Here is a 41,301-nt window from a genome sequence, read left to right on the forward strand (position 1 = left end):
TACCAAAAATGGAGGTCTCATGCTATTTTATAGCCAAATAATATTGAATTATCAAGGTACAGAGCTACTTTTATAAGTGCGAAGTTTGAGTTATTTTACAATAAGAACAGAACATTTTGCATGCCTTGCTATGTTTTCTGCAACGTTTCCAATAATATACCTTTTTACACCGCTATTACCTTTTTCACCCACAACTATCAAGTCACATCCATGTTTTTCTGCAAAGCGGATTACTGAATCCACAGGATGACCTGTTATCACTTCTGTAAATACTTTTATCCCTTTTTCATTAGCCAATTTCCTTGCATTTCCAAGTATCTTCCCATAATATAATTTTGCTGAATTTAAAGCCTCATCTACTTCGTCTTTTGAATTTACAAATTCCGGAATATTAGCAACCGATATCAAATATGCTTCACTATTATTTATTTGCGCTAATTCTAAAACAAATTCATATGCTTTATTTGCATATTCCGACCCATCATACGCAAGTAAAATTTTTTTAAACATTCTAAATCTTCCTTTCTATATCATAATCTTGCGGTCTGTAAAATTTTTCTGCAATTAATGTAGGTACAATTGCACTTAAAATAACTACAGTAACAAGAATAGTGTACTGATTACTTGTTATTATTTTATGAGTTAATCCAAACATTGCTGATATTGTTCCAAAAGTAAGACCTGTAGACATTAGAAGAGTTGTATACATTCCTTCTTGTTTTGAAAATTTAAATACCATAGTAGTTGGTTTTACCGCTATATATTTTGTTGCAATTTTAATTAAAAGTAATATAACAATCAAAAGAATATTTACTATTACACCATGGAGAGAGACGTATAATCCCGCTTTTATAAAGTAAAAAGGTGTAAAAATAGCAAATGCTATTGATCTCATACGGAATAATAAATTCTTTTCTTTTACAAAAAAACCTGATACCATTAATCCAAGTATATATGCCGGAAGAACAGCTTCACTATTTGCCATAGAGGCTAATCCACCTGTTAAAAATAGAAAGAAAAATAGATATTTTATTTCTAATTGCCCTACTTTATTGCCATATACTGCAAAGAATTTTTTTGTAGCAGAGGGCATAAATACAGCTACTACTACTGTAATAACTACAAATAACAACATCCACTTGTTATAGTTTGCAAAAAGTATCCCAAGTACTAAAACTGTACCAAGATCATTGATAAAACAAGCAGCTAAAATAATTTTCCCAAGTTCCGTTTCATTAAGTCCACTTTCCACCATTACAGCATACACAACTGCAACAGAAGTTGTTGAAAGAGCAATGCCAGCAATTTCAGAAGCTTTAAGAGTCCAATCTGCAACAAAATGCGTAAAAGCAAAAGCTCCTGCAAAAGGAAATATAAGAGCTAAAAGCCCTATTGTGATACTCTCTTTAAACTTTGACTTTAAGACTATTGGATCAACTTCTGCTCCGGCTAAAAATGTCAAAAAAACGCTTCCAACGCCTCCTAAAAACTCTACCCACTGATTTGTTTGAAATCCTAAATAATTGCCAGCAATAACCCCTACCAAAATCTCAATTAATGATATAGATATACCCGTCCAATCAGCAACCAATCCTGCTATCAAAGCTAAACCTAACCACCAACTATAAGTCAACCACATTAGTACAACCCCCTAATTATTCCATTTATTATGAATTTTTTTGTTAAAATGGTAGGAGCTATCAGCATCCTGGTGCATTGCGCGAGCTCCATCGCTGAACATTTCAAAATATTACACTTTTCTTAATATCACCCCCTATAAAAGAAAATAGTTCCTACTGGTTTTTTAAACCACGTAGGAACTATTAGCCTTATGGCAGTTTGAGTGAGTTCCATCACCTTTATGCATCTGTTAATACAATTATACCTAAAATATTAAAACTTTTCAATATAATAGTAAAAATAAAAATCTCAATCTCTCCATCAAATTTTAATCAAATCAAGAATTTTTAAATATCTTCTTGTACAAATCTTCTCCATAGCTAGTCTTTAGCGGTTCACCCTCAACTAATTTAAAAGATCTTTCACCATTAGGTTTTCTTTCGGCTCTTAAAAAAATCGCATTGTCCATTTTTTTATCGTACAAGCTGCGTGATAATTCATAAAGATGAGTGACAAAAAATATCTTTACTTTAACTTCCAGTAATGCACTTATTATCTGTCTTGAAATCTCTGAGCCTTCCCTTTCATTTGTAGCTGCAAATGATTCATTAAAAAGTATCATGGAATTTTGCTTTATATTATCAACAATATCACTCATCCTGCTTAATTCCTCGTCTAATTTACCGCTGTTCATTTCTTCATCTTCTTCTCTTTTAAAATGTGTAAATAATCCAATACATATATTTGATGAAAATTTCTCTGCTCCCACAAACATGCCAGACTGCATCATTAACTGCGCCAGGCCAATGCTTCTTAAAAATGTCGTTTTTCCCCCTTGGTTAGCACCTGTTATGACGAAAAGATCTTTTCTGTCAGCATTCAAATCATTTGACACTACTTTCTTTTTCATCGTCAGAGACAAGCTTATATCATATAAACCCGAATAAGAGTGTCTTCTATTCTCTGCAGATAAAGGCACAGGAAAGCATATAGGTTCACCTATTTTAGTAAGTTCTTCATACAGATTAATGCATCCTACATAAAAGGCTAATTCTGTTTTAAGCATTTTAAAAAAGCCATTAATGTGATCTGCAGACTGCGCTAAAGCATTTGCTGCAAGATTTATGCCTCTATCTTTTAATTCTGATAAAGCCTTCATGCCACTTTCATCCCGATCGGCAATGTAAAAAGTAAAAGCCGAAGCCTTTTTGGAAAAAATCTTTTCAATTAAACTCTGTTTGATTTCATTAGGCCTTCTGAGAATGTAATTAATCCCTTTATTACCTTTTCCCAATTCCGCACTTATCAATACTCCATTTTCAAATTTCAATTCTTTTAAATGTGTTTTTACAGTTTCAATGTACTCATCATTTAATTCTTTTTGTAGCATTGAAAATAATGATTTAAAACCTTCTGATTCAAATTTGTGAAAATGTTCTTCCGCAATCTTTCTCAATTTAATAAGCATATCAACATACATGTACATAAGCTCAATTGAGCTATGCAAAATTGACGATGGATAGCTGCTAAAAATGCTCCAAAAATTTTTTTTCTCATTTTCCAATGTTTCTACCGCAATGTCATAAATGCTTCTTATTATAGAGGGATATTTTAGACAATCTTTGAGAATATCCTGACGATAAATTATCTCATTTACATCATTTATACTTGTTAGAATGACTTTATAAGCTACATCGTACAAAAACTCATCACCTTGTGCCATAGCATCAAAAACCGCATTCAATCCTAAATCCTGTACCAATATTTGTTCATTCCATGGCAATTCCTGTTTCATATCAAAATCGCGATTTTTGTACAGCAAAAATGTCTTCATCTGTTTACACGCTCCTTAATATGCTCATAGGTAAGTCTGTATTTTTCCGCAATTGTAATGGCATAAGACAAACCATCAGCAGGCTTTCTTACAACCTTATAGGTTCTAAGCGATGGATTATCAGGTACGACCGTACTAACTACACTTACAGTCTTTTCGTTATAAGTGGATAATTCATCTATAAATGTAACCCAAACACAAAGCAAATCCAGATCTATAATTCTATCCATTACCTTTTTGCTGAGAAAAATAGCATCTTCCAGAGTAGTAGAAGTAAATATTTCATTCAGTATAACAATGCTATCTGACGTAGCTTTTGAGAGAATATCATAAATCCTAATCAATTCATCTTCTAATTTTCCGTGAAGTTCATTTACATTTTCTTCTCTTTCAAAGTGTGTAAAGATATTGTCATATAAAAATAGCCGCGCTTTATATCCTGGAACAGGGCATCCAATGCTGGCAAGATAATGAACTTGTCCAAATGTCCTGGCAAATGTCGTTTTACCACCTTGATTAGGCCCAGATACAACAAAGATTCTCTCATTGCCACTTAAGTAAAAATCGTTTGTGACGACTGTCGATTTATTAGAAATAAGTTTATTAGCTAATGCCAAATCAAAGCACCCATAGTCAAAAACTTCTTTTGATTGGCTTTCAACCTGTGGATAACAAAATTTCAATCCTACATCTTTAAACTTTGAAATAAATTCCAAATATGACATGTAAAACTGTACCTCACGTTCAAATGTACCGATTTTATCATCTATAAAATGGCTATTTTTAATGCAGTAATCATCAAGCTCCTCAAATATTTTTTTATAAAGTTGGGCTACCAAATCTAAAATTTTTGCTTCCACGTGATTCATATCATCGTACTCTGAAAACTTCTTCCTATAATCTTTTACCTCTCCTTCTTTAAACTTTTTAAAGGTTTCTTCCACAATGTTACTATAATTTATCTCTGATTCGTATTTGCTTACTTTTATACTGTTTCCTCTTATGAGTATGCTGTACTTTACAGATGATAAGTCCTCTTCAAGTTTTTTTGTCGCTTCATTCAAAGATACAAAAGAATTACTATTAACATAATTTAAAATGTATTCTCGAAATGCAATAAAGCCAGTAGAATTTAAATCTATATGTGTTAAATCATTAGCAAAAGAAACTACAGCATCAACATATAAATTAACTGCATCTAAAAACCATCTTTCCTTTTGATATTTATAATAAATCTTATCAATCTTTTTTAAAGCTTCCCTCATATGCTGAAATTTTTCAGAAAAAGATTTTACAGACATAAAAAGCGAATTGTTTTCTAATTCTTTCATTATTTCTTGGCGATATACGATTGTTTCTTTGTTAATAGGCGATTTATAAAAAAACGGTTTAAGGTTATATTCGTTTCTACCGAATGTTATTGCATCTATTATTTGATCAATGTTCAAATCTTTAAAAAATACTGGTTCATTTAATAAATCAACGTTTGTAATATCTTCAGCATTTATAAACAATATACTTTGAAACGCCATTTGTTACACCTCCTGAACTAATTAAAGTAGCAAAATAATATAAAAAGCCGATAGCTATCTACATTATTTGTAGAAGCCATCAGCTTTTCAGCAAATTAAATGAGGGAGCTTCATCCTCTTCTTTTATTGTCAAGTATATTATATCATTTTATTCATCAATATGGAAGAACTTTTTTGATCAATATACTATCCTTTCATTAATCTTGATACAGTGTTGTTGACAGGTATCTTTCACCTGTATCGGGAAGCAATACGACTATCGTCTTGCCTTTATTTTCTGGCCTCTTTGCAATCTGAGTCGCTGCAAATGCGGCTGCACCTGATGATATTCCAACTAATAATCCTTCAGATTTTGCCAATGCTCTTGACGTCTCAAATGCCTCATTATTCTTAACCTGGTATATCTCATCAATGATTTCTCTATTCAAGACATCAGGTACAAATCCCGCGCCTATACCTTGTATCTTATGTGGACCAGGTCTTCCACCAGATAGAACTGGAGAATCAGCAGGCTCAACTGCTACAATCTTTACATCAGGTTTCCTTGATTTTAAAACCTCACCAACGCCTGTAATTGTCCCACCTGTGCCAATGCCTGCAACAAATATATCCACATTGCCATCAGTGTCTCTCCATATTTCTTCTGCTGTTGTCTTTCTATGTATTTCTGGATTGACAGGGTTTTTGAACTGTTGCGGTATAAATGCATTTCCGTACTGCTTTGCCAGCTCCTCAGCCTTTTTTACAGCTCCAGACATGCCTTCCGCCCCTGGAGTCAAAACTATTTCAGCACCAAGCGCTTTAAGCAAATTTCTTCTTTCAATGCTCATAGTCTCAGGCATAGTCAATATTAATCTGTATTTCTTAGCCGCTGCAACAAAAGCCAGCGCTATTCCTGTATTGCCACTGGTTGGCTCAATAATAACAGTGTCTTTGTTTATAAGCCCCTTTTCTTCTGCATCTTTAATCATAGCATATCCGATTCTGTCCTTTACGCTGCTTAATGGATTAAAGTACTCTAATTTTGCTATAAGCCTTGCTTCAAGATTATTTTCTTTATTGTAGTTTGATAATTCCAATAGCGGCGTATTGCCTATTAAATCCGTAAGGTTTTTTGCAATCTTTGCCATTATATCCTCTCCTTTAAATTATACTATTCCGATTGGATTTTATGTAATAATTATATAGCAAAAAAAGCCTTTTGTAAATAACATTTTTAAACTTATTATACATTAAATATAAAAAATAACCGCATTAGCGGTTAAACATAAATAAAAATATTAAGCTTCATATCCTGCATCAATAATCGCTTTTTTCATGTCATCTATAGTAACTTTTTTAGGATCGTATGTTACAGTTGCATTGGCCTTATCCAAGTCTACTGTCGCTTTTGACACTCCATCAAGACCTTTTAATGCTTTCTCTACAGTCATTTTGCAATGGTTGCATGACATGCCTCTCACATCAATCGTGACAGTTTCGCCTTTTGAACCAAACAAACCCATATTTAAATTCTCCTTTCATATACTCATAAGGGGTATCACCTATAAATAGTTTAATTTAACTACAGTTTAAAGTCAATTACTTCATGACACGTTTTTTTCTACTTTAATTTTCGTCTTAGAAGTCATTACCCGCAGTGAATACATTGGAACTTTTAATTTAAAATTCTTATATGTATTATCACCCATCATTATATCTACAAAGTATGATAGCACATTAGGAAAATATCTTACTGATTTTTCTATGAAATCCATGTTATTGTAAGTAAATTGCGCTAATCTATATGCCCAACCAACATCTGGCACAACTTCTCTATTGAGTCTAATAGTGTATTCATCCAATCCACATTCTCCACTGAAATGCTTTTTTAGAACATCAAATGATATGTCTGCAGTAAGCAAAGCATTGTATATTCCTTCGCCTGTAAATGGATCAGCAAGCCTTGTAGCATCTCCAATCAATATTATTTTATCGTTGTTAAATACACCATCGCTCCCATCAGGAAACGACAACTGATGCCCGTAAATTTTGCAGTCTTTTATATTTCCGTCCACATTTTCCTCTATCATTTTAGATAGCATTTCTTTTATGTCTGAAACTTTGTTTAAAAAAGTCCCGACACCAATAGACAATCTGTCACCTTTGGGGAATACCCATCCATACCCATATCTTATTGCATTGAAATCTACCACAACTTTCCCTTTTAATCCATCGATTAAGCTATTATCCACGTATACTTCACCTTCAAGTGCTATGCCTTTTTTGCCATTTATTAAGTTTGCTTTATGTGCCACATTGCTGTTTATTCCATCTGCACCTACTAAAACCTTTGTCTCATATTCACCCCTGTCTGTCACAACGACAAGTCCCTTATCATGCTGATAAAAGTCATAAAATAATTCACCATCATGTATTTCACACCCATAATAAGCTGCTTTATCTATTAAATATTTATCAAATTTAACCCTATCTACTTGGTATATTATGGGCTCACCAGTCTGCAAAGCTATTGTTCTATCATTAGGAAATCTAAAAATGATTTCATTTGTAATATCTTCTACGTATTGGCTTATATCAATATCTAATAATTTGTAACACCTTTTAGTTATTCCGCCACCGCAGGCTTTGTACCTCGGAAAAACATGCTTTTCTATCAACAATACCTTATATCCTTCTTTAGACAGCTTTCTTCCTAATGTAGATCCTGCAGGTCCTCCACCAACAATAATTACATCATACATTTCTTTCACCTCTAAATTCAATTATAATTGCAAAGCATACTAAATAAAAGCCACAAATTGGATTATTTTAAGCTATTCATAAACAAACAATTGTAAATATAAGAATTAGCAAAAAATGCCCTTCATATTATTGACATCAAACTTCAATAAATATATAATTATTTTAACAATTTAATATCGTAAATCAAAACTCATCAAGAGTGGTGGAGGGACTGGCCCTGTGAAACCCGGCAACCGTCATATTTTATGAAAATGGTGCTAATTCCTGCAAAGCTTATAGCTTTGGGAGATGAGTAGATGTGATTATCTACGCCTCATCTCTGAGGTGTTTTATTTTTTACATTGAAGGAGGTTTGCAAATGCCCATCAATATACCAAATGGCCTACCTGCCATCGATATTTTAGCTAAAGAAAATATATTCGTAATGGCTGAAGAAAGGGCAATTCATCAAGATATTCGCCCTCTTAAGATCGCCATCTTAAACTTGATGCCTACAAAAAGTGTGACAGAAACACAGCTATTAAGGCTACTTAGCAACAATCCACTGCAAATTGATCTAAAATTTCTCTATGCAGCATCACACAAATCTAAAAACACTGCGCCAGAGTATTTAGAAGCTTTTTACAAAACATTTGATGACGTAAAACATGAAAAATTTGACGGTCTCATAATAACCGGAGCACCAGTGGAAACTTTGGACTTTTCAGATGTTGATTATTGGCATGAGCTTGAAGAAATAATGGAATGGAGCAAGCACAATGTATTTTCCACTTTTCATATTTGCTGGGGTGCTCAAGCAGGTCTATATTATCACTATGGCATTCCTAAATATCCTCTGAAAGAGAAAATGTTTGGCGTATTTTTGCATAGAGTATCTAAGAAAAATGTCGACTTATTAAGGGGATTTGACGACGAATTTTATGCGCCCCATTCAAGATATACGGAAGTCAGAAAAGAAGATATAGAGCTTGTAGATGACCTTGAAATACTTTCTGAATCCGACGAAGCAGGCGTATACATAGTAGCTTCAAAATCAGGCAGACAGATATTTGTGACAGGTCACTCTGAATATGATCCATTGACGCTAAAATCCGAATACGAAAGGGATTTAAAAAAAGGCATTCCTATAAAAATACCAAAAAACTATTTCCCAGGAGATGACCCTAATAATGAGCCAATTGTGAAATGGAGAAGTCATGCAAATCTATTGTTTTCTAACTGGTTAAATTACTATGTATACCAAAAAACACCATACGATGTGAATTCAATTGAATAAATATTATTTATACGGGTTATAAAGCTCGATTTTATATCCTGCATTTTTTATATCATTTTTGCAAAATTATTCATTGACTTTTTCACTTTCCTGTGCTAATTTAATTATGCTATTTCAAAAACTTATAGAAAGGAATTGTACTATATGGACAAAACACAAAAGCTTAAAAAAGACATTGGCCTATTTATCGCCACAGCACTTGTAACAGGTAACATGATGGGTTCCGGCATATTCATGCTTCCTGCTACACTTGCATCTAAATCAGGTCCTGGCGCAACAATACTGGCATGGCTTGTTACAGGAATTGGATCAATATTGCTGGCATTGTCATTTGCAAATTTAGGTTCAAGAATTCCAAAAGCTGGTGGCCCGTATGAATACTCAAAATTAGCTTTTGGAGACTTTATAGGTTTCATCAATGCGTGGCTATACTGGAATGGTTCATGGATCGGAAACGCTGCCGTCGTTATCGCAGTTGCCAGTTACTCAAGCGCCTTATTCCCGATTTTATCACAAAGTCATTTAGCCGCTTTTATATACACTAGTGCTATATTATGGATTTTTACAATAATTAACATTATAGGTGTAAAAAGAGCTGGCTCAACTCAAACAACAATAACTGTTTTTGAAGTATGTCTTTTTTTGTTCTTTATAATCGTATCAGCAGTACATTTCAAGTCAAGCAATGTGATGCCATTATTTCCTGCAGGAAAAGGCATGAATACTTTATCAGCAGCAGCTACTTCAACACTGTGGGCATTTATAGGACTTGAAACAGCCTCAATTACTGCTGAAGAAATCAAAAACCCTGAAAAAAACGTAAAGTTAAGCACCATATTCGGAATTTTGATCGCGGTAGTAATGTACTTAGCCATAAACCTCTCGGCAATGGGTGCAATACCGCAAAGCCAGCTTGCGAAAAGTGCTTCTCCAATAGCAGACATCCTCAAACAGTTCTTAGGGAAAAACATTGCGAATGTCATAATTGTAGGCTCTGTCGTAAGTGTGCTTGGCACAACCGTTGGATGGCTTTTATCTACAGCTCGTGTGGCTTATGCGGCAGGGAAAGATGGCCTGTTTCCAGAAGTTTTTTCAAAAGTACATCCTAAGTACAAGACTCCTCACGTATCATTGATCATAGGATCGGTACTTGTAAATCTGCTATTGCTGATGAACTACACAAAATCTCTGGTTTCCGCGTTTAATTTTATAATACTGTTGGCAACTTTGTCTTTCTTGCCCGTGTACGCTTTTACAGCCGCATCTGAAATGATGCTTCTTATAAAAAGAGACAAAAACGTCAGCGTATTAGGCTTTATAAAGAATTCGATTGTTCCGCTTTTAGGCTTTGCATACGCCATGTGGACAATATACGGGTCTGGAGCCGAGACTGTCATGTACGGATTTATAATGCTTATGTGCGGCATACCCTTCTATATATACATGAAGTACAAAAATAACTCAAAGCTAAACGAGATTCGAAAAGTCTTAGAATAATTACAGGCTGCAAAATGCAGCCTTTTTACATCATTTTTAGTTGTCTTCTTTTACCGCATTTGCTATAAGTGAAGCAAAATACTTCGCACCACTGGGCTCTAAGTGAACCGCATCGGGTGAAAAGAATGAATCATGTCCATAGCTGGCTTTATACCAATCAATTAAAGTAGTGTGTGGATATTCTGAAGACACTTTTGACAACGTCTCATTGACGATGCTTTCCCAAGGGCGTGGGACGCGGACATTTACCAATATTACGCGTTTTACAGGCTCTGCGCTCTTTAAAAGCGATAAAAGCTGGTCTTCAGTGAAAGGCCCATTTGTCCCCAACTCAACTATCAATGTGTCTATTTTTCCTTTCTCTTTGAGGTTTTTCACGACATCTTTTGCTTGATACATTTGTCTTCCTACTTTGCCATCAATCGTGATTCCCGGCAGCATCTCTTCCAAGTAAGGCTTTGTATCTATCAATATCGAATCGCCTATTATGGTTATACCCTTTCCATGCTGTACAGGGCTAATTATAGAATCACTGTTATTTGATGCCGCTGAGCTGGGATTTCCGCCTTTATACGGATAGTACTTAACATCTCTCCTATTATCTGGCAGATTATCATTGTAGTCATGCACATCACTGCCTATATTGCTACTGCTTTCTATATAAGATGGTGAATCTGAAGCACCATTTGCAGAACCTGAATTTAACGAAACTGATGCGTTGGCCGGTATGATTCCACTCATACCGGCAATAAAAATGCCCATTAAACATACGGATAATGAAACTAAAGCAGATGTTTTAAGTGTAGGTAATATTTTCCCTTTTTTAAATCTTAATGATTTTAAGTCGTTTATGATTTTTTTAAGTGCGCCATGTCTTATTGGATCCTCTACGTATTTCCATGACAAAGCAGAAATAGCGATAATCATAAATACCTGTAGCAGCGCCCGAATAGGATCTAAGCCTTTTGTATCTACAGGTGGTGTCGTCAAAATAAGCACTGGAAAGTACCAAAGATATACTCCGTACGACCTTGCTCCCAACCATCTTAATTGAGCGCATCCTAATATTTTCCCTAAAAAGCTTTTAGGATGTGCTGACACAGCTACCACCACAGCAGTTATTGCAGATAGCAAATACATGCCACCTCTATATACAAAAGAATCGTATTGATTGACGTACATAAGCATACCAAAAATCGACACCATAGCCAAAAATCCAATAACATCATAAATCAATACTTTTCTTTTAATTTCATTGCTGGAAAATTTGTTGCTGGGCAGAATCAACGCTAAAGCCGATCCTAAAAGAAGCCCAAAAGCACGTGTATCAGTGCCATAATATACACGGCTGGGGTCCATTCCTGGTGTGTACATTACGCCCATTGCTAAAGCAGAAAGTACAGAAAGCAGCAAAGTGATAATAAAGATATACTTTTTCTTCTTTATATACTTAAATGCCGCAATCAATGCTAACGGCCAAATGAGGTAAAACTGTCCTTCAACAGCCAGTGACCATAGATTGCCAAACGTCGATTGTGGTCCAAACTTAGCAAAGTAAGATACTTTATGGAATATCAGCCACCAATTGTTGACATAAAGCAAACTTGTTATAGCATCACCTTTAATAGATGAAAGCCTTGAAGCATCGAAAAGCGTAACATAAGAAGCGACTACAATTACCATAATAAAAAGAGCTGGAAATAGCCTCAACATTCTGCGCTTCCAAAAATTTTTTAAATCAACTTTATTGTTTTTCTCCCACTCCGATGCAATTATATTTGTAATCAAGTATCCTGATAACACAAAAAATATGCTGACGCCAAAAAAACCACCCTGCAAAAAAGTCAGATTAAGATGATATCCAATGACAGCAAGCACAGCTAAAGCACGGAGTCCGTCAAGTCCTGCCATGTATCTTGCGTTTTCATTTAAAGGCTTTGGCACTGAAATCCCCTCCTAAGATCCCTCACAATAAAAAGCAATTTGTAACAAAATTCTTCATCAATCATCTCAAATAGCCATTTTTCTATAAATCCATTATATATTATCAATATTACAAGAGCATTACAACTGATAAATAAAATATAAATATCTTATAAATATTTATTAATAAAAAGAGCCCTTTATACGTTAAAGAGCTCTTTAAAACTTTTTATTTTATTCTTCCAGCAGTTCTTTGACAATATTTATGCCATTAAGCTTCATGTGGTATAGAAACATAGTATGTGTTAAGTCACCATCATGCGGGACTATTTTAAGCCTTTCCGCCGTCTTTACGCTTATATCGTAAGTCTCAACACAATTTTCAGGCACAATCACATTGGCACTTAAATTATTGGCGTTTGCAATCATCTTTATAGAAATCGCCGTCTGATACACACACAAATCAGTGCAATTGCCAACGATGATAAATGTAGATTTACCTCCTTTTAACATGGTGAATACCTTCTTCAAAAACTCATTTCCATCACCGTCTTCTCCGCCGAAAAACACGTTTAACGAATTTTTCTCGTACACATTTGGCTTGTCCTTAACCACCTCTAAAAGCTCCTCTACGATACGGCTTTCATCTGTTCCTTTGACACAATGCTCTGGATAATCAACAAATTCTGTTGCACCTTTTACATGGGCATCATTTACAAACATCACATTTTTTATGCCCATCCTGTATGAAGCTTTAATGAGGCTCTTTATATGCTCTATAATCCCTCCTATTCGAGGACTGGACAAAGCCCCACTTTTGCAAAAACCGTTTATCATATCAACGACGATAATCGACACATTGTCAGCACTCCCAGCATCTTTTATGACGGTGCTTAACTTCATGTCATCTAAATTGCTATAAAAATCAAACAAATAATTTAAAAAAGGTCTTGTATTGTACAAAAAACTATCAAAATTCATTTTCATGGCCTCCTTTCATCTTATTTTTATTGTATACCATTTAATCTATGCAGTAAAATGTCTCGCGGGAAGATCCCACAAGCTTGCCATCCTGATTGTATGCATCACATACTGCAACAGCAGTCGTCTTGCCCATGTGGATAATCTTCCCTATTGCCTTGATTCTGTCTTTGGCTTTTAAGGGCTTTATATAGTTTATATTCATCTCGAGAGTCACCATGTTTTTCCCCATCGTTTTCGCAGCAATCCCCATAGCCGTATCCATGAGAGAAAACAATACACCGCCGTGAGCAATCTCAAAGATATTTAGATGTTTATCGGAAATCGTCATTTCCATCGTCACTTTACCACTGCCAAGCTCAACAATCTCCATGCCGATTAGATTGTGAAACTGAGCTTTTTGATTCAGCTCGATTATTTCTTTGAATAATTCTTCATTTATGCCGAGATTTTTAGCTTCCAAGTATACATCATCCTTTCAAGCCATTTTACATAATTATATCATTTTTTATCAAAAATCTTAATCTATCTAAAGCCCTGTCTTTAAGTTTTACAGCACTCTGATATCCCACTCCCAACTCTTTTGATATTTCAACAAGTGTCTTCCTTTCGAAAAAGTAAAGCATTATTATGTTTTTCTGCTTTCCAGTAAGGCCATTCAAAGCTTCCTTTAAATCCTTTCTCATGATATCATTAAAAAATTTTTCTTCTGGCGTAAGTTCATCGCTCTCTATCAAATCGATGATCTCATTTTCCTCCTCATCTGCCTTTGCATTCAAAGAGAGAAAAGATTTTTTCTTTCTATAAGCATTTAAAAAATAAAATTTAAGCTGCATACTGCCATATGCTATGAATTCCTTGCCTTTTTTCTCATCAAACTGATGGATAGCAGCAATAAGCACTTCTCTTCCGTCTTGAAGCATATCATCAAAACTGTCGTATGGAAACTTTTTTGCTAATTTTATCAAAAGAGGATTAAACTTTTTTAAAATCTCATGGACAGAATCTTTATCACCACTTTTAGCCTTAAAGCACAGTTCATTATAACTTATCATCTACTACACACCTCACATAAAGTGAGGACCGGTCCCTTTCAGTGCAGCACTGTGCTTTAATTATATTAAACGAACAAACGTTTTGGTAATTGCGAGTTATAAAAAGTCAATGTAGAAAATTTATAATAATCAGTTATTTGTGACATTACTTGTCAACAAAACAAAGATTTCCATTTAAGACTTTATTTAATTTCTAAAAATAAAAGAGGCGCATATGTTAAATCAAAAAAACATATACGCCTCTATGTAGATGCTCTCTTTTAAATTTTAATAATATCTTCTTGCGCCTATATAGTACGTCCTAAACCAACCGCTAAAATCCGCAATAGCAGCCTTATTAAGGGAATCGCTCATGTGTATTAAACGATTATCTCCTATGTATATACCTTCATGTGTAGGACCACCGCCTGATGTAGAGAAAAACAATATATCGCCTGGCTGAAGATCAGATAAGCTTACAGCTCTACCACCTGCATACTGGTCATACGTAGTTCTGCCGATGCTTTTTCCAGCTTGCCTAAACACGTATTGAACAAATCCAGAGCAATCAAAACCTGCAGGTGTAGTACCACCAAAAACATACGGTACTCCAAGATATCTTTCTGCAATACTTACTATGTCAAAATTTGATGGGCGCTCATAACCACCCCTTGATGAAACGCCAGTTACAGTCGTCCTATTTAATACTGCCTCTGTAGCTGGTCCTACAATTCCATCAGGAGATAGTCCGTACCTTCTCTGCAGTGCGATCACTGCGCTTTTTGTCTTGCTGCCAAATATTCCGTCAATACCACCTGTGCTATAGCCAAGCCTGTTTAACGTTTGCTGCAAGCTAACCACCGCTTGTCCTCTTGAACCGTATTTCAAAAGCTCCATTGCAAATGCACTTGGCGCTTGCATAAGTGTTATTGACACTACCGCTGTTGCCACTATTTTTTTGTAATTCAACTCATTCATCCTCTCTTTATGCCTACGAGGTTAGTTGACGGGTTCGGTAAAGAGCAACCCTACCGCATACGCGGATTCACCCCAAAGATATCCCCCGCTCTTTCGATTAGGCATATTTTATTTTATTTTAATAAATTTAATAAAAAATTTATATTTTTAATAATTAATTAATATTATATAGGCAAATTGTATCAAAGTCAACCACATTCCATAAATTACCTGAAGATTGTGAGTTTTTCATGGTTATACTAATTAATAAATATCGAAAGAAGGTGAAAAAATGCGCTCGATGTGGAAGGGTGCCATCAGCTTTGGCCTTGTCAGCATCCCCATAAAACTTTATGCAGCCACAGAAGACAACTCCATCCATTTTAGACAGCTTCACAAGGACTGCAAATCACCCATAAAATACGAGAAGATTTGCCCTGTGTGCAATAAAGAAGTTTCTGATGAAGAAATCGTAAAAGGCTATGAATATGAACCAGGAAAATTTGTCATCATAGATGAAGAAGACTTAGAGAGAATTCCAAAGTCAACAGTTAAAACGATAGATATTATCGATTTTACAGACTTAAGGCAAATAGACCCCATATATTTCGATAAGACATACTACATCGCACCAGATGAAATAGGTGCAAAACCATACGTACTTTTAAGAGATTCTATGAAGAAATTAAACCGTGTAGCAGTCGCGCGGGTAGTAATCCGCTCAAAGCAAGATTTAGCCTGCATAAGAGTTTTCAATGACAACTACATGGTTATGGAAACAATGCACTTTCCTGATGAAATAAGAAGTACAAATGAGCTTCCACCTATCCGCAATGTAGATCTTCACGAAAATGAGGTGAAAATGGCTATAAAACTTGTGGATACTCTGACATCTGATTTTTCCCCTGAAAAATATGATGACAACTACAGAAAAGCCCTGATCGAAATAATCGAGTCGAAAATTCAAGATAGAAAATTTGAAATACCTGAATCGCCAAAAGAAGAAAATGTCCTGGACCTTGTAAGCGCATTAAAAGCCAGCATCGAATCAGTAAAAGGAGAAAACATTGCAAAAAAATCAAAAAAGAAAAAAGGTGCATAAAGATGTCCCTGATGGATGAAAAAATTTCTCCTATGCTGGCTATATCGGGAAATGTATTTGACGATCCAAGTTGGGTGTATGAAATCAAATGGGATGGTTCGAGGACAATAGCATTTCTTTCATCTTCTACAAAACTTCAAGACAGAAGGCTAGTAGATATAAGCCACCAATTCCCAGAACTTATGGAAGTAAATAAATGTCTAAAATCAAATGAAGCCATACTTGATGGCGAGCTAATCGTTCTAAAAGACAATAAACCAAGTTATAGAAACATAATGATGCGAAAACACCAACAAAACAAACTAAAAATAGAACTTTTAAGTAAATCCAATCCCGCAATATTTATAACATGGGATGTAATATATGTTGATGGAAAAGAGCTATTAAACTACCCACTGATTGAGCGCAAAGAAATTTTAAGTAAAATCGTCAGTGAAGGCAATCTAATAAGGATATCTGATTATATATTTGGACAAGGCAAAACTTTATTTGCGGAAACTGGTAAAAAGCAACTGGAAGGAGTAATGGCTAAAAAAGCAGACTCAAAATATTACTTAGGGAAAAGAAGTAGTCTATGGCAAAAATTCAAACACCACATAATACTAAACGCTGTAATATTGGGGTATAAAATAGATAAAACAGCGTTAGTCTTGGGTCTTTACAACGAGGAGGACAAACTTGTGCACATTGGAAATGTAGAATCTGGAATATCGCAAAAAGAATTATCATCATTCTTAGAAGTTGCCAACGATCTTAAGGTCAACCCTGAATTTTACGGTCTTGCCATTAACAACGTTCAATGGATAATGCCTTTTATTGTATGTAAGGTTAAATTCATGGAATGGTCAGAAAATTTCAAAATGAGAGCACCGTCTTTCTTAGAATTTGCCTTAGATGTGAAACCTACCGAATGCAGATTCATGTAAACCAATTGAAATATGCACATTATTGATTTAAAATAAAATTATAAACTTACAAGGGGGATACTTTCAATTGGCATCAATAAACAAAAAGCGCATTTTGCTGGTACTAATTACATTTTTATTTTTAATCGCATGTCTTGTAGCACGACTTGTATGGCTACAGATTGTAATGGCTCCAAAATATTCACTGGCCGTCAAAAATCAGACAACATCCAAGATAGTATTAAAGCCAGAAAGAGGAATTATTTACGATGCAAATGGAAATATCCTGGCCACTAATGTAAGCGGCGGCGACGTGTACGCTGCACCTAAAAATATAACACATCCAGATGCAGTCGCAGACAAACTGTACAACTTATTAGGCATGAAAAAAGATTCACTGTATAAGCTTCTCAGCAATAAAAATTCTGAGTGGACTGTCCTTAAAAAAAATGTCCCATTGAACAATGTAAACAAGATAAAAAAGTTAAACCTTGCAGGCATATACGTAGAAGATACAAGCATTAGAAGCTATCCAGACGGTAGTCTATTATCACAGACATTAGGATTCACTGGTGTAGACGGAAACGGTCTTTATGGGTTAGAATACTCGTTTGATAAATATTTAAAAGGAATATCAGGATTAGAAGTAGCCACAACTGACGAAGTAGGTCATGTCATAGGACTCCCCGAAAAATTGTACGAACCAGAAAAAGGCGATGACTTAGTCCTTACTGTCGACTCAGTGATTCAGGGATATGCAGAAACAGCTATAGAAAAAGCTTATGAAACTTACAGTCCAGCTAATGGCATTTCAGCAATCGTGATGAATCCAAAGACAGGTGATATCTTAGCCATGGCAAATTTTCCTGATTTTGATCCAAACAATCCAAATAAAGTCAGTTCCATCGACACATGGTCAAATCCTGCTGTGTCTTATCTGTACGAACCAGGCTCAGTATTTAAAGTAGTAACAGCATCTGCTGCATTAGAAGAATCTTTAGTCACGCCAAATGAGCAATTTTATGATCCTGGTTACTACATAGTATCAGGCCATAGGATAAATAGCTGGACAAAATTGGAAAATATCGATTTTTCACAAGCAGTAGCAATGTCCAGCGATACAGTATTCATGAAGATAATTGTAGAACGGCTTAAATTAAATACATTGTACAAGTACATAAACGCCTTTGGATTTGGAAGTCCAACCGGAATACAGCTTCCGGGTGAAGCATCTGGCATGATAATACCAGAGAAAAACGTTCATCCTGTTGACCTTGCATCCATGTCTTTTGGACAAGGCATAGCAGTAACACCACTTCAAATGATAGATGCTTTTTCAGCAACTATAAATGGTGGATACTTGATGAAGCCAAATATAGTAAAAGAAATAAAATCAGATGATAAAGTCATAAAAGAATTTAAACCTCAAGTCATAAGACAGGTTATATCGCAGGATACGTCAAACACAATGAAAGAGTTGCTTAAAAAAGTCGTTGATGAGGGGACAGGAACAGCATGCCAAATACCTGGCTTTACTGTAGGAGGAAAATCTGGCACAACTGAAAATTATTCACCCGGGAAATACACAGCATCTTTCGCTGCATTTGCACCTGTTGACAACCCTCAAGTAGCCGTTTTAGTAGTCATAAGAAATCCTACTAAAAATGGCCACATGGGTGGCGAAATCGCAGCACCTGTCGTAAAAGACATACTTTCAAACACATTAAGATATATGATGATAAAAAAATAGCCGTTCATTTTAAAATGTGCGGCTACTTAATATACTACGTCGTCTACTTCTCCTTTTTTACCTCCTATAACTCTCACCACTACTCTATTAGGGAGGCATACTATTTGCTGTCCTTCTTTTTCTATCCAGCCTGTTTTAACACATATCTGATCTGGACAATTGGCTTCTTTCATTCTTACTTTCCCATTTTTTATCTCAACGACATTTAAATGCTGGCCATTACGAATTGTCACTGTTTTATCCACATTCAGCGGCAATTCTTGGTACTTAGAACCATTTACTTCTATTACAACATTGGTACCAGTTCTTGATAGCGCCTTGTCATAAGCAAAATAAGCAGAAACAAGAGAAATAATCAAAAGCACTCCTATTAAAATTTTATCACCTATTTTCATACAGCTTAAACCTCGAATCTGTTATCTTTAATTTTCCTTTAAGTCCTGATGTCGCATATACTTTATAATCTGGTGTAACAAAGATTGCGTCTACGCCAGGCATACTCTCTATCAATTTCATCCCTTTGTCAACACCTAAAATAAAGGTGATTGTAGATAAAGCATCAGCATCAATAGACTTAATATTAGTAGAAACTATTGTTGTACTGACGACGCCGCTTTCTGCAGGATAACCTGTAAAAGGATTTAATATGTGATGGTATCTTTTCCCGTTTTGAATAAAATACCTTTCATAATTGCCAGATGTGTCAATAAGCATGTCTTTGCCTGAAACAATGGCAAAATACGTACCCTTATCTCCAAAAGGATTCTGTATTCCTATATTCCAATTGGATCCATCTGGCTTTGAACCATAAAGGTATACGCTACTGCCGCCTAAATTTATAAGCGCGTGCTTTACACCATTTTCTTTCATGATATTTTCCAGTTCATCAGCAGCAAAGCCTTTAGCAATTCCTCCCAAATCGATTGCCATACCTTTTCTGCTTAATTTAACCTCATCATTTTTCTCATTCAGCAATACATCTTTGTAATTTATGTATTTCATAGCATCCTTAATTTGGCTTTCCGTGGGAACATGGGCATGATCAGTGCCGATACCCCACAAATTCACCAATGGAGCAATAGTTATATCGAAATAGCCACCACTTATTTTCCCGTACTTCAATGCTGTCTTTATTACGTAAAATGTCTCAGGATTTACTTTGACATACTTTACGCCTGCATTGTCATTTATCTTTTGTATGTCGCTGCCGCTTTTCTGGCTGCTCATAAGGTTGTCGATTTCTTTCAATTTGTTCATAGACTCGTCAACTGCTTCTTTTGCATTTCTTCCGTATGCAGTAACTTGCATGACAGTATCCATCATAAAATCAGTACGTGTATACTGTTGATCACTGTTGCCACACCCTACAACGGATACAGAGATAAATATTATCACAATAATTGCTACAAATTTTTTTATAAAATGTCTCATTATCTAAACAATCCTCTCAATTAAGTTAAATTCGCCTCTTTTTATTATAAATTTTTTTTCTAAACTCTTCAAGCAATATAGCATTAGCATTCATTTCAAGCACTATAAACTTGTAAGATTCATTTTTTACGTATATAATCTTATTGTAAGGGGGAAACTAGCGGAATGATAAAATTCATGATAAAAATTTACATACTTTACTTAGTCTTAGTAGCACTGCTTCCTACTATGCTGGGCCGTATTTTCCACTACAATGTTATATATACAAGCAGAAAAAAGAAAGTACCATGGATAGCGATTACTTTTGATGACGGTCCAGATCCCGAATACACGCCTACACTTTTGTCCCTTTTGGATAAATACAATGTTAAAGCGTGCTTTTTTTTGTTAGCAGACAAAGTCGAAAAGTATCCAGATTTAGCCAAAGAAATTGTAAATAGAGGTCATGAAATAGGCATCCATGGTTATAAGCATCACATAAACTGGTTTTTGGGACCTGTTGCTACGTACAAGGAATTATTGAGATCGGTTGAAATTATCTCTCAGATTACTGGAAAGTATCCTTCATATTATAGACCGCCATGGGGATTATTTACAACTTTTATTTATCGGTATTCAAAAAAATTAGGTATTAAAATAATTTTGTGGAGCTACATGAGCTGGGATTGGAAAGTAAAAGACCCAAGTTTAATAGTAAATCGCGTATTAAACAAAGTAAAAAGCGGAAACATTTTGATATTTCACGATAGCAGCGACAACATAGGGTCAGACAAAGAAGCTCCTGAAACAATGCTTATAGCTCTTGATAAGATAATAAGTGGAATAAAAGAGAAAAACTTAGAAATTGTCGATATAAACAAATTTATTTTTTCGTAAACGGGGTAATCATTATGAAAAAGATTTTTATGTACATTTGGTCTTTGTGGGAATTTGTATTTGCAAAATTAAATAATATCCATACAGTAGGCGGAGATGATTCTGAAATAAGAATCGCAATAAAGAAATACAAAGGCAAAAAAATCGTGCTGAAAGATGGCACAGTTCTAAATAAAGGCGATAAATTTGCCGAGCTTCATTTAAACAATAAAGTCCTTACAGAGATAACATCCAGAAGCAATTCGCCTATCGCCGTTGGCATCATAACGCTAAAAAGATTTAAAAAATCTTTAAAAGCGTTAAAAAATTATATCAATGAAAATCATGATTTTGATGATGTAAATGTATTTATGGGATACACACTTTTTAATCAAGGTGTGGAAATGCTGGGCTTTGAAGTAATGGATATGAAATCACCTCTTGAAAGATTCATAATCACCCATTATGAAAGCTTTCTTTTAGGCATATTTCACCCTGAAGGGTTTAAGCGGCTTCGCAACAATAATTTTACGGCAAAGATGGTTTTGATTACGAAAAATACTATAAACAGCCGCTACTAATTTAATGCTTTTTGAATTCTTTCCAAAATCACTTTTTCGCTTTCTTTATTTTTTAATCCATCTATTAAGGCTTTATTGATCATAATATTTTTGTCATGCCAATTCTTCGGTATATTATCAGTATACTTCACTGCCATGTCAATTTTCTTCATAATTTCATCGGTTATAGGTACATCCTTCTTTACTGGAATATACCCTATTTTCTCCACGTTTTCTTGAGAATCTACAATAAATTTCACAAATTTAAACGCCATATCCAATTTCTTTTTATCGCTCTGCTTTGTGATGCCGTAACCGTAAATTTTGGGAGACATTGTGATAGGTACATCGCCATCTCCTTCTGGATACAACGCAATATCAAACTGAAAAAGTTTATTCTTGTTTTCAAGGTATTTAAGGTATTGGACTTTGTAACTTTCATCGACCAAGGCAGCGCTTTCTTTATTAACTGCAAAACTATCCCATATTTTGCTATAATCACCACTAAAAGACACAGGATCTATCGCACCTTTTGAGTATAATTCTATCAATTTTTTAAGGCCAGACTCCGCCTGTGGTCCCTTAAATAAAACCATTCCTTTATCATCAAATATATTTGCACCATCTGCCATCAAAAACCCCCAAAGATTATAGCTTCTTTCCATATACATAGTTATTCCATAGAAATCCTTTTTTTCTTTTTTCCCCTCTTGATATGTAAGCTTAGTCATATCATCTGTAAACTCTTCATAGCTCCACTCTCCATTTTGAGGAACTTCCACTTCTTTTTTGCTGAACAAATCGCTGTTTATGTAAAGGATACTTGTGTACATCCCTAAAGGAATGCCATAAACACTATTATTATAAATAAACCTATTGAGGACATCTTCTTTTAATGAATTCTTATAACTTTTATCAAGATATTTGTTAAGCGGCTCTAATTTATCATTGTAGATAAATGAACTGTCTGAAGTTATAGGGATTATATCAGGTTTACCATTGCCAATTATATCATTGACATCATAATAAAAATTTCCATTTTTAATTGGCTCAAATTCAATTATAACCCCTGGATGCAAATATTCAAAATCCTGTATCTTTTTATTTATAAAATTAAAACCTATCGGATCATCGACTGACCAATGGGGAAAATCGCAAAATGTAATTATCCCCCTGTAATCTTCATCATCTGTCTGTGTAAAGTTTATTTTGCCTGTTTCATACAAGTACATATAATATGGCCATGTGACTAAAAAAGCAACAATCAATAAAATTAAAAAAAGAGTAAAAGGCTTTTTCATAAGATTCACCTCTTACTCTATCTATATTCACATTAAACATTCCATATCACTCTTTATTTTTACTGAGTTCACTTATTTCTTTTTCTAATGCGTCCATCCTCGCTTTTAGATCCTGTGCTTCTTTTAATGCATCATCTCGCTCTTTCTGAAGCTCTTCTACGATGCTTTTTGCAATCTCATCACTATCACTTCTCATTTTTGATAACTGCTCGTCTTTGTACTTTACAGCATCTTTTGCTATGCCATCGATGTTTTGTTTTGCTGCATCTGCTAAATTCTTCATCTTTTCAGATACCGTCATCGCACCAGAGACAGCACCAACAGCTATTGGCTTCAAAACCCTTTTTATATTCGGCCCTATAGATGCAAGTATAACTGCAGCACTTATCCCCAGTAAAAAACCTTTTGTAGTATTTGTACCCATAAAATTGCCTAACATCTTAAATCTCATCGACACATTGTCTTGCCACGTAAGCTCATTGTTTCCAGTCTTACCAAAAAAATCATAAGCTCTCTTAAAGCTATTTTGATGTGATTTCTCATCAAACAGCACTTTCTTAAAGATATTTCTCACATAAGGATTGCGAATCTTGTCCAAATCAGCCATGTACTGTTCAATCGCCAGCGCTTCACTGTTTATGCCATCTGATAAAACTTTCATTATGCTTTCCTTATTTTCCATATATATTTTGCTCCTTCCATAATGTGTAATATAAACTAACGTTAGTTATATTATCCATTATGGAAAGTTTTATGCATCCTACTGATCTTCAGGTTTATCTTCCATTTTTTTGTTTTCTTGATTGACTCTGCTATCAATATACTTCTCAAACACACCTCTATCATACACGTTTATGGCAAGCCCAACTAAGCTAAATCCAATGACAATAAGCGGAATAAACGCAAATAAAATACAAAGCCCAACCAATAATAAGCTTAATAGCACTATGCCTATCGTCTGAGGCAACTTTATGATTGAAAATATCAAAGCATTTTTATATATATGCTTTATCTTTAAATCATACGTAACCATCAAAGGATAAATATAGACATTCATGAGAACAAGTATAAAACCAATAAATATGGTAATATAGCTACCTGCAATTTTTATAAAACCTGCACTGTATGAAGAATAAATTTTGTAATTATTGATTAATATAAAAGCTGCTAAAGCATTTATCAACGTAATTATAAAGCTTTGCTTGAAATTTTTAACAAACCCGTCTTTGAAATCATTCCAAAGCCACACATTTCTATTAAGTGCATGATTCCTGAGCACATTATTAAATCCCGCCAAAGCAGGTCCTATCGTCACGATAGGTATACACGATACAATTAATAAAAGATTAAGGCTTATAAGTTGCCAGAAATTGTTCTTTAAAATGTCAAAAAACAAAGACATACCCTTCTTAGGAATATCATCAGCTTTTAAATCAGGTCTATGTGGATCGCCATAGTACATTCTATTAAAAAAATTTCCAAACATCGTTTACCTCTCCTATATCAGTCTATACTTCAATTATAAATGGTATGTACAGATTTTTCAATGACAAAAAAATATTAGATAGCATTACAAAATACTATCTAATATTATATTCGATATACCCATCAAGGCCGTATTGTAATCTGGATTTGAAAAGGCAATGCTGCAGGATGAATAATTTGCTTCAAAAGATCTCCTTTTAATAGTATCCAATACAACGTCTTCTATAAACTTTCGACCTCTCACTATTCCTCCTGATATAAGCACCAACTCTGGGCTAAAGACATTGACTATATTTGCAATGCCTATGCCTAAGTAAATGGCGATCTTGTTTAACTCAGATAAAGCAACTTCATCCCCTTCTTCCGCAGCTTTGTATACAAATCTGGTTGTTATATTTTCCAAGTCTCCGTTGACGTATTCAGATACAAGAGAATAAGATCCCTCTTTTATCCTTTTTACCACATTATTTACCAATGCTTTCTCAGATGCCAAAGCTTCAAAACATCCATAATTGCCGCAACTGCATTTAGGACCAGCAACGTCGATTGTAGTATGTCCTATCTCACCAGCCATGTCGTTAATTCCTCTGTATATTTTCCCATCCAATATTATTGTTGAACCTATTCCATGTCCTACTTTTAAAAACACGACATTGCCGACATTTTTAGCAATTCCGTTGTAGAATTCGCCTAAAGCCATGGCTCTCACGTCATTTTCAACAAACGTAGGAATCCCAAATTCTTTTTCTATCATGTCCTTTATAGGCACATTTCTCCACCCTATGTTAGGAGAAAATACGGATATGCCTTCGCTTGACTTTACAGGACCTCTAACTACTATGCCGATCCCTGCTATCTCTTTCTTTGAAATATCTTTTAAATGCCTTATTCTGTCGAATAAAAGTTTGAATATGCTTTCCGAATCTTCCTTTTTTATATTATCAACCTTTGATTCTCTTATGGTGAGTTCAGCATCCAATAGGTACTCTTCCATTATATCTGTACCGATTATTATCACGATTATATCAAAAGCTTCATTGTTTATCTTCAATATGACAGGTGGCCTGCCACCGCTGGATTCCCCTAATTTGTCTTCTTTCACAAGTCCGTCTTCTAAAAGCTTGTTTATGATATTCGTAACTGTAGGCGGCGTCAAATTCGTTATCTTTGCTATTTCAGACCTTGATACGTATTTGTTGTGACGTATCACATTCAATATGAGACTTTCATTCATGCCTTTTAATAATTTGTAACTTACAGGTATCAAATCTGCCAAAATTACCACCTCTATTTGTCTCCAAATCCATAAGGATTTGATTTATGCCATTTCCACGCAGACTCTATAATCTCCTCAAGTGAATTATGCTTAGGATTCCAACCCAACTCATTTATAATCTTGTCCGATGATGCTACCAATTTTGCAGGATCTCCTGGTCGCCTTGCGGCAATTTTTGCTGGTATAGGATGTCCGGTTACCTTTCTCGCTGTTTCAACAACTTCCTTCACTGTAAATCCTTCTCCGTTTCCCAGATTGTATATTGCACTGCTACTATCCCTTCTTAGCTTATCTAATGCTAAGATGTGGGCATCGGCAAGATCGGTAACGTGTATATAATCTCTTACACAAGTGCCATCCTTTGTATCGTAGTCATCACCGTAGATTTCTATGAAATCTCTTTTCCCTAATGGCACTTGCAATATAAGCGGTATAAGATGTGTTTCCGGATTGTGATCTTCTCCTATGAGGCCACTTTCATCGGCACCAGCCACATTAAAATACCTAAGCACAACATGCTTTATCCCATAAGCATTGTCACACCACTTAAGCATCTTTTCCACAGCCAGTTTAGTTTCGCCATAAGGATTTGTAGGAAATGTCTTGTCATCTTCTTTTATCGGAACTCTTTCAGGCTCTCCATACGTCGCAGCCGTTGATGAAAAAACTATCTTTTTAACGCCGTATTTAACCATTTTTTTAAGTAAGCACATCGTCCCATACACATTGTTTTCATAGTAATCCAACGGCTTGCCAACACTTTCGCCTACAAGAGAAAATGCCGCAAAATCAATGACAGCTTCTATGTCATTTTCTTCAAAAACTTTGTCCATAAATTCGCTGTCCCTAATATCGCCGACGTAAAGCTTGCCTCCAATTACCGCTTTTTCATGGCCTGTTATCAAGCTGTCAACTACTATTACATCTTCTCCTCTTTTAAAAAGCTCATATGCAGTATGACTGCCAATATATCCAGCGCCACCGCACACTAAAATAGACATACAATATATACCCCTTTCTATTTTATTTCTTTTGCTCCGTCTCCTACACCCGTCACATATATTGATGGCTCATAACCTATTCTTTCTTTGTACCCTTTCGTCACTTCTTTAATGAAATCTTCTATAAATTCTTCTTTGACAATGCTTACGGTACATCCACCAAATCCTGCACCTGTCATTCTGGAGCCTAAAACGTAATCTAATTTAAGCGCTTCATCGACTAAAGCATCCAATTCCTTGCCGGTAACTTCGTAGTCATCCCTTAACGAATTGTGAGATTGTACCATCAATTGACCAAATCGTTTAATGTCATTATTTTTTAACGCTTCAACAGCATCCAAAACTCTCTCATCTTCTGTCACAACATGTCTTGCCCTCTTTACTAACACATCATCTGGTATCAAGTATTTGTATCTATCGAATTCTTCCAGTGTAACCTGTCCAAGATTGTCTATATCCAATTTTTTCTTAAGGTAACTTAATGCAGCCTCGCACTGACTCCTTCTCTCGTTGTACTTAGAATCTTGAAGCCCCCTTCGCTTATTTGTATTTGATATAACTATCCTGTAACCATCTAATTTAAGTGGAACGTATTTATAATCAATTGTATCACATTTTAAAAATATAGCATAGTCGGCTTTGCCCATTCCTACAGCAAATTGATCCATTATACCGCAATTGACGCCGACAAAATTATTTTCAGCTTTTTGACACATTTTAACTAATTCAACCCTATCAATCCCCAAATTTAAAATTTCATTCATAGCAACACCAGTCACAAGCTCTATCGATGCAGAAGAAGAAAGCCCTGCTCCATTTGGTATATTCCCTTCGTACAAGGCGTCAAACCCTCTTAGCTTATAACCTTCATCTTGCAAAACTTTCAAGACGCCTTTTGGATAATTTGCCCAATCATCTTTTTTATCATAGATTAATTCGTCTATGTCCACCTCGACTTTAAGATCAAAGTTTAGTGAAGAAAGGCGTACCTTTCCATCATCTCTCATTCTTATGGCCATAAACGTTCCAAAGTCAAGAGCACATGGGAATACATATCCACCATTGTAATCTGTATGTTCCCCTATTAAATTTACCCTGCCTGGCGAGTAAAATAACCTTACCCCTTCGCTACTTCCATAGATTCTTTTAAATTCTTCCACAATCTTTGTTGCCATTTAATTCCTCTCCTTTGTTAAATTTTTTTAAAATGTATACTATCTAAAAACTTATCAAATGCCTCTTTTCCCTTCTCATCACGCTTAAATACGCCTGCATCCAGCAGCACTTTTAAGAAAATTTCACCTACCTCATCTTTTAGTACAACTTCTGCCTCTTCTCTCTTAAGATTCACACCGTATTTATTTACAAGCTCATCAATCCATGGTACATGCTTAAAAAGCGGATCATCTGCAGAAATCTCTTTTTTGTCGTATTTTCTATTACCTGATAATATCATTTCTATCTCATCAAGTTCTTTTTTTAACCTTCCAGGAAGAATAGCAAGCCCCATAACTTCAATAAGCCCTATATTTTCCTTCTTTACATGGTGAAGTTCCTCATGTGGATGAAAAATACCATAAGGGTACTCATCAGTAGTACGGTTGTTCCTCAGGACTAAATCCATATCATAAGCGCCATCACCATTTTTCCTCGCAATAGGTGTTATTGTATTATGCGGTACCTTCTCACCACCAACTGTGCTATAAGCAATTATATCAACAGATGGATCGCTGTAATTTCTCCACTCTCTTAAAATCATGGATGACGCATCAATCAATTCTTCTTTATTTTTGCTTGAAAGCCTTATGACTGATAGAGGCCACTTCAATATTCCAGCATCTAAATCTTTAAACATTTCATTTCTATAATGTTCTTCTACCTTTGCTTCCTCCATAGGAAATACATGGCGCCCACCTTGAAAGTGCTCATGGGATAAGATGGAACCACCTACTATCGGTAAATCAGCATTAGAACCTATAAAATAGTGTGGAAACTGATCTATGAAGTCCAACAATCTGATAAACGTCTTTTCTGATATTTGCATCGGCACATGCTTTTCATAAAACAATATGCAATGTTCATTGTAGTAAACATAAGGCGAATACTGAAAATACCACTGCTCTCCAGCAACCTTTACTGGTATTACCCTGTGATTTTGTCTTGCTGGATGATTTAAGTTACCGCTAAATCCAACATTTTCCAGACATAAAAGGCATTTAGGATAATTTGTCTCTTTTAATGCTTTAGCTGCCGCTATGTCTTTTGGGTCCTTTTCAGGTTTTGAAAGGTTAATTGTAATCTCCAAACTGCCGTATTCTGTATCCGTCCTCCAATATTTATTTTTCGCAATTCTATCCATCCGTATATAATATGAATCTTTTGATAAGCTGTAAAAATAGTCTGTAGCTTTTTCAATACCTGATACCCTTTTTATATCATCGAATTTTTTTATAACTTCAGACTGTCTCGGCATCAATAAACCCATAATCCTCGTATCAAAAAGATCTCTATTTGTAATCGTATTTTCCTTGAAAAAACCTTTTTCGTATGCATAATCTAAAAGAGAATTGAGAATATCGTGGGGATCGTCTAAATCTACATCATCTGCAATGCCATTGTATGGCTCCTGTATCTCAAACAAATCCATCAATGAATTGCGACATTGGATATAGTCTGTACCTTCTATCATGCCGTGCTTCAAAGCATATATAAGCAGTTCTTCAATTTTTAGTGAAGCTATATTAGCATCCATAGTACACATTCCTTTCATATTCATTGTCATCTTAATAACATGATACTACATTCTTTAACTTTTTTCAATATTTTAATAAAGTTAATTTACACTAAAAAAAGCCCAACGTTTAGTTGGGTTTTATAATCATTCAGCAGTTTTTAATCTGCTTAACTCACCTTCTAACATCTCTATCCTGCTTTTAAGCTCATTTACTTCTTTTATAGCCTTTTCTCTCTCTTTTTCTAAACTGTCTATTTCGCTTTGGTATAAATTTTCACCTTCGACGCCGTCTCTATCATTGTCATTAAACATTTTTGCTATTCTGTCTTTGCCTTTATTGATTACAAAAGATGCCTTATCAGCCATATCATAAGTGCTTTTTACACCATTTATTAGAACTGGCTTTACCTTTTCCTTTGCTTTTGGAAATAAAATATAACTTAATGCAGCAACACCAATTCCCCAGAAAAAGCTTCTACTTCCTAAAGTTTTAGCGATACCCATTGAAGTTTCCTCCCTTCATAGGTTCTTCTATTATTTTATCCCGAAAAAAATATATTATTAAATCGCTATTTTCCAAAAATGAGTGTCCTTGCAATAGATTTATACAATTCTTTAGCTTGGTGTTTTTCGCTCATCTTTACAGCATACTGTAAAAAATCATTAATTGTTTCTTGCCACAATTTTACAATTTCGTTTTTAGTTGATTTATCTTTTGAATACTCTGCAAAAGATATGTCAACCGTCTGTCTTAAAACTTTCGAAGCTTCTTCGAATCTTTTTTTCATTTCTTCCATCAGAAATAATCCTCCTTGATGAATATTTATAAACTTTAATAGAATTTGCCAACACGATTAATTGATTCATGCTGTGTAGCATTGCTGCCGTAAATGGATTTACTTTACCAAAAAGCGTCATTACGTATTCTATATAGCTCATTGTTGATGCTATAACATGATTTTGCTTTATCACTTCCTTTGAATACCTTGATAGCTCTATCAAATACGGTATTTTTAAAGGATTTTCGTCGATTACAGCAACATCAAGCGCTTTTAATATCTTTTTACTTATGGGCCTTCCTAAAATAATTCCAACATCGGCACTTCTCATGGCCTTCACATCATTTAGTCCATCGCCGACCATTACGACAGTTTTACCATCATATTTTTGCCTTTTTACAAAATTCTTCTTCTCATCAGGCGATACACTGCTAAACGCATTGACTATACCTAATTCATAAGCCACTCTATCTGTCGGCTCCTTGTCATCACCTGATAAAATATAAATACTATCATCGTTAAAGCCTAATGAACGTACAAGTTCTACTGCAGCTTTGCTCTTCTTCTTAAGCACATCTTTCATTCCAATGACTCCAATAGCATTCCCGTCAACAGCGACGTATATTACACCTCTGTTTAAGCTTTTTAAAACATTACTGAGATTTTCTACATCATGTAAATCAATATTGTTTATCTCCATAAACCTCTCATTGCCAACATACATTTGTTTCCCATCTACACAAGCAAAAGCACCCATGCTTTTGACTTCTTTTCCATGAGAAAAATCCTCAACCTTTATCCCCATATCATCTGCTTTTTTAATTATAGACAATGCTGCAGGATGTACGACACCATATTCTGCAGACGCGGCTATCTTTAGTATATGATTTTTGTCAGTACTTGATGACGGCAAAATTTCACTTACAATAGGTCTGCCTTCCGTAAGTGTTCCCGTTTTATCAAAAATCAGCATATCAGCTTTTGCCATATTTTCGATTGCAGATGAACTTTTTATCAATATGCCTCTCTTTGCCGCATTTTTGACAGCTATACCATAGACACCAGTAGAACCATGTGCAAAAGTACATGGACATAAAACAAGCATTGATGATATTCCCTTCAATATATCCTTTGTATAAAATGACACAAGACCTGTAATGAAAAAAGACAGCGGTATAACTTTGTTGATGTATACGTCAGCAGTATTTGTAATATATTTCTCCCTTGATTCTAATTCCACAATTTTGTACAGATCTTCTATGCTCTCGTTTGCCTCAATGTCAGTTATTCTGGCCTTTACTTCCCCATCAATAAGCAATGATGATTCAATTATTTTATCACCTTTTTGCTTTTTGACGTATTTTACTTTTCCTCGTATATACTTTTCGTCAACGATTGCACTGCCTTCTACTACTTCGCATTCAAACGGCGCCACATCACCTTTTTTAAGTGAAATCACATCGCCTTCATTAAGTTCCTCTACAGGTACTTCTATTTCTCTTCCCTCTAATGCCATCCACACTTTCCCCGGTTTTAATCTAAGGAAGCTTTCTAATGCTTTTTTATTATAGTGTATGTTTAAAGAGTGAATAAAGACACTTAAATTGACGAGAAAAATAACCACAAGCCCCAATATGCTTTCTCTTATAAAAAGCATTATGGTAGTAGCAATTGTTATCATCAAATCGCCATTTATTTTGCGTTCCTTAAGCAGCGTATTTATGCCACTTCTAAATATTGGATATCCAGCAACAATCGATACAATTGATGATATGCTTAGTAATCCATAATGGCCGCTTAACGGTGATTTGCCAGCGAATATGCGCTTTAAAGCGGTGTAAATCGTAGCAGCCAATGGCATAGCTACCATCACAAATTGAGTCTTTAATGGCAGATCTTCTGGTTCATACGGCTTTACATTATCATCTACATCATCTTTGAAAATCGCATTTATGATTTCTCTTTTTATTTCTCCTAATGTCCTGCCTTCGTATTTTACAAGCACTTTTCCAGTAACGCTGCTGGCATTTACATATTTGATTCCTTTAGAGCTTTTTAAATAGTGATTTATCTTCTTTTCAAGGGATTTATCTTTGTAAAGTGCATCAAAGCTTAGCCGCGCTAATCCAGGCAACGAAAAAATCTCTCTTATCATGTCAAACCTCCAATACATGCATAATCCCTCTTATGAGGGATTATCTGCTGTTTCAGGCTGTGTCTTTATTTTTGATTGAGTATGTTGATACTGGGCTTCGGCTATTATGTCTTCTACTTCTTCTTTCACATTTATAGCCAATTCTTTGCCTTTATCGGCAAGAATCATAGCAGTACCTACAAGCCCTACTGCTAATTTCTTTGCCGGTTTCGCCAATAAAAGTGCTATTCCCAATGCTCCTACACCAATCCAAAACTCTTTGCTCATCTTAAAGACCTCCTGTCTATTTTTATTTATTTTAACCGGCATTTACAAATAATATTAATAAAAGTCATCGAAAGCTGTCATCATTCAAAATTTTTCCTTATGTGAAATAAAAAATTTTGGACAAAATATTTTTATTATAAGACGTTCTGGAGGTATGAAGATGGAACTCATAAGAAAATATGCACCACATACAAAGCGAATCCGATTTTCCGTAAGCGGCCTATACAGAAATGAATTGTTGGCGAAAAGGCTGGAAAAAAATCTATCTCTCAAAAGCGGAATACTAAGTGTAACAGCAAGCCCAATGACCGGAAATATCATCATTACTTTTGACGAAAGCTTAAAAGCCGAAGATATCAAGAAAGAAATATACAAGATAAAATTCAATATAAGGGACACAAAAGATAATTTTCCTGTGAAACAGCAAGCTCAATATCCTTGGCACATCATGACAAAAAAACAAATAGAAAAAGTCCTAAACACTGATATTGACAGTGGGCTATCAACAGTTGAAGCTAAAAAAAGATTGAATACATACGGTTTAAACCAACTGATAAACGGAAATAAACCATCCTTCTTTAGAATGATGCTAAATCAGGTAAACAACTACCTTTTTAAGATACTTCTTTTTGCCGGCGGTATTTCTTTTTTGATTGGAGATGTAGCTGATTCTATCGTGATAATATCGATTGTCGTAATAGAATCAAGTCTTGGAGTGCTCCAAGAGTATAATGCAGAAAAATCTTTAGAATCGCTGCACAAGTTGACATCGCCCCGATCATCAGTCTTAAGAGACGGTAAGATTTCATTGTTAAGCTCATCAGAACTTGTACCAGGCGATGTAGTGATCGTAAATCCAGGAGACATTGTCCCTGCGGATGCCCGCATAGTAGAATGTAAAAATCTTGAGACTGATGAAAGCTGTTTGACAGGTGAATCGCATCCATCATCAAAACACGATTTGGTTATATTAAAGGATGATATTCCATTAGCTGAACGAAAAAACATGGCTTACTTGGGAACAAGCATAACCAAAGGATACGGCAAGCTTATCGTAGTCTCAACCGGAATGTCAACAGAAATAGGCAAAATTGCAAAAATGTTAAACGAAGAAAGAAATACTTCATCACCGCTTAATAAAAGCCTTGAAATTTTAGGAAAAAACATAACAATAGCAATCATAGCAATTAGCTTCAGCATTTTCTTAAGCGGAATAATAAGAGGCAAATCTTTTTCACAGATGCTCGGAATAGGCATAAGCCTTGCAATAGGAGCCATACCGGAAGGCTTATCTACTATTGTGACAATAGCTTTAGCTTATGGTGTACAGCGAATGGCAAAAAGAAATGCCATAGTGAGAAAACTTAATTCTGTAGAAACATTGGGAGTAGCCAATGTTATATGTACTGATAAAACTGGAACACTTACAAAAAACGAGATGACAGTGAAAGAAATACGAACCCTTGACAAAGTATGGACTATATCAGGAATTGGGTATACACCAATAGGTAGTTTTTATAGTGACAATGTCAAGATAAACCCAAAAGATGATAAAGACCTATATTCAATCTTGCAATACAGTGCTATGTGCTGCAATTCAAAATTAATTAAAAAAGGAAACGATTGGGCAGTATCTGGTGATCCAACAGAAGGTGCTATAATCGTTGCAGCTTCAAAAGCTGGCATTGAAAGTAAGGAATACGAAAGAATTGATGAGATACCTTTTGACTCATCAAGCAAATTCATGACTGTCGTAATCGATGCTGTTTCATGCAAATTGGCCATATCAAAGGGTGCTCCTGATGTGATTTTAAATAAATGCAGCTACTTTTTAAGAGCAGGCAAAGCTATAAAATTAGGGAAAATAAACAAAAACAAGCTCATAAAACATAACGATGAAATGTCTAACAAAGCATTAAGAGTTTTAGCTGTTTCTTACAAGATTTTAAACGATGAAGGCAACAATGTTGACAGTGATTTTATATTTGCTGGTCTTATAGGCATGGAAGATCCACCAAAAGATGAAGTTAAAAATACTATTGAAGAATGCTTGAAAAATGGAATTAATGTTGTCATGATAACGGGAGACCAAAAAAACACTGCTATGTCAATAGGAGAGAGAATCGGACTTTTAAAGGACAAAAAAGCAATTTCTGGTCAAGAACTTGATAAAATGAATGACAATGAGTTAATAAACCTTATAGATGACGTAAACATATTTTACAGAACTTCTCCCCACCACAAGCTAAAGATCGTCAGAGCTTTAAGAAAAAAAGGGTACATCGTTGCCATGACAGGAGATGGCATCAACGATGCACCAGCAGTAAAAGAAGCGAATATAGGTATAGCAATGGGTAAAGGCGGAACAGACGTTACAAGAAACGCCTCTGATATAACATTGGCTGATGACAATTTCACAACAATTGTCATGGCTATAAAAGAAGGTCGCGGCATCAACGAAAACATAAAAAAATTTCTAAGGTACGTTTTGTCAGGAAACGTTGGCGAAATCATAGCTTTAGCCATGGCATCAATGACAGGTATGGATATGCCACTGACATCAAGTCAGATTTTAAGCATAAATCTTGTAACTGAAGGAATACCTGCACTGGCATTAGGCGTAGAACCATCAGCATTAAAACTTAAAAAAAATGAAAATACCCAACTGCTTGACAACAAATTATATAACTACATACTTACAAGAGGTTCTTTAATAGGATTTGCGACGCTATTTGCCTTTAAATACGGAGAAACGTTTAGAAATCCCATCATCGCCAAAACTATGGCATATTCAAACTTAGTCATGGCACAGATGTTTAACGTATTTGACGCAAGACGCGCCGAAATGCCTACACCAATATCTCAAAATAAATTATTGTTGCCATCTGTAACAATATCTATCGCAACGCTATTGGCAACCATATACATAAATCCTATTGCAAATATATTTGGAAATGCAAAGCTTAACCTTATGGATTGGTTCATCGTACTTGTAAGCTCTGGCTTAATTAGCAGAATTTAATAAAGAATTGAGAGCTTTATGCCTCAATTCTTTAGCGCTATGTCAAATATCTTATCTATATTTATGTCTTCAGCAAGCCTTAATATCGTGTACCTCTTTCTTACCTCTTTTGCATTCAACAAAACATCTTTAAGTTCATCATATTTAAGGTCAAGATAGACAATATCATTTGGTGCACCAGCATCATTTAAAAGCTCATCCACATACTCCACCGTCGGCACATTTTCTGATACCCACTTCCGCATCATATCCCAGTTGTCCAAAATCCTCTCCTGTCTCATCTTTCTCTCATTTTCATCCAAATAGTAATAACCTATATCGTCAAAAACCTCAGATGATAAACTTCCAAAGTTCTTGTTTATCCTAAATTCAAACTCTTCTTTTGATTCACTTTTTCTTTCTTTCATCATTTTAATAATATCATCTTTGTCAAAAGAAAATACAGTATTGTAAAGTTTAACAACAATTTTCGTCATGATGCCTACCTTCGCGCCATGGGAATGCCGAATTTCTCCGTTTGAAAGCTCTCTCATTTCTATGAAGTGTGATAAGTGGTGCTCAGCACCCGATGCAGGCCTAGAATTTCCAAACTTAAGCATCGATATGCCTGACAAAATTAGCGCCTCCATAAGCTTACTCACAGCACTTTCATCTTTGCTTTTTAAGCTTTTGCTGACATTTACACATTTATAAAGGGACTTTTTCACATCATCTGCGATTTCTTCAGAATAATCTTCTCCCGTTATGATGCTACTTACATACCAATCAGCCAATGATGTGAATTTGCCAATAATATCTCCAAAACCTGATGCAATCATATCATAAGGTGCATCTTTTAGGACTTTAGTATCACCTATGATAAATATAGGATACGTAGCATCGTAAGTTCTTTTAAAGCCATTTACAATAAGAGGCGACACCGATGACGCATATCCATCCATTGATGGAGCTGTTGCAACTATGCCGTAAGGTATTTTCGCTCTACTGCTTATAAATTTCACAACATCGTTTATTGTGCCTGCTCCAACAGCAATCATAGCCTCGAAGTCATCTTTAAGATGTATCAACACTTCACCTACTGCTTTTTCATCAGGCACTAAATTTCCACTTCTATTCAGATTACACAACAATACATCGTACTTTTTATCTTCTAATACATTTTTTAGAGTCAATCCTGCAACTTCGTAAGTATTTTTATCACACACAATCAATACTTTAGAATTTATACCTATCTTGTTTAATATATTCGGGACGTCATACAAGGCACCACTGCAGATTTCTATCTCCTTTATCCTTGTGCCATCATTCATCGCACTTCCTCCACTTCGATCTCCTTAGTAGAATTCCTAATCCTTATTTCAGGCTTTATACGAATATTTACAGGATTTGCAAAAGCCTTTTTCCCTTTTTTTATTAGGTCAAAGAGAGTCGAAGCAGCAAGCCGCCCCATCTCTTCTTTAGGATGTATGATGGATGTAAGCTTTACATTGGAAAGCTCTGCATAATCAGAATCATCAAAGCTTACGATTGAAATATCATCAGGCACACTGTAGCCTAATTCTCTTATTGGATCTAAGATCCACATGGCGATTTGATCGTTGTAGCTGACAATAGCCGTCGGTTTATTGACCCACTTTGAGTATATCTCGTATATTTTTTCCCTTGGCTTTGTCTTCATTTCCTCTGTCGTGTAAAAGATTATGTTGTCTTCTTTGATTTTAATATTGTGTTCCCTTAAGGCTTTCACATACCCTTTGTACCTATTAAGGCCCTGGTTATCATCGCTTTTAAATATGCCTATTATGTTTTTGTGTCCAAGCTTTATAAGATGGTCTGTCGCCATGTATCCGCCGCCTTCATCATCTTGAATGATGTAAGATGGATTTAATTCTTCATAAAAGCTATTTATAAAGATGTACGGTATCCCTTTGTTTTTTAACTCATCAAAATAATTTAGATTGATATGGGGCAGTGCACTCTTAGTAGGCTCGATAATCAATCCCCTAATATCCTTTGTCAAGACATTCTCTAATATGTCCATCTCAGTCTCAATGCGGTTATTCGTATTGAAAAGCAACATAGAGTACCCATTTTTAGCTAATATTTGATCGATTCCTTTTATGATCCTTGGAAATATATAGTCATTTATATACGTCGTTATAACTGCAATATTTTTATTATCATAGCTTTTCACAGAATTTCTATCAGCACAAAAAGTTCCCAAACCTTGCTTTCTGTAAAGCCACCCTTCATTTTCAAGGTCATCAAGAGCTTTCCTAATAGTATGTCTGCTTACACCGAATATTTCCATCAGTTCACTTTCAGTTGGCAGTGGATCATCTATATTTATATTGTTTTTTATTATTAAATTGGTAATATAATCTTTTACTATTTGATATTTTGGCACATTTTCTTCCAAAATTGAACATCCTCCCTCACATCATATCTACCTGTATATAATTATATCGCTTACTTAAAATATAACTAAATCTCAAATCTGACAAAATATTTATTAAATATTCGTCACAATTATTTTATTTTTTAAAGTAAGGTAATAAAATTATCACCTGAAATCATCTTAACAGGTGATAATTCAAAAACATCTTATTTAAATGGGTTCTCGTTTTTGTACAACATTGAAGCTGGCTGATTGAATGAAACATCATCTACGCCTAATAGCTTCATAGCAGCGTACAATACTTTACCTGCATGTTTAAATGCGACTCCAACATGATGCGGAAAATTCTTTTCTATCAATACATGCCTGTAAAAGCGAGCCATCTCTTTAACCGCAAACACTCCAATGCTTCCAAAAGACATAGGATCTATATCAAGTACTTCACCTTCTGCCACGTAACTTCTAAGCTTAGTATCTGCAGTGCTTTGCAACCTAAACAGAGTTATATCGCCAGGCCTTATTGTGCCCTCCAATGTTCCTCTTGTTATATCAGGCTCTTTATCAGGTTCTAACAACCTGTGCATTATTCTCTGATACTTCATAGAGAAATTTTTCATCATGCAACTGCTGGTATTGCCACAGTGAAATCCCATAAAAAGATCGGTATTTTTATAATCACCTATAATTTCCTTATTGCTTTCATACATATCTTTGGGCACCGTATTGTTTATATCAAGAAGCGTAGCTGGTAAGTCTGTAGCGCATGTTATGATGTACTCGCTAAGTGCTCCATAGATGTCTGTCTCACAAGCCACAGGTATGCCATTTGCTGCAAGCCTTGAATTCACAAAGCATGGCACAAATCCAAATTGAGTCTGAAACGCTGGCCAGCACTTATTTGCAAACACAACATATGCCGATGCACCTATATTTTTTTCTACCCAATCTTTTAATGTAAGTTCATACTGTGCCAGCTTCGGCAGTATCCCACCAAACATATTGCCAGAACCTAATTCCTTTTCCATATCTTCTACAACATCTGGAATCCTTTTATCATCTTTATGATTATTGTAAGCCTCAAAGAGATCCAATTCTGAGTTCTCCATTATCTCAATCCCTAAGTCGTACAAAGGCTTTATAGGAGCGTTGCAAGCAAGAAAATCCTGTGGCCTTGGACCAAAGCTCATTATTTTTAACTTCTTAAGTCCAAGTACCACTCTTGAAATATCTTTAAAATCTGATATCATATCACCTATTTCATCTGCATATCCTACTGGGTATTCTGGTATATAAACCCTCAAATTTCTCAAATTCAGATTGTATGATGCATTAAGCATTCCACAATACGCATCACCACGCCCATCATAAAGATTGTCCTTTGTCTCCTCCGCTGCGGCTACAAACATCACTGGACCATCAAACTTTTGTGCAAGCATCGTTTCAGGACCTTCAGGTCCAAAATTTCCAAGGTATACAACAAGCGCATTTACGCCTAAATCGTAAGCTTCTTTCAGTGCATTCATAGCATCTATCTCATTCTCTACAGTTGTGGTGATTTCACTTATAGATATGCCTTTTTCAATACATGCTTTTACTACCGCATCTCTTCTTTTCACACTTAAAGTGATAGGGAAACAATCCCTGCTGGTAGCTACAATTCCTAGTTTAACTTCTGGTATATTTATCATGCAAAATCCTCCTTCATTAAATTAACATCATGTTTTTCATTGACCATATTTCGTCATATATCTCTCATGTGCTCTTTTCACTTCTTCATCTGGTATCACATCAGGTGTACCTAAAAGCAATGATAAATGCACAGTCTTCGCTGTATCTTCTACCATAACAGCAGCTTTCAAAGCTGCTTCAGGTGAATTGCCAATGGTAAAAACACCGTGATTTTTCATAAGTATTGCAGGACTTTCCCCTATATAATCTATGATAGCCTTCCCTATCTCTTCTCCACCAATCTTGGCATAGGGTCCTACAGGAATTGCGCATCCAAACTCGTCTGCAATAGCTGTAAGATAAACTGGAATTGACCGGCCAAGTGCTGCAAAACTTGTAGCATAGGGTGAGTGTGTATGGACAATTCCATTCACATCACTTCTATGTCTGTAGACATAAAGATGTGTAGCAGTATCAACTGATGGTTTTAGCTTACCTTCAACCACATTACCATCCAAATCCACAACTACCATATCATCTGGCGTCATGTCATCGTATAAGACTCCACTGGGCTTTATAACAACAAGATTTGTCTCAGGGTCTCTTCCGCTGACATTGCCGCTTGTCATTGTGACCAAATTGTTTTTAGGAAGCATCATGTTCATTTTATATACACGTTGTTTTAGGTTCTCTAACATCTGAAACCACCTCTTTTATGTTTTTAAGCCTCTTCATCACATCATTTGCTCCTCTTCCAAAGTAATCATGAAGCAGTTTGTACTCCTGAAATAGTTTCTCATAAATTTCAACATCTTGAAAAATCGAACTATATATTATTAGTAATATCATAATATTCAACATGTTTTTCTTCATACTTTTGCAATCAAGAAACTTCAGGTTCTTACATCAATATTTACATCAAATAAATTCTTCATATAGATTTCCTACACTATTAAATATCAGTATATAATTATGATTCCACTGCAAAAACTATTCCTTAGCTAGTTTTACACATTCTTTAATTATAGATCTATAGATGAGAAGATTTGCTTACATAAATTACCACAATAAACTTATATGAAAAAATTTAATAAAAAATAGAGACAAATGCTCGCTTTTATGGTATTTAATATGTTGTTACACTATAACAATATTAACCATAGGAGTGGAGCAAATGTCTCATAATAAAAGAATAACAGAAAATTCATCAATA

Annotated in this window: 38 protein-coding genes and 4 riboswitches; of the genes, 8 read left to right on the plus strand and 30 right to left on the minus strand. The window is 35.1% G+C overall.

Annotated features, from left to right (window positions below):
* Positions 1 to 90 precede the first annotated feature (90 nt).
* The 7 genes from HNR52_RS08705 to HNR52_RS08735 form a co-directional block, all read right to left on the minus strand.
* Positions 91 to 510: a universal stress protein gene (locus HNR52_RS08705; protein WP_013787397.1), complete on the minus strand. Its 420-nt coding sequence runs from the start codon at positions 508 to 510 to the stop codon at positions 91 to 93.
* A gap of 1 nt (position 511) precedes the next feature.
* Entirely contained in the window at positions 512 to 1,639 is a 1,128-nt protein-coding gene (locus tag HNR52_RS08710; RefSeq protein ID WP_013787396.1) for a cation:proton antiporter, read from the minus strand.
* 168 nt (positions 1,640 to 1,807) lie between these two features.
* Positions 1,808 to 1,867, minus strand: a riboswitch (Fluoride riboswitch).
* 90 nt (positions 1,868 to 1,957) lie between these two features.
* Complete coding sequence (locus tag HNR52_RS08715; RefSeq protein WP_013787395.1) at positions 1,958 to 3,454, minus strand: MutS-related protein; 1,497 nt, start codon at positions 3,452 to 3,454, stop codon at positions 1,958 to 1,960.
* Positions 3,451 to 4,986 (minus strand): MutS-related protein, encoded by a 1,536-nt coding sequence (locus tag HNR52_RS08720; protein WP_013787394.1) that lies wholly within the window; start codon positions 4,984 to 4,986, stop codon positions 3,451 to 3,453. Before HNR52_RS08720 ends, HNR52_RS08715 begins: the two co-directional genes overlap by 4 nt.
* A 63-nt stretch (positions 4,987 to 5,049) precedes the next feature.
* A riboswitch (Fluoride riboswitch) is annotated at positions 5,050 to 5,113 on the minus strand.
* Positions 5,114 to 5,183: 70 nt separating this feature from the next.
* Positions 5,184 to 6,116: a cysteine synthase A gene (cysK, locus tag HNR52_RS08725; protein ID WP_013787393.1), complete on the minus strand. Its 933-nt coding sequence runs from the start codon at positions 6,114 to 6,116 to the stop codon at positions 5,184 to 5,186.
* A gap of 150 nt (positions 6,117 to 6,266) precedes the next feature.
* Complete coding sequence (locus HNR52_RS08730) at positions 6,267 to 6,491, minus strand: copper ion binding protein (RefSeq protein ID WP_435620341.1); 225 nt, start codon at positions 6,489 to 6,491, stop codon at positions 6,267 to 6,269.
* 81 nt (positions 6,492 to 6,572) lie between these two features.
* Complete coding sequence (locus HNR52_RS08735) at positions 6,573 to 7,730, minus strand: geranylgeranyl reductase family protein (RefSeq protein WP_435620342.1); 1,158 nt, start codon at positions 7,728 to 7,730, stop codon at positions 6,573 to 6,575.
* Between the two features lie 188 nt (positions 7,731 to 7,918).
* Positions 7,919 to 8,026: riboswitch (SAM riboswitch) on the plus strand.
* A 63-nt stretch (positions 8,027 to 8,089) separates the two neighbouring features.
* Here HNR52_RS08735 and metA point away from each other — a divergent pair.
* On the plus strand, positions 8,090 to 9,007 hold the full coding sequence (gene metA / locus HNR52_RS08740) for a homoserine O-acetyltransferase MetA (protein WP_013787390.1): 918 nt from the start codon (positions 8,090 to 8,092) through the stop codon (positions 9,005 to 9,007).
* 144 nt (positions 9,008 to 9,151) lie between these two features.
* The gene (locus HNR52_RS08745; RefSeq protein ID WP_435620343.1) at positions 9,152 to 10,504 is read left to right on the plus strand and encodes an APC family permease; all 1,353 of its coding nucleotides are present in this window, start codon (positions 9,152 to 9,154) and stop codon (positions 10,502 to 10,504) included.
* Positions 10,505 to 10,540: 36 nt separating this feature from the next.
* On the opposite strand, the gene HNR52_RS08750 is transcribed toward HNR52_RS08745, so the two are convergent.
* The 5 genes from HNR52_RS08750 to HNR52_RS08770 form a co-directional block, all read right to left on the minus strand.
* Entirely contained in the window at positions 10,541 to 12,448 is a 1,908-nt protein-coding gene (locus HNR52_RS08750) for an acyltransferase family protein (RefSeq protein ID WP_435620344.1), read from the minus strand.
* A 213-nt stretch (positions 12,449 to 12,661) separates the two neighbouring features.
* Entirely contained in the window at positions 12,662 to 13,408 is a 747-nt protein-coding gene (locus tag HNR52_RS08755; RefSeq protein WP_013787387.1) for a cysteine hydrolase family protein, read from the minus strand.
* A gap of 40 nt (positions 13,409 to 13,448) precedes the next feature.
* Positions 13,449 to 13,871 (minus strand): PaaI family thioesterase, encoded by a 423-nt coding sequence (locus HNR52_RS08760; RefSeq protein ID WP_435620345.1) that lies wholly within the window; start codon positions 13,869 to 13,871, stop codon positions 13,449 to 13,451.
* A gap of 25 nt (positions 13,872 to 13,896) precedes the next feature.
* Positions 13,897 to 14,463, minus strand: a complete 567-nt coding sequence (locus HNR52_RS08765) for a sigma-70 family RNA polymerase sigma factor (protein WP_435620346.1) — start codon at positions 14,461 to 14,463, stop codon at positions 13,897 to 13,899.
* 267 nt (positions 14,464 to 14,730) lie between these two features.
* Positions 14,731 to 15,411 (minus strand): C40 family peptidase, encoded by a 681-nt coding sequence (locus HNR52_RS08770; protein WP_435620347.1) that lies wholly within the window; start codon positions 15,409 to 15,411, stop codon positions 14,731 to 14,733.
* A 5-nt stretch (positions 15,412 to 15,416) separates the two neighbouring features.
* Positions 15,417 to 15,534, minus strand: a riboswitch (cyclic di-AMP (ydaO/yuaA leader).
* 157 nt (positions 15,535 to 15,691) lie between these two features.
* On the opposite strand from HNR52_RS08770, the gene ku reads away from it, so the two are divergent.
* The 3 genes from ku to HNR52_RS08785 all read left to right on the plus strand — a co-directional run bounded on the left by ku (position 15,692) and on the right by HNR52_RS08785 (position 19,156).
* Positions 15,692 to 16,501 carry a non-homologous end joining protein Ku gene (gene ku / locus HNR52_RS08775; RefSeq protein ID WP_435620348.1) on the plus strand — a complete coding sequence of 270 codons (810 nt, stop codon included), beginning with the start codon at positions 15,692 to 15,694 and terminating at the stop codon, positions 16,499 to 16,501.
* 2 nt (positions 16,502 to 16,503) lie between these two features.
* Entirely contained in the window at positions 16,504 to 17,427 is a 924-nt protein-coding gene (locus HNR52_RS08780; protein WP_435620349.1) for an ATP-dependent DNA ligase, read from the plus strand.
* Positions 17,428 to 17,494: 67 nt separating this feature from the next.
* Entirely contained in the window at positions 17,495 to 19,156 is a 1,662-nt protein-coding gene (locus tag HNR52_RS08785) for a peptidoglycan D,D-transpeptidase FtsI family protein (protein ID WP_435620350.1), read from the plus strand.
* A 26-nt stretch (positions 19,157 to 19,182) separates the two neighbouring features.
* Here HNR52_RS08785 and HNR52_RS08790 read toward each other — a convergent pair whose 3' ends face one another.
* Both HNR52_RS08790 and HNR52_RS08795 read right to left on the minus strand, forming a co-directional pair.
* Positions 19,183 to 19,551, minus strand: a complete 369-nt coding sequence (locus HNR52_RS08790; protein ID WP_013787379.1) for a NusG domain II-containing protein — start codon at positions 19,549 to 19,551, stop codon at positions 19,183 to 19,185.
* Positions 19,538 to 20,551: an FAD:protein FMN transferase gene (locus tag HNR52_RS08795; RefSeq protein WP_435620351.1), complete on the minus strand. Its 1,014-nt coding sequence runs from the start codon at positions 20,549 to 20,551 to the stop codon at positions 19,538 to 19,540. The genes HNR52_RS08790 and HNR52_RS08795 overlap by 14 nt, the downstream gene beginning before the upstream one ends.
* Before the next feature lie 201 nt (positions 20,552 to 20,752).
* On the opposite strand from HNR52_RS08795, the gene HNR52_RS08800 reads away from it, so the two are divergent.
* Together HNR52_RS08800 and HNR52_RS08805 are read left to right on the plus strand one after the other, a co-directional pair.
* Positions 20,753 to 21,463 (plus strand): polysaccharide deacetylase family protein, encoded by a 711-nt coding sequence (locus tag HNR52_RS08800; protein WP_435620352.1) that lies wholly within the window; start codon positions 20,753 to 20,755, stop codon positions 21,461 to 21,463.
* A 14-nt stretch (positions 21,464 to 21,477) separates the two neighbouring features.
* Positions 21,478 to 22,023: a YkoP family protein gene (locus HNR52_RS08805; RefSeq protein WP_435620353.1), complete on the plus strand. Its 546-nt coding sequence runs from the start codon at positions 21,478 to 21,480 to the stop codon at positions 22,021 to 22,023.
* On the opposite strand, the gene HNR52_RS08810 is transcribed toward HNR52_RS08805, so the two are convergent.
* The 11 genes from HNR52_RS08810 to HNR52_RS08860 all read right to left on the minus strand — a co-directional run bounded on the left by HNR52_RS08810 (position 22,020) and on the right by HNR52_RS08860 (position 33,000).
* Positions 22,020 to 23,303 (minus strand): ABC transporter substrate-binding protein, encoded by a 1,284-nt coding sequence (locus HNR52_RS08810; protein ID WP_435620354.1) that lies wholly within the window; start codon positions 23,301 to 23,303, stop codon positions 22,020 to 22,022. The two genes, HNR52_RS08805 and HNR52_RS08810, sit on opposite strands and share 4 nt — an antisense overlap.
* A gap of 46 nt (positions 23,304 to 23,349) precedes the next feature.
* A complete protein-coding gene (locus HNR52_RS08815; RefSeq protein ID WP_435620355.1) occupies positions 23,350 to 23,985 on the minus strand; it encodes a ferritin family protein in 636 nt (211 codons plus the stop codon).
* A 78-nt stretch (positions 23,986 to 24,063) separates the two neighbouring features.
* On the minus strand, positions 24,064 to 24,789 hold the full coding sequence (locus tag HNR52_RS08820) for a YesL family protein (RefSeq protein WP_013787373.1): 726 nt from the start codon (positions 24,787 to 24,789) through the stop codon (positions 24,064 to 24,066).
* A gap of 84 nt (positions 24,790 to 24,873) precedes the next feature.
* Positions 24,874 to 26,064, minus strand: coding sequence for an ROK family transcriptional regulator (locus tag HNR52_RS08825; RefSeq protein ID WP_435620356.1), 1,191 nt, complete (start codon positions 26,062 to 26,064; stop codon positions 24,874 to 24,876).
* An 11-nt stretch (positions 26,065 to 26,075) separates the two neighbouring features.
* The gene (gene galE, locus HNR52_RS08830; RefSeq protein ID WP_435620357.1) at positions 26,076 to 27,065 is read right to left on the minus strand and encodes a UDP-glucose 4-epimerase GalE; all 990 of its coding nucleotides are present in this window, start codon (positions 27,063 to 27,065) and stop codon (positions 26,076 to 26,078) included.
* 17 nt (positions 27,066 to 27,082) lie between these two features.
* Positions 27,083 to 28,240: a galactokinase gene (locus tag HNR52_RS08835; protein WP_435620358.1), complete on the minus strand. Its 1,158-nt coding sequence runs from the start codon at positions 28,238 to 28,240 to the stop codon at positions 27,083 to 27,085.
* Positions 28,241 to 28,257: 17 nt separating this feature from the next.
* On the minus strand, positions 28,258 to 29,817 hold the full coding sequence (gene galT / locus HNR52_RS08840; RefSeq protein WP_435620366.1) for a UDP-glucose--hexose-1-phosphate uridylyltransferase: 1,560 nt from the start codon (positions 29,815 to 29,817) through the stop codon (positions 28,258 to 28,260).
* A gap of 126 nt (positions 29,818 to 29,943) precedes the next feature.
* The gene (locus tag HNR52_RS08845) at positions 29,944 to 30,303 is read right to left on the minus strand and encodes a hypothetical protein (RefSeq protein ID WP_435620359.1); all 360 of its coding nucleotides are present in this window, start codon (positions 30,301 to 30,303) and stop codon (positions 29,944 to 29,946) included.
* Positions 30,304 to 30,368: 65 nt separating this feature from the next.
* Positions 30,369 to 30,596 carry a hypothetical protein gene (locus tag HNR52_RS08850; RefSeq protein ID WP_013787365.1) on the minus strand — a complete coding sequence of 76 codons (228 nt, stop codon included), beginning with the start codon at positions 30,594 to 30,596 and terminating at the stop codon, positions 30,369 to 30,371.
* Positions 30,538 to 32,733 (minus strand): heavy metal translocating P-type ATPase, encoded by a 2,196-nt coding sequence (locus tag HNR52_RS08855; RefSeq protein WP_435620360.1) that lies wholly within the window; start codon positions 32,731 to 32,733, stop codon positions 30,538 to 30,540. Before HNR52_RS08855 ends, HNR52_RS08850 begins: the two co-directional genes overlap by 59 nt.
* 30 nt (positions 32,734 to 32,763) lie before the next feature.
* The gene (locus HNR52_RS08860) at positions 32,764 to 33,000 is read right to left on the minus strand and encodes a hypothetical protein (protein ID WP_013787363.1); all 237 of its coding nucleotides are present in this window, start codon (positions 32,998 to 33,000) and stop codon (positions 32,764 to 32,766) included.
* A gap of 160 nt (positions 33,001 to 33,160) precedes the next feature.
* Here HNR52_RS08860 and HNR52_RS08865 point away from each other — a divergent pair, with 160 nt between their 5' ends.
* Positions 33,161 to 36,022, plus strand: coding sequence for a cation-translocating P-type ATPase (locus HNR52_RS08865; RefSeq protein WP_435620361.1), 2,862 nt, complete (start codon positions 33,161 to 33,163; stop codon positions 36,020 to 36,022).
* A gap of 23 nt (positions 36,023 to 36,045) precedes the next feature.
* Here HNR52_RS08865 and HNR52_RS08870 read toward each other — a convergent pair whose 3' ends face one another.
* From HNR52_RS08870 to HNR52_RS08890, 5 genes are all read right to left on the minus strand, one after another.
* Positions 36,046 to 37,332, minus strand: coding sequence for a sn-glycerol-1-phosphate dehydrogenase (locus tag HNR52_RS08870; protein WP_013787361.1), 1,287 nt, complete (start codon positions 37,330 to 37,332; stop codon positions 36,046 to 36,048).
* Positions 37,329 to 38,441 carry a substrate-binding domain-containing protein gene (locus tag HNR52_RS08875; protein WP_435620362.1) on the minus strand — a complete coding sequence of 371 codons (1,113 nt, stop codon included), beginning with the start codon at positions 38,439 to 38,441 and terminating at the stop codon, positions 37,329 to 37,331. The genes HNR52_RS08870 and HNR52_RS08875 overlap by 4 nt, the downstream gene beginning before the upstream one ends.
* A gap of 185 nt (positions 38,442 to 38,626) precedes the next feature.
* Positions 38,627 to 40,108, minus strand: a complete 1,482-nt coding sequence (locus HNR52_RS08880) for an L-fucose/L-arabinose isomerase family protein (RefSeq protein WP_435620363.1) — start codon at positions 40,106 to 40,108, stop codon at positions 38,627 to 38,629.
* Positions 40,109 to 40,144: 36 nt separating this feature from the next.
* Positions 40,145 to 40,786: an L-ribulose-5-phosphate 4-epimerase gene (locus tag HNR52_RS08885; protein WP_435620364.1), complete on the minus strand. Its 642-nt coding sequence runs from the start codon at positions 40,784 to 40,786 to the stop codon at positions 40,145 to 40,147.
* A complete protein-coding gene (locus HNR52_RS08890; RefSeq protein ID WP_435620365.1) occupies positions 40,755 to 40,937 on the minus strand; it encodes a hypothetical protein in 183 nt (60 codons plus the stop codon). The genes HNR52_RS08885 and HNR52_RS08890 overlap by 32 nt, the downstream gene beginning before the upstream one ends.
* Between the last annotated feature and the right edge of the window lie 364 nt (positions 40,938 to 41,301).

Source organism: Thermoanaerobacterium thermosulfurigenes (genome assembly GCF_051201035.1).
GTDB lineage: Bacteria > Bacillota > Thermoanaerobacteria > Thermoanaerobacterales > Thermoanaerobacteraceae > Thermoanaerobacterium > Thermoanaerobacterium thermosulfurigenes.

Coding starts and splice junctions, on each gene's coding strand:
- HNR52_RS08705 (WP_013787397.1), bottom strand. CDS start 510: ATGTTTAAAAAAATTTTACTTGCGTATGATGGGTCGGAATATGCAAAT.
- HNR52_RS08710 (WP_013787396.1), bottom strand. CDS start 1,639: ATGTGGTTGACTTATAGTTGGTGGTTAGGTTTAGCTTTGATAGCAGGA.
- HNR52_RS08715 (WP_013787395.1), bottom strand. CDS start 3,454: ATGAAGACATTTTTGCTGTACAAAAATCGCGATTTTGATATGAAACAG.
- HNR52_RS08720 (WP_013787394.1), bottom strand. CDS start 4,986: ATGGCGTTTCAAAGTATATTGTTTATAAATGCTGAAGATATTACAAAC.
- cysK (WP_013787393.1), bottom strand. CDS start 6,116: ATGGCAAAGATTGCAAAAAACCTTACGGATTTAATAGGCAATACGCCG.
- HNR52_RS08730 (WP_435620341.1), bottom strand. CDS start 6,491: ATGGGTTTGTTTGGTTCAAAAGGCGAAACTGTCACGATTGATGTGAGA.
- HNR52_RS08735 (WP_435620342.1), bottom strand. CDS start 7,730: ATGTATGATGTAATTATTGTTGGTGGAGGACCTGCAGGATCTACATTA.
- metA (WP_013787390.1), top strand. CDS start 8,090: ATGCCCATCAATATACCAAATGGCCTACCTGCCATCGATATTTTAGCT.
- HNR52_RS08745 (WP_435620343.1), top strand. CDS start 9,152: ATGGACAAAACACAAAAGCTTAAAAAAGACATTGGCCTATTTATCGCC.
- HNR52_RS08755 (WP_013787387.1), bottom strand. CDS start 13,408: ATGAATTTTGATAGTTTTTTGTACAATACAAGACCTTTTTTAAATTAT.
- HNR52_RS08765 (WP_435620346.1), bottom strand. CDS start 14,463: ATGATAAGTTATAATGAACTGTGCTTTAAGGCTAAAAGTGGTGATAAA.
- ku (WP_435620348.1), top strand. CDS start 15,692: ATGCGCTCGATGTGGAAGGGTGCCATCAGCTTTGGCCTTGTCAGCATC.
- HNR52_RS08780 (WP_435620349.1), top strand. CDS start 16,504: ATGTCCCTGATGGATGAAAAAATTTCTCCTATGCTGGCTATATCGGGA.
- HNR52_RS08790 (WP_013787379.1), bottom strand. CDS start 19,551: ATGAAAATAGGTGATAAAATTTTAATAGGAGTGCTTTTGATTATTTCT.
- HNR52_RS08800 (WP_435620352.1), top strand. CDS start 20,753: ATGATAAAATTCATGATAAAAATTTACATACTTTACTTAGTCTTAGTA.
- HNR52_RS08805 (WP_435620353.1), top strand. CDS start 21,478: ATGAAAAAGATTTTTATGTACATTTGGTCTTTGTGGGAATTTGTATTT.
- HNR52_RS08810 (WP_435620354.1), bottom strand. CDS start 23,303: ATGAAAAAGCCTTTTACTCTTTTTTTAATTTTATTGATTGTTGCTTTT.
- HNR52_RS08815 (WP_435620355.1), bottom strand. CDS start 23,985: ATGGAAAATAAGGAAAGCATAATGAAAGTTTTATCAGATGGCATAAAC.
- HNR52_RS08820 (WP_013787373.1), bottom strand. CDS start 24,789: ATGTTTGGAAATTTTTTTAATAGAATGTACTATGGCGATCCACATAGA.
- galE (WP_435620357.1), bottom strand. CDS start 27,065: ATGTCTATTTTAGTGTGCGGTGGCGCTGGATATATTGGCAGTCATACT.
- HNR52_RS08835 (WP_435620358.1), bottom strand. CDS start 28,240: ATGGCAACAAAGATTGTGGAAGAATTTAAAAGAATCTATGGAAGTAGC.
- galT (WP_435620366.1), bottom strand. CDS start 29,817: ATGGATGCTAATATAGCTTCACTAAAAATTGAAGAACTGCTTATATAT.
- HNR52_RS08845 (WP_435620359.1), bottom strand. CDS start 30,303: ATGGGTATCGCTAAAACTTTAGGAAGTAGAAGCTTTTTCTGGGGAATT.
- HNR52_RS08850 (WP_013787365.1), bottom strand. CDS start 30,596: ATGGAAGAAATGAAAAAAAGATTCGAAGAAGCTTCGAAAGTTTTAAGA.
- HNR52_RS08855 (WP_435620360.1), bottom strand. CDS start 32,733: ATGATAAGAGAGATTTTTTCGTTGCCTGGATTAGCGCGGCTAAGCTTT.
- HNR52_RS08860 (WP_013787363.1), bottom strand. CDS start 33,000: ATGAGCAAAGAGTTTTGGATTGGTGTAGGAGCATTGGGAATAGCACTT.
- HNR52_RS08865 (WP_435620361.1), top strand. CDS start 33,161: ATGGAACTCATAAGAAAATATGCACCACATACAAAGCGAATCCGATTT.
- HNR52_RS08870 (WP_013787361.1), bottom strand. CDS start 37,332: ATGAATGATGGCACAAGGATAAAGGAGATAGAAATCTGCAGTGGTGCC.
- HNR52_RS08880 (WP_435620363.1), bottom strand. CDS start 40,108: ATGATAAATATACCAGAAGTTAAACTAGGAATTGTAGCTACCAGCAGG.
- HNR52_RS08885 (WP_435620364.1), bottom strand. CDS start 40,786: ATGTTAGAGAACCTAAAACAACGTGTATATAAAATGAACATGATGCTT.
- HNR52_RS08890 (WP_435620365.1), bottom strand. CDS start 40,937: ATGATATTACTAATAATATATAGTTCGATTTTTCAAGATGTTGAAATT.